Here is a 54,470-nt window from a genome sequence, read left to right as displayed (position 1 = left end):
TAAACCGTCGCCCCGCCCTGTTGCAGGATGCGCCGCGCCGCCGGTTCCACCCCGCCGGCCATGATCATCCGCTCCATCGCCGCGCGGTTGTTGGCGTCGCCGAAGAACGGATCCCATTCATCGCCGCCCTGCGAGATGCCGAAGCGGTGATAGTTGGCGCGGTCCTGCCGCAAAATCTGCCAAGGCTGGTTCAGCCGCACACCGTTGGAATTGTAAAGATCATCCTCGCCGATATAGGCCGTATAAGAGCCGATCAATTCCTGCGCGGCCACCGGTGCGGCCAAAGCGGAAAACCCCGCAACCCCAAGAACCAAAAGCGTTTTCATCCGATTTCTCCGTGTTGAAAACCGATCCGTCAATAGACCCCGATCACCTCATACATCACCGGCTCGAACCGCGAGCACAGCCCGGCGATCACCCGGTTGCGTTCGCGCATCTCGGGGGTGCGCAGCATCGCCTGAAAATCCTCGCGCCGCTTCCATTTCGAGTAGTTGGCGATCCGGGTCTGCGCGTCGTTCATGTGCAGGCCAGCCCCCATGAAACCGGGCTGATGCCGGATGAAATCGGCATAGGCCGATTGCAGCGCCTCCATCAGGTCGGCGGCGGTGCCGGGGGTCATCTCGAAGGTGGTCAGAACGGTCTGGCCGTCGAAGGCTTTGGAAATTTCGGTCATGTGACCCTCCTTTTTTCCCACCCTGCCACAGGCGGCCGGAAAAATCACCTGGCCCCGGTGCGGTTTGCGGCAAAAGGCGGCAGCGGCTTTGCAGAACCGCCGATTGCGCCTATCCTTGCGGCCATGGACAGCGACCATGACGCCTACAAGCCTGCGCAGATCGCCGCGATGATCCGTTCGTCGGGCGTCGCCAAGGCGCGGCTGCCGCTGGGGCAGATGCTGACGCTGGCGGTGCTGGCGGGGGCGTTCATCGGCTTTGGCGGGGCGGCCTATCTGATGGTGATGACCGGCGCCGATGCGGGCCACGGCCCGACCCGGCTGCTGGGGGGAATGGCGTTCTCGCTGGGGCTGATCCTGTGCGTCGTGGGCGGGGCGGAGTTGTTCACCGGCAACGCGCTGATGGTGATGGCGGCGGTGGAGCGCCAGATCACCCTGCCCGAGCTTTGGCGCAACTGGTCGGTGGTCTATGCCGGCAACCTGATCGGCGCGCTGGGGCTGGCGGCGGCGTTCTGGGCGACCGGCCTGCTGGCGCCCGAGGTGCCGTTCGCCGCCACTGCCGCCCGGGTGGCCAGCGCCAAGGCCGCGCTTTCGCCGGTCGAGATGCTGGCACGCGGCGCCCTGTGCAACGCGCTGGTGTGCCTTGCGGTCTGGCTGACCTTCTCGGCGCGCGACACCGCGGGGAAGATTCTGGCGATCCTCTGGCCGATATCGACCTTCGTGCTGCTGGGGCTGGAACACTCCATCGCCAACATGTATCTGATTCCCGTCGGGATTCTGGCCGGAGCCGATGTCGCCACGGGTGCGGCAATCGGGAACATCTTCTGGGTGACGATCGGGAATATCATCGGCGGCGCGGGGGGCGTGGCACTCGCCTACCGCTATGCCTATCTGGGCCACAAAAAGGAATGACACGATGCCGTTGATCGAACCCAACCACCCGTTCTTCAAGCCGGTCTGGCGGCGCTGGGCCACCGGCCTCGTGCCGATCATCTGGGCGGGGTTCGAGCTGGTGTGGCTGGGCAACCCGATCTGGGCGCTGATCTTCGCGGGCTTCGGCGCTTATGCGCTTTGGGTCTTGGTGTTCAACCGCCCCGCGGACAGTTGACAAGGCCCCGCATCTCGCCGCTGTCGCCCTGCAGGGTCGAGGCGACCAGGCGGCAGCCGGTGAGTTCCTGGATCAGGTCGATCATGGTAGCGCGAATCTGCTGGTGCTCGCCGCGGCGGGCATAGCCGAGGCGGATGATCTCGACCTTCCTTTCGCGCTGGTAAACCACATAACTATGCCCGCCCCGCACAGCCTCGAACCGCTGGGCGCCGAGCATGGTCGGCGTCGGCTGCGCGCCGCAGGCCGCCAGGAGGAGAAGGGGGAGGAGGAGCCATCGCATGCCCCCACTCTGCCCGCGGCTTGGTTAAGGCGAGGTTAACGCCGTTTCCATTTCCCCTGCTCCATCGGTGAAATGTCTGCACGAACAGAGGGCAGCGCCCGAACCGCGGGGGTGAGGGGCGGCGGGCCTTGGCCCGCGAAAACGCTCCAGTGGAGCGTTTTCAGCCCCGAACGCCCCGGCACGCCTGCCGGGGCCGGGAGGCGTAAAGCGCTCGCCCCGGGGGGGGGGCGGTTCGGGCGCTGCCCGGTCGGAAGCGACCGGGCGGGAGTTGGTGTTGGGGACCGCTTGGGGTTTTCGTAGGGCGGGGTTCACCCCGCGGGAGGCGGTGTTGGTGGGGTGGAACCCCACCCTACGCTTGCTGATCAAGAAGAACTCTCGCTCAGGAAAAGATTGATGTATCTATCCTCGAAATCATCGAGCCAACGCTGATGGTCCGGTTCGTCCAGAAGTGGACGCCAAGTGTTCAAAACGTCCGACAAAGTGAGAAACCGGAATGTCTGGCCCGGGTCGGAAAGGAAATCGACATATTTTGCAACATTCGAAGCGCAACGCTTATCTAGCGGATGAAGCACTACGATTTGACTGCCAAGAAGGCCCGGTTCGCTCTGCCGGATTGATTCCACCAATAGATGATTTCGCCACACTTGGTTCCAATTGATATCTGACAGGCGGTCGTCCGTTGGATCGCGCCATACCTTCGAGCTTCTTGCGACACGTTGGTAGGCTTCAGTGTGATGATCTTTGTATCCATAAGTCTTGCGGGAAAATGGCTCTGTTAACTTGGTCTCGATGCCGGCAAGCGCCGGCTTTCCGGTTCTTGTCTTGTATCTGACAGCAACATCGAACGATGTGTTATCGGCAAGGTGCTGTGACTTCGGAGGTGCCCATTCGATGCGGACGTTCGCTTCTGACGCGCCCCCGGGTAGCAATGGGTCCATAAGGCGCGCTGCCAATTCGTGATCTTGACTCAGAGGACCGAACAGGTTGAAGGCCATTGGCTGAGACGAAAGAAGGTTACGCGTGCAGCGAAATTCTTCTACGCCCGGTCCGGTATTCATGCGTCTTAGAGCACATTGATGTATTGATTCGGTAAGGAAATTTAGTCCGCGCTTCGCGTCAACTTCGGCTAGGAGGTTTCCGTAAGGTGTCCCATTCCTATCTGTTCCCCATTCAACTTCGAGGCGAACACTTCGCCACCACGATTGATGTAAACGCATTCTTGCTGTCTGGGAGTTATCACGATGATACTGCGGCCCCAATCGGTCTAAACTCATCTGGGCCTTCCTGTGACGGCTTAACACTATTGGTTTCTAGAAATCCGCCTAAAAGGACGGGGTGGCCACCGTATTGAAGCGACCCAAGCCTGCACCTTAAGCATATGCCTAGTCACCCATCCATCTTCAGCGCCGAAATAAACGCTTCCTGCGGAATCTCCACTTTCCCGAACTGCCGCATCCGCTTTTTCCCGGCCTTCTGCTTGTCCAGCAACTTCCGTTTCCGCGTGGCGTCGCCGCCGTAGCACTTCGCCGTCACGTCCTTGCGCATCGCACTCAGGGTCTCGCGGGCAATCACCCGGCTACCAATCGCCGCCTGGATCGGGATCTTGAACATGTGGCGCGGGATCAGCTCTTTCAGCTTTTCCACCATGGCGCGGCCCCTCGCCTCGGCGCGGTCGCGGTGGACCATCATCGACAGCGCGTCCACCGGCTCCTCGTTCACCAGGATCGACATTTTCACAAGGAAATCCTCGCGGTAGCCGGAGATGGTGTAATCGAAGCTGGCATAGCCCTTGGTGACCGATTTCAGCCGGTCGTAGAAGTCGAACACCACCTCGGCCAGCGGCAGGTCATAGACCACCATGGCGCGCGATCCGGCGTAGGACAGGTCTAGCTGGATGCCGCGGCGGTCCTGGCACAGCTTCAGGATGTCGCCCAGATAGTCGTCGGGCACCATGATGGTGGCCTTGATCCGCGGTTCCTCGATATGGTCGACAAAGGTCAGGTCGGGCATGTCGGCGGGGTTGTGCAGGTCGCGCACCTCGCCATCCTTCATATACAGCTTGAACACCACCGAAGGTGCTGTGGTGATCAGGTCAAGGTCATATTCCCGCTCCAGCCGGTCGCGGATGACCTCCAGATGCAGCAGGCCAAGGAAGCCGCAGCGGAAGCCGAAGCCAAGGGCGGCGGAGGTTTCCATTTCCGAACTGAACGAGGCGTCGTTCAGCGACAGCTTTTCGATGGCATCGCGCAGCGCCTCGAAATCGGCGGCATCGACCGGGAACAACCCGCAGAACACCACCGGTTGCGCCGGTTTGAAACCGGGCAGCGGGGTTTCGCAGCCCTTGCGTTCATGGGTGATGGTGTCGCCGACGCGGGTGTCGCGCACCTGCTTGATGCTGGCGGTGAACACGCCAATCTCGCCCGGCCCCAGTTCGGCGATATCGACCATCTGCGGTTTCAGAACCGCCAGCGTGTCGATGCCGTAAACCGCATTGGTCTGCATCATGCGGATGCGGTCGCCCTTCTTCATCACGCCGTCCATGATCCGCACCATGACGACAACGCCCAGGTAGGCGTCATACCAGCTATCCACCAGCATGGCCTTCAAGGGGGCCTCGCGGTCGCCTTTCGGCGCGGGCAGCCGGGTCACGATGGCCTCCAGCACATCAGGGATTCCAAGGCCGGATTTGGCGGAAATCAGGATGGCGTCCTTGGCATCCAGCCCGATCACATCCTCGATCTGCTGCTTGATGCGCTCGGGTTCGGCGGCGGGCAGGTCGATCTTGTTCAGCACCGGCACGATCTCGTGCCCCGCGTCCAGCGCCTGATAGACGTTGGCAAGGGTTTGCGCCTCGACGCCCTGCGAGGCATCGACCACCAGCAGGCTGCCTTCGACGGCGCGCATCGAGCGGGAAACTTCATAGGCGAAATCGACGTGGCCGGGGGTGTCGATCAGGTTCAGGATATAGGTCTTGCCATCCTTGGCGGGGTATTCGATCCGCACGGTGTTGGCCTTGATGGTGATGCCACGCTCGCGCTCGATATCCATGCTGTCAAGAAGCTGGGCCTTCATGTCCCGGTCCTTGACCGTGCCGGTGGACTGGATCAACCGATCCGCCAAGGTGGATTTGCCGTGGTCGATATGCGCCACGATCGAGAAATTGCGGATGAGGTCAAGCTGGGTCATGCGGGGGATATGATCAGGAATCACTGGGCGGTCAAGCGGACTCGGGGGGTGGCGGGCAATGACTGGGCATCGGTGGCGGCCCTACCCGATCTGGTGGCCGCCTGCCCCGCTGCCACAGCCGATGGCGGCCATGGGTCCAAACGCGCGGAAATCCGCTCAACCATTGAAAAACCTTCGTCGAATCGTCATAATGGACGCAGAAAATGACCGGGTCCGCGGCGCTCCAATGGGCGTCCTACCCCCCGGCGAGAGGCAGAGCAGATGAAAAAATCACTCCTGACCGCGACAGCGGTCGTTTGTCTTGCGTCGCTTGGCGCCAGTGCGGCAATGGCCGGCCCGATCGAGCGGGCCTGTCTGAACTCGGACCGCCAAGCCGCCAACCGGGCGGTCTGCGCCTGTATCCAACAGGTGGCCGACCAGACCCTGCGCGGGGCCGACCAGCGCCGGGCGGCGAAATTCTTCTCCGACCCCGAGGCCGCGCACAAGGTCTGGCTGTCGAAATCCGCCAGCGATGATGCGTTCTGGGACCGCTACAAGAACTTTGGCGCCAGCGCCGAGGCCTATTGCGCCGGCTGATCCGGGCCTGATGCCGCCGTCCATCGAAGCGTGGCAGCCGACCACTTCCGGTCGCGGTTTTCATCTGTTCGAAAATATCCCCGCCGGAGGCTCCATGCCGCGCGGCGAGGTGATCCGTTGCCCCATCAAGAGCGGAATCGCCGCCCGCCCGACATTCCAGGCGGGCGGCGTTTGGGCTCAGTTGCTGGCGCCTTCCGCCGGGGCGGCGCCCATGGACATGCCGGCATCGGCGGCAGCGCGGGCCAGATCGACCGGCACCTCGATCTCGATCACGCCAGCCTTTTCGAAGGTCAGCGCCACCTTGATGATGTCGCCCTGTTTCAGCGGCTGCTTCAGGCCCATGAACATCACGTGATGACTGCCGCGTTTCAGCACCAGAGTGCCGCCCGCCGGCACTTCGAAGCCTTCGGGGACTTCGACCATCTGCATCACGCCATTGGCATCCTCGATATGGGTGTGCAACTGCACGACATCAGACACGTCCGAGGCGGCAGACAGCAGCCGGTCGGCGTCGGCGGTCGGATTTTCCACCACAAAGAACGCGGCCCCCGAGGCCGCCATGGCCGAGGAGGTGATGGCATAGGGGTCGGAAATGGTCAGGCCTTCCTGCGCCAGGGCAGCGGTGGTGAAGCCGGGCACGGCAAAGGCAACCGCCGCAGCGGTCAGCAGGGATTTGAGGTAGGTCATGGTATTTTCCTGTCAGTTGATTTCGGTGTGAAGGCGACGTCAGACCGACAGGGGGGACCACGGGCGCATTGCGGCGTGGAATGGTGCGCGTGCAGCCGGCGCGGCGGCGGCAGAGGGGCTGCCTCTGCGGTGACAAGCGGTACGGGCAGGCTGAAGGCGGCGGGCAGCAGAAACACCGCCACAGCCGCCAGGCAATCGGGACAGAAATGCGAGGGTGCAACCGGGTTGCCGTTGGCATCGACGGTGATCACCGCGTCGCCTGCGTCCGAACAGATGGTCAGGGATTCGGTCGGGCCGGTCTGCCCACGCGCCAGCACCATCGGCACCGATGTCAGCATCAGTGCCAGCACAAGAAACAGCCTGGGGAATACGCTGAACCCGATCATGTGCGACACTTTATCCAGCGTCGCGGGTAGTTCCAAGCGGAATCCCAGCAGGCGGGCACAGACGCAAAAGCCCCGCCGGATCGGGCGGGGCTTTGCTTGCAGAAACCTTGACGAAGGATCAGGCGGCCTGAACCTTGGAGATTTCTTTCTTGATTTTCAGAGCCTTGTCGGACAGCTCGTCATCCTTGGCCTTGGCCAGGAACGCATCCAGACCGCCGCGGTGATCGACCGAGCGCAGCGCATGCGCCGAGATGCGCAGCTTGAAGGATTGGCCCAGAACGTCGGAGATCAGCGTGACCTCGTTCAGGTTCGGCAAAAAGCGCCGACGGGATTTGTTGTTGGCATGGCTGACAGTGTTGCCAGACATCGGGCCTTTACCGCTGAGTTCGCAGACGCGCGACATGGTCGTGATCCTTGTCATTAAAAGCTGTGGGGCACCGCAAGGGGCAGTGCGCCGAATTCCATCGGGGTGATTTAGGGGCAATCGGCGGCGGCGTCAAGCGGGGAACGGCGGGTTTGCGGCGCGTGCCGGGGAGAGGGCTGTCTGCCCCCTCCCCGGACCCCTTCCCCGAGGATATTTGGACAAAGGAGAAATCAGGGAGTGCTATGGGCCAGCGCGGCCAGCATCTCGGCGGCGGCGGCGTCGGGGGTCATGCGACCTGCGGCGACGGCCTGACCGAGGTTTTCCATGCGGGCGCGGGCGGGGTCGTGGTTCAGTTCGGCCAGCAGGCCCTGGCGCACCTCTTCCGAAAACCAGTGGCGGGCCTGACCCGCGCGGCGGTTGGCCCAATGGCCGTGGTCCTGCCGCCATGCCGCAAGATTGCGGATCTCGGTCCAGGCTTCCGCAAGGCCGGTATCGGCCAGGGCCGAGACGGTCAGCGCCTTGGGAAAGCCCGGCGGGTCTTGCGGGCGGCGGCGCAGCAGGTGCAAGGCGCCGGCGTAATCGGCGCAGGTGCGCAGGGCCGCGGGTTTCAGATCGCCATCGGCCTTGTTGACAAGGATCAGGTCGGCCATCTCCATGATGCCGCGCTTGACGCCCTGCAATTCGTCGCCGCCTGCCGGGGCCAGCAGCAGCACGAAGATGTCGCACAATTCCGCCACCATGGTTTCGGACTGCCCGACCCCCACCGTCTCGATCAGCACCACATCGAACCCCGCCGCCTCGCACAGCGCCACCGCCTCGCGTGAGCGGCGGGCGACGCCGCCAAGCTGGGTCTGGCTGGGCGAGGGCCGGATGAAGGCCAGAGGGTCGCGGCTGAGGCGCTCCATCCGGGTCTTGTCGCCCAGGATCGAGCCGCCCGAGCGGGCCGAGGAGGGATCGACCGCCAGCACCGCCACCCGCAGCCCCTGTGCGGTCAGCAGCAGCCCGAGGCTTTCGATCAGCGTCGATTTGCCCACCCCCGGCGTGCCGGAAAGCCCGATGCGCAGCGCCTGCCGCCCGGCCGCCTGCACCTCGGCCAGCAGGCTGCGGGCCGCAGCCCGGTGGTCGTCGCGACGGCTTTCCACCAGGGTGATGGCACGCGCCAGCGCCCGGCGATCACCGGCGATGACAGATCGGGCCAGGTCTGAAACATCCATGCATAGGCTCCGGCGGGGTTTCGCTTATCTGCCCGGCAATGACGCGATTGTCAGCACCGGGCAGGACGGTTGGGCTTTTGTGCCCGCTCTGCCCGGGTTATGCCAGAGAAAGAGCGGCGTTCAAGCCGCTGAGCAGGTATTCACGAGGTTTGACATGGCTTCCTTCGGGTGCAGACTACGGCAGGCGTTTGGCGTTGCGGCTCTGGCTTTGGTGGCGTTTGGCCTGCCGGCACAGGCACAGGCCGAGCAGATCAGCTTTGATCTGGTGATGAAGGGCATCAAGGCGGGCAAGCTGAGCTTCGTCGGCACGCAGGATGGCACGGCCTATTCGGCGGAAGGCTCGCTGCAAAGTGCGGGCCTTGCCGCGATCATGCGCAAGGTGCGGTTTGATGCCGCGACCCGTGGCAGCATCGTCAATGGCCGCTATGTCCCTGCCTCCTATACCGAAAACGCCGATACCGGCAAACGCCAGTCGCAATCGGTGATGGCCTATGTCAACGGCAACCCGCAGGTCGCCTCGTATTCTCCCGCCCGCAAGCCGCGGGAAAAGGATGTCGATCCTGCCACCATGGGCGGCACGGTCGATCCGCTGACGGCGCTTTATGCGGCGTTGCGCGAGGTGGACAAGGGCCAGGAATGTCAGATCAACCTGCGGATGTTCGACGGGCGGCGCAGTTCGCAAGTGGCGACCTCGGCCCCCAAGGCCGTGGGCGATACCGTGGTCTGCAAGGGCGAATACCGCCGTCTGGCCGGCTTTTCCGACAAGGAGATGGCCGACAAGACGCAGTTCTTCTTCACCCTGACCTATGCGCCGACCGAAAATGGCCGGATGCGGGTGGTCGAGGTGGCGACCGACACGATCTATGGCAAAGGCCTGCTGGTCAGGCGATAAGGCTGGGGTGACCGACCCCGCCGCCATATCCGATGCCCTGCCGATCGACGCAGCCCTGCCTGCGTTGATTTCGGCGTTGCGGGAACGGCGGATGGCGGTGTTGCAGGCGCCTCCGGGGGCGGGCAAGACCACGCGGGTGCCGCTGGCGCTGCTGGAGGCGGGGCTGTGCCAAGGCCGCATCGTGATGCTGGAGCCGCGGCGGCTGGCGGCGCGGGCGGCGGCAGGGCGGCTGGCCGAGGCTTTGGGCGAGGTGGTCGGTAGCACGGTGGGCTATCGCATCCGCGGCGAGGCGAAGGTGGGCCGGGACACGCGGATCGAGGTGGTGACCGAAGGCATCCTGACAAGGATGATCCAGTCCGACCCCGGCCTTGGCGGCATCGGCGCGCTGATCTTCGACGAATTCCACGAACGCAGTCTGAACGCCGATCTGGGGCTGGCGCTGGCGCTGGAGGTGCGCGGGGCTTTGCGCGAGGATCTGGTCTTGCTGGCGATGTCGGCCACGCTGGAGGCCGCACCTGTGGCCGGGCTGATGGCGGATGCCGCGGGGGATGCGCCGGTGATCCGCAGCGAGGGCCGGGCCTGGCCGGTGGACACCCGCTGGCTGCCGCGGCCCCTTGGCCCCAAGGCGCGGCTGGAGGCAGAGGTGGCGGCGCTGGTCTGTCAGGCGCTGGAGGAAAACCCGCAAGGCGGCGTGCTGGTGTTTCTGCCGGGCGAGGCCGAAATCCGGCGGGTCGAGGCGGCGTTGAAGGGGCGGTTGCCTGCGGGTTGCGAGCTGCGCCCCTTGTTCGGGGCGATGGACTTTGCCGCCCAGCGTGCGGCCTTGGCCCCGGCCAAGGGGCGCAAGATCGTGCTGGCGACGTCGATTGCCGAAACCTCGCTGACCATCCCCGACGTGCGGGTGGTGGTGGATGCGGGCCGCGCACGGCGGGCGCGGTTCGATGCCGGGTCAGGCATGTCGCGGCTGGTCACCGAGCGGGTGACGCGGGCCGAGGCCGAGCAGCGGCGAGGCCGGGCGGGGCGGGTGGCGCCGGGGGTGTGCTATCGGCTGTGGACCCGTGGCGAGGATGGCGCGCTGGCGGCTTTTGCCCCGGCCGAGATCGAGGTGGCCGATCTGACGGGCCTCGCGCTGGAACTGGCGCTGTGGGGTGGCGATGGCGGGCTGGCCTTCCTGACGCCGCCGCATCCGGGCGTGCTGGCCGAGGCGCGGGCGCTGCTGGCGGCTTTGGGGGCCTTGGACGCCAGCGGGCGGATTACCGACCATGGCCGGGCACTGGCGGCGCTGCCGCTGCATCCGCGGCTGGGGCATATGCTGCTGCGCGCCGGTGGGGCGCAGGCGGCGACCTTGGCGGCGCTGCTGGCGGAACGCGATCCCTTGCGCGGCGCGCCTGCCGATCTGGCGCTGCGAATGGCGGCGATTGCCGATCCGTCGCGGTTCGAGGCCGACCACCCCTATGCGGTGAACCGCGGCGTGGTGGACCGCATCCGGCAAGAGGCGCGGCGGTTGGAGCGGGCGGGGCGGCCTGCGCCAGCGCAGGCCGCCCCGCCCCCTGCCCCGCTGTCCTTGGCGCAGATGGCGGCGCTGGCCTATCCCGACCGCATCGGCCTGCGCCGCAGCGGCGAGGCACCGCGCTGGGTGCTTTCGGGCGGCAAGGGCGCGGCGATGGCGGCGGGGCAGCCGCTGTCGCAAGCCCGGCTGATCGTCGCCACCGATCTGGACGGCGACCCGCGCGAGGCGCAGGTGCGCGATGCCATTGCCATCTCGGAACCCGAACTGCGGGCGCTGTTCGGCGCCGACATCCGCTGGCGCGAGGTCTGCGACTGGTCGCGGCGCGAGGGCCGGGTGGTGGCGCGGCGGCAGGAATGTCTGGGGGCACTGGTGCTGGACGACCGGCCCTGGCCCGAGGCCCCGGCAGAGGCGCGGGCGCAGGCGGCGTTGCAGGGGCTGCGGCTGATCGGCCTGCCCTGGACACCTGCGGCGCGGCGCTTGGCGGCACGGATACGGCTGTGCCGCGACGGCGGTGCCGCCCTGCCCGATGTCAGCGATGGCGCCCTGCTGGAACAGGCAGACTGGCTTTTGCCGCATCTGGTGGCCATCAGGACCGAAGCCGACCTGCGCGGGTTTGATCTGACCGAGCCGCTGCGGCAGGCCTTGGGCTGGGACAAGCTGCACCTGCTGGACCAGTTGACCCCGGCGCAGTTCGAGACCCCGCTGGGGCGACGGGTGCCGATCGACTATGACGGTGAAGCACCGGGTATCGCGCTGAAATTGCAGGAATTGTTCGGGGTGACCCAGCATCCTTGCGTCGGCCCGAACCGCCTGCCCCTGCGCATCACCCTGCTGTCGCCCGCCGGTGCGCCGGTGCAGGTGACGCAGGATTTGCCGGGGTTCTGGACCAATTCCTATGCCGAGGTGCGCCGCGACCTGCGCGGCCGCTATCCGCGCCACCCCTGGCCGGAAGACCCGCGCCTGGCCGAACCGACCACGCGGGCCAAGCCGCGCGGCACCTGATCAGGCGGCCAGCGCCTGCCTCGACGCTGCGGCCATCGCCCGCAGCCCGCCGCGCAGCCGCGCTGCCAGCAACACCTGCGCCTCGTGCGGTTTCAGCACCCGGCGGGCGGCGGGCAGCCGGGTCAGCCGATCCAGTTCCCAGGGCAGGAACACCGCCTGAAGCTCTGCCACCGCGCTATCGGGAAGCGATGCCAAAGCCATCGGGCCGGGGCGCAGGCTTTCGGCGGGCGTGCCCTCGGCCAGCAGAACGTGATGCGCGTCCAGCAACAGGTGGTGATAACTGACCCGCTGCGGGCCAGGGTCATGGCTGACGCCGGGCAGCCCCAGCAGATCCTTGGCCGACACCAGCACCTCGGCCTCGCCGAACAAGAGTTCGCAATCGACGCCCGACAGCAGCAGAAGATGCTGGCCGGAGACCGCCAGATCGCGGTCGTTGTCCAGCACGCCTGCGGCAATCCGCACCGGACAGGCGGCACCCGTGGCAATCACATTGCCGCCACCGACCCAGCGCAGCGGCTGCGCACCATCGTCCAGCGTGCAGACCAGATCGCCCGCCCGCAAGTCCTGCACCGCGCGCGGCCCCTGCGGCGTGGCAATCTGCGTGCCGGCCACGAAGCACACCGGATTGCCGTTCCAGAACGCCTGACCATAGGTGCCGTTGGTGCTGCCCGGGTCCAGCACGGCAGTGGGATAGCCCGCCAGCGCCGTGGCATTGCCCGACCCCGGCAGGATGTAGTCATTGGCGCCGCCATCGGTATATCCGGCCTGCGCCACGCCATAGCCGCCATTGGTGAACTGCACCCGGTTGTAGATGAACTCGATGTTGAAATTGCCGTTCTGCGAGGCGTCCAGCACCACCTGAAAACTGTTGGTGGTGGTGCCACTGCCGGTATAGCCGCGCACCCGCAGCCAGGTGATGGTGACCCGGCCGGTGGTGGGATCCAGATCCCAGTAGATGTTGTTGTTGCCGGTGGCCGAGCCGCCAGTGATGTCGATATCGGTCCAGAACGGCGCAATCAGCGGCGAGGTCTGGGTGGCAAGGTTCGTGGGCGTGTAGCTGGTGTTGGGGCCGGTAAAGCTGATCAAGCCGTTGGTGTTGATGTAGATCGAGGTGTAATTGGTGCCGAAATAGTTGATGCCACTCGGCCCGAACACCGAGGTGATGTTGACCGCAATCGAGCCGTCGTCATAGTTGCCCGAGGTCAGGGAATGGCCGATGAAGCTGTTCTCGCCATAGCCCGTCGGGCCGCCGAGGCCTGAATACATCGTGGCCATTCTGGCCTCCTGTCGGTTTCCAACCTGAGAACAATGCATCGACTCGGATCGTGGCGGCAGCGCGGCATGGCGGTGACGGCACGGCGGCGTCGCAAAGGTATTTTTCAGGCTGCGCACCAATTTGGCCGAACTGCGGGCATTGTTTCGCTTGGCGGGCCAATCGCGGCGGCGGCCTTGCAATCTTGCGAAACAATCTGTGCGGGCGGCGCGCGGACCGGGGGCTTTTCGCGACGATGGCGCCGACATATGCAGGGAACAGGCAACAAGGGGTGCGGGATGCAGGCGGGGCGACAGGTGGCAACACGGGGGCGCTGGGCGGTGGCGGCAATGTTCCTGACCAACGGCTTCATCATGGGCAGTTGGGCGCCGCAGATCCCGCTGCTGCTGCCGCGGCATCAGATCAGCGAGTTCACCCTGGGTTTGCTGATCCTCGGCCTTGGCCTGGGTGCAGTGGCGGCAATGGCGGTTTCGGGCGGGCTGATTGCCCGGCATGGCTCACGCCCGGTGCTGCGCGGCTTTGCCATTGCGGCTTCTGGCACGCTGCTGGCGGTGGTGCTGGCGCCGAACCTTTGGCTGCTGGCGGCCACCATGGCGGTGATGGGGGCGCTGATCGGCTGCATGGACGTGGCGATGAACGCCAACGCGGTCGAGGTCGAACGGCGGCTGGGCCGGGCGATCATGTCCTCGTCGCACGGGTTCTGGAGCCTTGGCGGTTTTGTCGGCGGCGGGGTTGGTGGCTGGATCATCGCCAGTCAGGGCGCGGTGGTGCATGCGGCCCTGGTCTCGGGGCTGGCGCTGGCGCTGGTGCTGGCGGTCGGCCCGCGGCTGGACGGCGCGCCGCCGGTGCCGCGGGTGGCGGGGACCGCGGGGCAGAAACACCGGCACTGGCCGCGCAGCTTTACCATCTATCTGATCGGCCTGATGGCCTTGGCCAGCATGGTGCCCGAAGGCGCGGTGCTGGACTGGGCGGCGCTGTATCTGGCGCGCGATCTGGGCAGTTCGGTTTCCACCTCGGGCCTCGCGTTCGCGGCCTTTGCCGGCAGCATGGCGCTGATGCGCTTTGCCGGAGACGGCCTGCGCAACCGCTTTGGCGCGGTGGTGACGCTGCGGGTGTCAGGGGCGGTGGCGGCGGCGGGGCTGCTGGGCGCGGCCTTTGCGCCGCTGGCACCGCTGGCCATCGGCTGCTTTGCCATCGCCGGGCTGGGCATCGCCAACATGGTGCCGATCACCCTGTCGGCGGCGGGCAACCTGCCCGGTCTGGGCGCCGGGGTCGGCATCTCGATCGTGACGATGATGGGTTATTCGGGGATTCTGGTGGCCCCCGCCAGCATCGGTTTCGTGGCCGAGCATATCGGCTACCGCGTCACCTATGCGACGCTGGCGCTGCTGCTGGTCGGCGTGGCGCTGCTGGCGCGGCAGGTGGCGGCGGCGGATGACCGGCAGGTGCATTAGTCAAATAACGGACGCTACCTCGGCGGTGGTGACAAGCTGCGCGAAATCGGCGCCCAGCAGCGAAAGGGTGACCCGCAGCACGGTGTCGGCGTCGATCCTGCCCCCCGAGTCCTTGGCATCATGCGCCGGAATGTCGAAACCGATCAGCGCATCACCGGGCAGGATCACCTGAAAACCAAGGTCCGATGCCGCGCGGGTGGTCGAGGTGACGCAGAACGCCGCCACCGCCCCGATCAGCACCAGCCGGTCGATGCCGCGCTTGCGCAGATGCGCGTCAAGCCCGGTGCCGGAAAACGCCGAGGAGGTGGATTTCCAGAACACCGCCTCGCCCGGCGCAGGTTGCGCACAGGGCATCGGTTCGCCATCGGGCTGACCCTTGCTGAACGGCGTGCCGGGATCGTCGTGATGCACATGGATCACCGGCAGACCACGGGCGCGGAACAGGGCCAGCAGGGCGGCGGTGTTGTCCTCGGCCTGCGGATTGGCGCGCGGGCGGCCTTCGGCGCTGCGGCGGGCCATGCCCATCTGCATGTCGATCACCAACAGGGCGGCGGTCATCCGGCGATCTCGGCCAGCACGGTGGCGGTGTCGGTGATGCGGGCAAACTCGCCGTCCAGATTGGCCAGCGTCAGCGCCAGCACGTCCGCCGGTGGCATCACCCGACCGTCGCGCAGGGTTTTCTGGAAGTTGATCAGCGCATCCGCGACCACCGTGGTGCTGAACCCGAGGTTCCCAGCCATCCGCGCCGTGCTTTCGACACAGACATTCGCCGCCCCGCCCGCCAGCACCAGCGCCGGGTTGCCCAAAGCCGCCAGCCGCTGCGCCAGATCGGTGCCGATGAAGGCCGAGGCGCCATGCTTGACCACCACCGGCTCGGCCCCCACCGGGGCTGCGCAGGGCTGCACCACAGCCCCGGGTGCAGTGGCGTGCATGGTGTCGCGCGGGTCAAGCCCGTGGTGGTGGATGTGGATCACCGGCAGCCCCGCGGCGCGGAACGCCGCCAGCAGGTCGGCAATCCGCGCTTCGGCCTCGGGGTTGGCCCAGGGGTAGCCCGCGTCACGGTCGTGAACGAAAGCCATCTGCACGTCGATCATCAGCAGCGCAGGCGACAGCGGCGCAGGTGCCATGGCTCAGCCCCCCAGAAAATCGACCTTGCCGACATCGACACCATTGGCGCGCAGGATGTTGTAGGCGGTGGTCATGTGAAAGAAGAAGTTCGGCACCGCATAGCCGTTCTGGTAATGATCGCCGGTAAAGGTCAGTTCGCGCGGGCCGGCCTTGATGTGGATGGTGCGGGCCTCGGCGCCCGTGAAGGCATCGGCGGGGATGCTGGAAAGGAAGGCCTGGGTCTTGGCCACCCGCTCGCGCAGGTCGGCAAGGGTGGTTTCGGTATCGGCAAAGCTGGGAACCTCCAGCCCCGCCAGCCGGGCGCAGGCGCCTTTGGCATGGTCGCAGGCGATGGTGACCTGACGCCAGAACGGCAGCATGTCAGCGATCAGCCGCAGGTTCGGGATGACCTCGGGCTTGAGCCTTTTCGCCTCGGCATGGGCTTCGGCCTTGTCGAGCAGTCTGGACAGCGCGGTCAGGAAATGGGTGAAGACGGGGACAGGGTTCTGCATCATCGGCCTTTTCGGATTGGGGAAGGCAGCAATTGCTTGCCTGCCAGCAAGCAGGCAAATGGCGCGGAATGCAAGCGGGTCAATGGCCGTGACGTCGGCGCACTTCGGCTATGGCGGCCTCCCAGCTTGGCCGCGCCGGACGATGGTTGGCCCCCGGCGGGGCAAGGGCGCGCGCCGCACAATGCGGGATCTGCAGGGCCGACAGGCAGGCCTGCGCCTTGGCGCCAAACCCGATCACCACCGCCCCCGGCATCAGCGCGATTTGCCGGGCCAGATAGCGGTCGGCGCAGGTGCGGTCCTTGCGACCACCGATTTCCTGCGCAACCGAACAAAGCCGCGCCTCGGTCAGCCAGACCGAACACAACTGGCTGGCAAGATCCTGCCCCGGCACGATCTGATCAATGAACCAGCGGACATTGCGGTGAAACTGGTGTTGTGCGGCGGCCATGATCCGCAAGGTCTCGGCCACGCAGGCCGACAGCATCTGCTGCGGGGTCAGCGCCGGGTCATAATGGTCCTGCGGGTAAACCCCGCCCGGTTCGGCAAAGACCATGATCGCGCGCACCTGCGCCAGATCGCCCGCAGCACCCAGAAAACCGCGCGGCACATGGCCGATTGCAGGCTGCCACACCGCCTCGGGGCAGGTGCCAAACCCGGCGCAGGGCGCAAAAGCGGGCAACAGCACGCGTTGCAATGCGGGATCGGGAAGCGGGCTCACCTAGACCCCCAGGCACCAGCGCATCACCGCCTTTTGCGCGTGCAGGCGGTTTTCGGCCTCGTCGAACACCACCGAATGGGGGCCGTCCATCACGGCGCTGGTCACCTCGTCATTGCGATGCGCGGGCAGGCAATGCATGAACAGGGCGTCGGGCTTGGCCTTGGCCATCAGCGCGTCGTTGACCTGATAGCCGCGCAACTGGTTGTGGCGGCGTTCCTTGGCGGATTCGGGGTCGTGCATGCTGACCCAAGTATCGGTGACCACCAGATCGGCTCCCTGCACGGCAAGGGCGGGGTCACGCTCGATGGCGACGCGGCTGCCCATCTGGCGGGCAAAACCGAGGGCTGGGGCTTCGGGGTCCAAGGGTTCGGGGCCGGTGAAGGTGAAATCGAAACCGAACTGGCCTGCGGCATGCAGGAAGCTGGCGCAGACGTTGTTGCCGTCGCCGGCCCAGACCACTTTTTTCCCGGCGATCGGGCCGCGGTGTTCCTCGTAGGTCATCACGTCGGCCATGATCTGGCAGGGGTGGGTGCGGTTGGTCAGGCCGTTGATCACCGGCACGGTGGCGTGTTCGGCCATCTCTAGCAGCGTCGCCTCCTCGAAGGTGCGGATCATGATCAGATCGACATAGCGGCTGAGAACCCGGGCGGTATCGGCAATGGTCTCGCCGTGGCCAAGCTGCATTTCCTTGCCCGAGAGCACCATGGTCTGCCCGCCCATCTGCCGCACGCCGACATCGAAGCTGACGCGGGTGCGGGTCGAGGGTTTTTCGAAGATCAGCGCCACCATGCGGCCCGCAAGCGGCTGGTCGTCGTCGGGCGTGCCCTTGGGGCGGCCGTTGCGGGCGGTTTTCATCGCCTGGGCCGAGTTGATCATCAGCCGCAGATCGGCGGCGGCGGTGGTGTGGATATCGAGGAAGTGTTTCATTTCCGGTTTCTTTTGCAAGGAAGCCGGGGGCGCTGCCCCCGGACCCCCGGGATATTTGGACAAAGGTGAATGGTTCAGGCGGCTTGGGTTTCCACCCGGATTGCGGCGGCGTCGAGGCGGTGCAGCGCCTCGGTGATGTCGGCGTCGGGGATGTTGAGGGCGGGCAGCAGGCGCAGGCAATTGTCGGCGGCGGGCACGGTCAGCAGGTGTTCGGCGTAGGCCGCCTGCAGCACGGCCGTGTTGGCGGCGCGGCATTTCAGGCCCAGCATCAGACCCTGGCCGCGCACCGCCTCGAACACCTCTGGGTGGCTGGCCACAAGGCTTTCAAGGCCCTGGCGGAACAGGGCGGCCTTGCGGTTGACCTCGGCCAGAAAGGCGTCGTTGGCGATCAGCCGCATCACTTCGGCCCCGACGGCACAGCCCAGCGGGTTGCCGCCGTAGGTGGAGCCATGGGTGCCCGAGGTCATGCCCGAAGCGGCGTCTTCGGTGGCCAAGAGGGCGCCCAGCGGGAAGCCGCCGCCGATGCCCTTGGCCACCATCATGATGTCGGGAGTGATGCCGGCCCATTCGTGGGCGAAGAGTTTGCCGGTGCGGCCCATGCCGCATTGCACCTCGTCGAACACCAGGAGGGCGCCGGTCTCGTCGCAGAGGTCGCGCAGGCCTTTCAGGCATTGGTCGGGAACGCTGCGGATGCCGCCCTCGCCCTGGATCGGCTCGATCATCACCGCAGCCGTTTGCCGGGTGACGGCGGCGCGCAGGGCGTCGTGGTCGCCAAACGGCAGGGCGCGGAAGCCGGGCATCAGGGGGCCGAAGCCCTTGGTCAGCTTTTCCGACCCGGCGGCGGCGATGGCGCCGGTGGAGCGGCCGTGGAAGGCGCCCTCGAAGGTCAGGATCTCGGTCCGCGGTTCGGCTTTGTCATACCAGTATTTGCGCACCATCTTGATGGCAAGCTCGGCGGCTTCGGTTCCGGAATTGGTGAAGAATACGGTGTCAGCGAAGGTGTGTTCGACCAGCAGGTCGGCCAGCACCTCTTGCTCCGGCACCCGGTAGAGGTTCGAGACGTGCCAGAGCTTGCCCGCCTGTTCGGTCAGCGCCGCCACCAGCGCCGGATGGGCATGGCCCAGGGCGTTAACCGCGATACCGGCGCCAAGATCAAGATAGCGGCTGCCGTTTTCGGCGGTCAGCCAGCAGCCCGAGCCATGGGTGAAGGCCACGGGCGCGCGGGAATAGGTGGGCAGGACGGAAGCAATCATGGCGATATCCCTGAAAGGAAGCCCAATGCGTGCCAAAGCCGCGGGGCATAGTCAACGTAAGATCGGGTGAGGGGTGCGCGGCGCGTGGCCACGCGGGATCGGTCGCTCAGGCGCGGGTGCGTCGGCGTCGGGGCAGCGCGAAGGGGTGCGAAGCGGTGATCATGGCGGCGTGGTAGCGCAACGGGCGATGCCTGTCCATGGCTTTGCAGTGGATTTTGGCCCCTTGCGCTTGTAACTGCGCCGCCCGGCCCGTAGAATGGCGCGAACTGGCGGAACGGGGCCTTTGGGCCACGGCAGCCTTATATCGGAGATCACGCATGTCCTGGACCGATGAGCGCGTCGAGACGCTCAAGAAGATGTGGGCCGAAGGCCAGTCGGCCTCGCAGATTGCCAAGGAACTGGGCGGGGTCACCCGCAATGCGGTGATCGGCAAGGTGCACCGGCTTGGCCTGTCGAACCGGGTTGGGCCGGGCGGCAAGGAAGAGGACGAGGTGGAAGTGGCCCCGGTGGAAGCTGCGCGCCCGGCGCCGGTGGAGCCGCTGCGCCCGGCCGAGCCGCGGGTGGCGCCGGAACGGCCTGCGACCCCTGCTGCTGCGGCGGCGCCCGTCGGCACTGGAGCCAGCAACGGCGCCAGCATCACGCCGATTCCGCTGCGCAAGGCGATCATCCCGGCGGGACAACCGCTGCCACCGCAACCCTCGGCCAACGAGATCAGCCCCGAGGCGCTGGCTTCGGTGCGCGAGGTGGAAAAGCGCGCCAAGAAGCTGACGCTGATGGAACTGACCGAGCGCACCTGCAAATGGCCGATCGGCGACCCTGCCACCGACGATTTCTGGTTCTGCGGCCTGCCCAGTCTGCCGGGCAAGCCTTATTGCGAGGCGCATGTCGGCGTGGCGTTCCAGCCGATGAGCGCGCGGCGCGATCGGCGGCGCTGAAACGCTGCCTTGATTTCGCAAAGGGGCGTGGCTGGGCTGCGCCCTTTTTTGTTGCCGACGCCGGGGCGCATGGCTGGGCTGTGCCTTTGGTGGGGGTGGGGGCCGGACGGGCAAGCCCGCCAAGCCTTTTGCCGGTTCAGAAGATGAAATCCGCGGCGGTCAGCGCCGCATGGTTGGCCAGCTCGATGGCAAAATCTGCCGTGCCGTCGCCGTTCACGTCGCCCGTCAGCACGCCGGTGCTCTGGTCATAGCTGACCTCGCGACCACCACTTGCGGTGAAGGCCGCAGCCCCAATGAACTGGCCGCCGGCCATGAAGGCTGCCAAGTCGATATGGTCGTCACCGGATTTGAAATCGGTGATGACATCGCTGCTGCCGGGCCGCCCGGCCTCGGCCGCGGTGTTGTAAACGAAGGTGTCGTTACCGGACCCGCCGGTCAGCAGGTCATGCCCATTGCCGCCGACCAGAACATCCCCGCCGCTACCGCCGTAAAGCCGGTCGCTGCCATTGCCGCCATACATGACATCGGCGCCTTGGCCGCCGTAGAAAGTATCGGCAATATCCGAGCCGGTGAAGGTGTCGGCTTTGTCGGTTCCATATTGGGGTAGCGTCGCCATGATTACCTCTTAAACTATGCGGTGAATGGTATGCTCGACGCCTGAACTCTTCCCGGGGTTGAATGGTCGTTGAATTGGCCATTGGTCCTGATTTTGCCGGACCGGATCAGGAATCGTTTAAAACGCAATGGAATGATTTGGTTTATTTGCCAAGCCGTCAATCGGGCATTGTGTCATTCTGATGGCAGTAGCGTGGAAACAATTTGTTTCTATCAAGGCGTTGACGGCGGTAAAGATTGATGACCGGCCTATCCGGCGGCAGTGAGCGCCGTGTCGGAAACGCCGTGTCGGAAACGCCCAAGGGGGCGCGTTTCGGGCCGAACGCGCCAAGCGCCGGGCCATGAAGAAACCGGAGTCAGTTCCCCGCGCCGTTCCCAATCAGCCCGTCCAGCGCGCGAGCGGCTTCGGATTCCAACGCCTGTTGCGCGCGGCGGCGGGCGGCGTCTTCCAGGCTTTCGCCGGGAAGCTGGTCAATGCCCAGCCGGTCAGACAGCGCGGCCTTGGCGGCGGCTTCGGCTTTCAGGCGCTCTTCTTCCAGCCGGGCTTCCAGCTTGGCCTTTTCGTCGGCCAGGCGTTGACGGGTCAGGGCTTCAAGGTCCAGCTTGAACACCGGTTTGGCCCAGGGGCCGGTGATCGCCAGCGGCACGTTGACCCCGGCGCTGCCATCGGGACGGGCCAGCACGGTGGGCTCGATCCGGTAGTCGAGCGTCCGGTTGCCGATATCAACGCGGCCTTTGCCATTGGCGGCCACCAGCGGGGCGGTCAACGCCAGGTCGTCGTTGGAAAGCACGCCATCCTTCAGCGTGTAGCTGGCGGTCACGCCGTCGAAGATGGTCCTGGCCCCCTCGCCCACGAAGTTGGGGTCCAGATTGCGCAGCATCCCCGCCAGATCAAGGCCGCGCAACTCGCCCTTGCCGAACGTCAGACTGCCATTGCCGGACAGGCTGTGGGCAATGCCATCAAGGCTGTTGCCGACGCCAAGGAATTTCAGGCCAAGATCGGCATTGGCAATCAGCCGGTCCGACCCCGCCAGATCGGCCAGCAAGGGTTGCAGCATCAGCCCCTTGGCGGTCAGATCGCCACCGACCGACAGCCCGCCGCGACCATTGACCACGAACTGCCCGGCAATGCTGCCGCCATAGGCCGCGATCTCGCGGATGTCGAACACCGCCCGCGCCCGGTCCAGCGTCAGCAGCAGCCGCGAACGGCCCAGATCCACCGTGCCAAGCGTGATCGCATCGGCAGCCAGCGCCACCTTGGCATCCAGCGCGGCAAGACCCGAGACATCAATCGGGCTGCGCGACCAGCCGGTTGCCGCCGCCCCGCCCCCCGGCGCCCCCGCCAGCGCCGCAAGGTTCAGCGCGCCGGTGCTGACCTGCGCCGACAGCTTCGGGCGCGGGCCGTCGGTGGTGAGGTCAGCATCGCCTTGCAGCACATTGCCATCCAGCGTGACAGTGCCCGCGCGCAGATGCAGACTGCCCTCGGCGGTCAGCGTCAGCGCCCCCGAAACGGCGGCATTGCGCGCGCCCAGACCCTCTGGCAGGTTGGGCCGCCCCGCCCCGGCCAGCGCCGACACCGCCGCCAGATCGGCCAGATCGGCCTGCAGCGTGCCCTCGGCCACCAGCGGGCTTGCCGCCATCTGGCCCTTGAAGCTGGCCCTGGCCACGCCGGAGGTGGCGTTCAGCGTCATCGGCACCAGTTGCCCGGCCATGAACGGACCAAAGCTTTCGATCTGCGCGGTCACGTCCAGCGGCTGGCCGTTCATCGCCGCCTTCAGGGTCAGGTCCAGCGGGCCGGTAAAGCTGGGAAAGGCCGCCTCGGCCTCGATCCCGGTCAGGTTCAGACTGCGACCGGTGCTGCGGTCGGTGTAGTGCACCGCCCCCCCCGTCACCGTGCCAAGGTCCAGCGTGAACGGCGCACCAGAGGCCGCACCCGCCCCGCCGCCCTTGCCGCCGAACTGCCAGTTGCCGCGACCGTCCTTGTCGCGCTCCAGCAGCAGCACCGGGCCTACGGCACTGATGCCGGTGATCCGCACCTCGCCGCCCAGCAGCGCGCCCATGTCCAGACGGATCGCCAAAGCCTCGGCCCGCAGCATCGGCCCGGCGTCCGACCATTCGGCGTTGGAGATGCTGACCGGGCCGGTTTCCACCCCCAGCACCGGCCAGATCGACGGGGTAACGCCGCCCTCGAACGCCAAAACCCGCCCCGTTGCCCGGCCAAACTCGCGCGCCGCCAGCAGCGCCACCTTGTCGGCGGGCAACAGCAGCAGCAACCCCGCCGCCAGCACCACCAGCACCGCCAAGGCCGCAACCAGCCGCACGATCCACCGCATGAAATTCCCTCCGGGGCGCCTGATGCGTCCAGCCTAATCCGCCCCCGAAATCGCCACAAGCGCCACCACCACCCTTGGCATCAAATCGCCGAGATCACAGACGCTTGGCCTCGTTTTCCAGGTCACGGGGCGCGCGCCGCCGGGCCACGGATCAGCACACTTCACAAGGCCAACACAGCTTTCGGCATTTGTCCCTTTTGGCGGCCCCTCATGCCGCTGCGCAGAAACCCGCCGATCCGGCCCAAAATACAACTTAAACGTGCTTTTTTGACTTGACATTATTTTTTTCACCCGGACTTGACCGGCTTCGGCTCTAAGTTACACTTGAAGGCGTGCAATTAGGCACAGCCCCCAAAAGCCCGATTTTGAAACGGGCACTTTTCAGACGCACAACAGACGCACAAAGGAAGGTATGACAATCGTGAAACGAGTGTTCAAATACGTCTTGCTGCCCGGCGCCCTGATGGCCGCACTGGCGGCCCCGGTGCTGGCCGACACCACCGTTCAGGCTTTCCTCTGGGATGCCGACCAGATGGAAAACCTGGCGACCGATCTGGCGCTGGGTGGCACTGGCGACCATTCCACCGCCAAGTTCGGCGTGGCGCTTTCCACCGACACCGTGCCCGCTGGCAAGGTGACACTGGCCGTCACCAACATGTCGGAAAACATGTTCCACGAAATGCTGATCTCGCCGGTTCCGGCCAGTGGCACCTTGCCGCTTGACCCCGCGACCGGGCGGGTGGACGAGGCGACGGGCGGCTCGCTGGGCGAAGTGGCCGAGATCGAACCCGGCGCGAAAGGCACCCTGACGGTTGACCTGACACCGGGCCAGTATGTGGTCTATTGCAACCTGCCCGGCCACTGGAATGCCGGCATGTGGTCGGTTCTGACCGTGAAGTGACGCACTGGGGGCACGGGCGACCCTGCCCCCAAGCTGTTGCCGTCCCCCAAACTGCTGCTACAGTTGGCTTTTGTCGGCGGCAAGGCGCGTCCGCTAAAGGTCCAGCGCCCCCTGCGCCGCCCCGTCCACCTCGCGCGCCGCCCGCTTGAAGCCATCGTCGCGCCGCGCCGGCAGCTTCACCGCCCGGTCGCGCAACTCCATCGCCTGTTCGATGGTGACGATCTGCAACCGCGGCACCGGCGCGAAACCCGGCAGTTCGAACTGCCCCGCCGCCGCCGCATCCTTGATCATGGGCCGCGTCGGCTCTGTCAGCGTCAGGAAGATGCCGATCTGCGCCTTTTCGCGCTCCAGCACGCCGTGAAGCTGGTTGATCATCGCCACCCCCACATTGTCGCCCGCCTTGACCGAGACGATGGCCCGCCCCTCGTGCTTGGCGCCAAAGTAGAGGTTGCCGTCGATGCCCTTGTCGGCGCCCTTTTTCGACAGGTTGCCCGGCTGCGCGGCAATCAGCGACAGCGCCCATTTCTCGAATTCGAAGTAATAATTCTTGTCCTCGCGCCCCCGCGCCGCCATGTCGCGCGCCCCGGCAAGGTCTTGCGGCACGCCATGGGTGGTGAACTGCACGCCCTCGAACGCATCGCGCAGCCGCTTTTCGATCAGCCCCACCGCCAGATGCGTCACGTCGATGCCGATCCATTGGCGCCCCAGCTTCTGCGCCGCATGCACCGTGGTGCCACAGCCGCAGAACGGGTCGAGCACCACATCACCGGGGTTGGAGGAGGCGTTGAGGATCCGCTCCAGCAGCGCCACCGGTTTCTGGGTGGGGTAGCCGAGACGTTCGTCAGCGGTGTTGCCAACTCGCAGGATATCGGTCCACAGAGAATCAGCCTGTTTTCCAGGTTTCTCGTCGAGAAAGACTTTCCTGCCATCAAGTCTTGGCGTCCCATCCTTCTTAGTCAGGATCAAGCCCGCAGCCCACCACTCTTCGCGTTGCTCCAGAGATGCACCCCAAGCGCGGCCAGACGAGGGAATTGTCCCACGCCATTCTTTCTTTCGTTCGGCAGAACCCCCGATCATCGTCAGGTCCTGCCCGGTGAAAAGCCGCCCATCCTCATCAACGCTGTAGCGTTTCAATTGCTCGGGCGAGTAGCCAATGAACTGCTTTGCCCAAGTGCTTTTATCCGACTTGGAATAAAACAGGATAGTGTCATGAACACGCGGAAAAACGTTTGATTTCACATTGTGGGCGTTGGTTCGCCGCCAAATGATCTCGTTGCGATAGTTCTCGTTCCCAAACACCGCATCCAGCAACACCTTCAGGTAATGGCTCGCGGTTGGGTCACAGTGCAGATACAGGCTGCCGGTCGGCTTCAGCACCCGGTGCAACTCGACCAGCCGCACCGCCATCATGGCAAGGTAAGCCATCATGTCGTTGTCGCCCAGAAACGACCGCATCGCCCGCAGCATGGTGCTGGCCGCCACATTGCCGCCGCGCATCACATCGCCGAACGCCTCCTCGGCGCTGTCGTTCCAGTGCCAGGTATCGTCAAACGCCTCGATCTGCGCCGCCGAGTCCGCCCCCTGCGGCCCCTTGAACAGCACGTTGTAGCTGGCGTTCGAATTGAACGGCGGGTCAAGGTAGATCAGGTCCACCGAGGCATCGCGGATGCTTTCCCGCAGCACCTTCAGGTTGTCGCCATAGTAAAGATGGTTCGCCATGCTGCCCCGCTGCTGCCCCCGCGCCTGCCCGCAACCCGACCTTCGCCGGGTCCCCGACCTTCGCCGGGCCGTGGTAAAATCCACGTTAACCGCACCCCGCCAAAGCCGCAACGCCTCTACCCCATTCACCTTTGCCCGGCGCTCCGCGCGTTCGGGCCTGAAACGCTCCACCGGAGCGTTTCCGAGACGGCCCTCACCCCCGCCGGAGGCTCTGCCCTTTCCTCCAGCCGCGCCACCCGGTATAAAGCCCGAATGTCACAAAACCCGCCCAACCTCCGCCCCGATCTGGCGCATGCCAGCGTTCCCGAAACCCGCCGGGAAGGCCAGCCGACCATCGGCATGGTCAGCCTCGGCTGCCCCAAGGCGCTGGTCGATAGCGAGCGTATCCTGACCCGGCTGCGGGCCGAGGGCTATGCGATCAGCGCCGACTATCAGGGCGCCGACGCGGTGATCGTCAACACCTGCGGCTTTCTCGACAGTGCCAAGGCCGAAAGCCTGGAGGCGATCGGCGAGGCCTTGGCGCAGAACGGCCGGGTGATCGTGACCGGCTGTCTGGGGGCGGATGCGGGCTACATCACCGGCGCGCACCCCAAGGTGCTGGCGGTTACCGGTCCGCAGCAATACGAGGCGGTGCTGGATGCCGTGCATGGCGCCGTGCCGCCGCGTCCCGACCCGTTCATCGACCTGCTGCCCGCCAGTGCCGTCAGCCTGACACCACGGCATTACAGCTATCTGAAAATCTCCGAAGGCTGCAACCACGCCTGCAAGTTCTGCATCATCCCCGACATGCGTGGGCGTCTGGTCAGCCGCCCCGCCCATGCCATTGTGCGCGAGGCGGAACGGCTGGTGGCTGCCGGGGTGCGGGAACTTCTGGTGATCAGCCAGGACACCTCGGCCTACGGGCTGGACCTGAAACACGCGACCGACAAGGGGCACCGCGCCCATATCACCGATCTGGCGCGCGATCTTGGGTCACTCGGCGCCTGGGTGCGGCTGCATTACGTCTATCCGTACCCGCATGTGCGCGACCTGATTCCGCTGATGGCCGAGGGCCTCGTGCTGCCCTACCTCGACATCCCGTTCCAGCATGCCGACCCCGGCGTGCTGAAGCGCATGGCCCGCCCCGCTGCGGCGGCGAAAACCCTGGACGAAATCGCCGCCTGGCGCAGCCTCTGCCCCGACATCACCCTGCGCTCCACCTTCATCGTCGGCTACCCCGGCGAGACCGATGCGGAGTTTCAGGTGCTGCTGGACTGGATGGACGAAGCGCAACTGGATCGCGTCGGCTGCTTCCAATTCGAAAACGTCAAGGGCGCGCGGGCCAACGCCCTGCCCGACCATGTGGCGCCCGAGGTCAAGCAGGAGCGGTGGGAGCGGTTCATGCTGAAGGCCCAGGCGATCTCCGAGGCCAAGCTGGCGGCCAAGGTCGGACGGGTGCTGCCGGTCATCGTCGATGCGGTGGACGCCGAGGGCGCCACCTGCCGCACCATGGCCGATGCGCCCGAAATCGACGGCAACCTGTTCATCGACGAGGGTTTTGAAGGGCTTACGCCCGGGGATATCGTCGAGGTCACCGTGGAAGAAGCCGGGGATTATGACCTGTGGGGGCGGCTCTAGCCCGCCTCAGCCGGAAAACCAGCGGGTGATCGCCACCCCGGCCCAGGCGGAAAACGCGGTCAGCACGCCGCCCCAGGTGGTGTCCACCGCGGTCATCATCGGGTGCCAGTCCTTCATGATCGCCAGCGAGGTGAACTCGTAGGTGCCATAGGCCATCAACCCGAGCACCAGCGCCGGGATCAGCACCGGCGCGCCGGTCTTCACCGCGGGCCAGGACACCAGATACAGCAGCCCGGCGACATAGGCGGCATAGAAGGCGGCGGCGGGGGCGGCCCGCATCGGGTCGGCCATCAGCGGGCCGATATGGCGGGTGAACAGCGGCTTCATCACCAGCGCCAGCATGATGCCGTCGAGGACGAGGAAAACGATGGTGGTGGAAATGTAGAGGATGGCGAGGGGCATGTGGATCTCCTTTTGCCAAGGACTTAGGGTGCGCGGCGGCAAAGACCAGAGCTAGGCATCGCCGCGCATCACCACCACCGCCGCCAGCGCCAGCGCCACGCCCAGCCCCTCGCGCAGGCCAAAGCTTTCGCGGAACACCAGCGTGCCTAGGGCGGCCATCAGCACCAGCGTCGCCCCCGAGTAGAACACCGCCACCGACGCCAGCGAGTGGTTGCGCATCAGCTGGAACCAGCCGAAGGCCGGCAGGCCATACAGCAGCGCGCCGACCACGAACCAGGCGGTGCGCAAGCCGTCGGGCTTGGCCGAGGCCAGCTTGATGCAGAAATCGCCGGCGATGGTGGAGAGGGTGATGATGAAAAGCAAAATCGCGTCGGGCATGGAAGGGCTCACTGGAAATGTGCAACGGAGGGTTGCGGATGGCACAAGGGGCTGTGGAAAAACGCGGGTCGGAAAATGGGCGCGGCCAATGCCGCAAGGTGATAATTGCACGGGTTTTTCGGGTTGTCTTCGGGGAAATCGGCGGGGCGGGGGTGGGAGGAGGCGCACAAGCGATCAACCGCCGATTGGGGTGAGGTGGATCAGAAAATGGTCCAGTGGACCATTTTCCCACCGAACGCCCGAGCACGCTTGCGAGGGCCGGGGGTGGGCTTGGCACGACGCCGGGGTGCAAATCTGACCGCGACCGGCACGCGGGGGTGGGGGCGATAAATCGCGCCCGCCCCCGGGGGGCGGGTCGGGCGCGGTCAGATTTGCTTTGGGCAAATCTGACGGCGTGGTTAGGAGGTTTGGAACGCGCCATACGCTTGCTGGCGCACGATGGGTATCGTCATTTCTGGCGCTTTTGTGGCGTCCATTCCCATTATAAACACCCCATCCATTGGGCGGGGTTCTCCGAAATCTATTTGAACCTCACCCGAAAAAAAACAATCCTTCGGGTATAGTATCTTTGAGAAATCGAGCGCCCATCTAAAAGTACCAGTTGAAAGATGCAACTCGGTGCCGCTTCTACCAAAACCAAATACAACAGTGTCTTCTGCAGAAGAACCAATCTCTTCACTCGACACCAAAGCAGAAGACATTCGAAAATCCTGCCTGACACCGGTTACAAAGCTATGAATTTCGATTTCTGAAATTTTCGAGAGGATTGGATTCAGCAGATAATGTGTAGGCGTGCTTACCTTTGCGATGAATGGTAGTGTCTCGCCTCTACCTAGATCTTTGAATTGAAGAGCGATGTTTGAAAGCCAATCTCCAAGTTGTCGCCGACCCACAATTTCCAACCAAAAATGAGAGAAGTCAACACCCAAGAGCTTCGATCTAGATGACAAAACTAAATTTAAGCAATCAAAACGAATAAAAAGGACTGTGATTATAACCTCGCAACCCCAACTTAAGATTTCATCGTCTGTGACAGATAGGACTGATCGCAGGATTATGCCGTGTGATTCCGCCTTCTTCAAAGCTAAATGGGTAAATCCGCTTGATGATACCCCGATCATTATATCCGGGTTTAAGCTAGCTCTTCGGCCAATAAGTTCTTCAATCCACTGCACATCCTGTGGAGACTTGTGATCCCGGCACTCGACGTGAACTAAAGCTTCATTCCGTTTATATGTAATGTCAACTTGACGAGTTCTTCCTTCACCATCTGGGTCGATAACTCGATCGTCACAAATGACGTTTGCTACGCTGTCCCGAGAAAGCGACAATATACGTCCAACTAATAACTCGAAGGACCGCGATTTTGACGTCACCCCCAAACCTCCAAAAACTCCCGCCATTCCCCCTTGCTCATACCTGAATCAACCTGCCCCACAACCTCACCCGCAAGCCTTCTCTTCAACACCGCAATCGCCTTGCCCGACAGTGTCACCCCCCCCATCCGGTAATCCTCGAACGCGGCATAGGCCAAGGGCACCCAGTCGCGCACGCAATCGGCAATCGCCTGGGCATAGACGCGGATTTCGTATTGGGCGTGCTCGTCGGCGCGCAGGCGCAGGAAGTGGAACAGGTTGTGCAGATCGACCTTCCAATACCATTGGGTATAGATATTGGCGGGCAGGTTCATCCGGGCCAGTTCGCGGGCCAGACCCAATTGGCCATTCTGGCTCAGCATCGCCTCGTAATGGTCATAGGCGCGGTTGGCGTCGGATTTCAGCATCTCCAGCACCCGGGCGGATTCGGCCCCGGTCAACACTTCGCCGCGGCCCTGGTTGTTGACCACCGATTGCGCCGCCAGATGTTCGGGGGCGGGAATGTAGAACTCGCGGTCGAGGATCGAATAGCGGGCCGAGTATTCGTTGACGTTGGCGGTGCGGTGGCGGATCCACTGGCGGGCGACGAAGACCGGCAGTTTGACGTGCAGCTTGATCTCGCACATCTCGAACGGGGTGGAGTGCCAGTGCCGCATCAGATAGCGGATCAGCCCCTCGTCGTTCTGCACATGCTTGGTGCCGGCGCCATAGGACACCCGGGCGGCCTGCACGATGGCGGCGTCGTCGCCCATGTAGTCGACCACGCGGATGAAGCCGTGGTCCAGCACCTGATGCGCCCGGTAAAGATGCGCCTCCATGCCCGGCGAGGTGGCGCGCAGGGTGGGCAGCGGGTTGGCGCGGGCGGCTTCGATCTCGGCAAGCTGGTCGGGGGAAAGCGGCATCGGGGCCTCTACATCTATGGGTGGTTTTGCCGCAGCATACGAGATGCGGCAGGATGGCGCAAAGCGGAATACACCCGCGCGACCTTTTTGCATCAAAACCGGCGGCTGCGGCGGGCCGGATTGACTTGCACGCCCGGATTGGGCAGGATTTTAGGCAAAACCAACAAACGAGCGGGCAGTATATCCATGGAATTTCGTGATCTTGCGCCGATGGCGTTGCTGTTTGCCTTGGCCGCCTGCAGCGGCAACCCGCTGAACAATGGCGGGCCGGACGGCGGTGGTGGCGGCGGCGGCGGTGGTGGTGGATCGACGGCAGAGATTCCCGAAGCGTTGCGGCGTGACGTGACCGCAGCCACCTACAATGCGGCGGCCGAAACGCTGACCGTCAACATGGATCAGCTGGATGCCTCGCCGATTTCCGGCACCTTCACCCGCGATGCCGCGGCCCGGGCGCTGGATGTGCCCGGCTATCAGGCCTACACCTTTCAGGAAGCCAGCACGCACCGGTCCTTCATCGGCCTGTTCCGCAAAAGCGGCAACGTGATTGCCGGTGCTGTCGGAGATGGCGGCCAGTTCGCCAATACCGTGGTTGGCGGCATCTATGCCCGCGATGGCGCCTATACCCGGCCGACCAGTGGCCTGGCCACCTATACCGGCACCTATGCCGGGGTGTTGAACACCGGGCTCGGGGCCAGCGGTCCGTTGGACGCCGTGGCACCACTGCGCACCCAGGGCACCGTGCAGGTCAACGCCGATTTCACCAACGACCGGCTGAACGGCGGCGTCATCAACCGCAGCATCGTCGATACCGCGACCCCGCTGCGCGACGTCTTCTTGCAGATCACCGATATCGCTGAAGACGGCACCTTTGCCGGAACCGTGCAGCAGTTCTCCAGCTCGTCGCTGAATGATGTCGGGGAATATGGCGGCATCTTCGGTGGCCGCAATGCCAATGACGTCGCCGCCGTGCTGGTGTTCCAGCCCGACCCCGACATTGCGGCGCTGGTGGAACAGGGGGCCTTCGCGATTTCCTGCGTCGATACCTTCTCGCCGCCCAATCCGAACCCGACAGGAGTTCCGTGCGCCAATTGATCCCGTCCCTGCGCGGTGCGGCGCTGGTTCTGGCGCTGGTGCCGGTGCTGGCGGCGGATCTGGGTGTGGGGGCGGTGCGGGCGGCGGATGCGGCGGAAACCCTGACGCTGAGCATTGCCGACAGTCGGGCACTTGCGGTGCAATCGCTGCAAGACGGCAAGCCCGGGCTGACGGCGGCTCTGGCGCGCGGGCTGTTGCAGCGCGATCCGGGCGATATTGACGCACTGATGCTGCTGGGCTGGGCCGAGGTGGCGCTGCAGCACCCCGATCAGGCGCGCACGGCGGCGGTGCGGGCCTTTGCGCTGGCCAAGGGCAACCCGCGCCTGCGTTTTGCCGCAGCCCGGCTGGCGGCCAAAAGCGCCTATGAGGCGGGGCAGTTGACGCGGGCCGGGTTCTGGCTGCGCCGGGCCTCTGATGCCGCCAGCTCGCCCGAAGAACAGGCCGAGGCCGTGGCGGGGTATCGCAACATCACGGCGCAGAACCGCTGGGCGAACCGCTTCAGCTTTGCCCTGGCGCCGTCGTCCAACATCAACGGCGGCAGTCAGGACCAGCGGCTGACCATCGACGGCCAGCCCACCGGCGCGCTGTTGTCGCCCGATGCGCTGGCGCTGTCGGGGCTGGAGGCGACGCTGGACGTCTCGACCAGTTACCGGATTGCTTCAGGGCCGCAGCACCTGACCAGCCTGGGCTTGCGGGCCTTTGGCGCGACCTATGCGTTAAGCGACGCGGCGCGGCGGCTGACCGAAGCCACCGGCACCAAGGGCAGCGATTTCGCCTTTGGGGCGCTGGAGGTATCGCTGCGCCAGCAGCGGCAGGCTGCGGGCAATGGCCAGTGGAATTACGGGCTGACGGCGGGCAAGACCTGGTATGGCGGCAGCCCGATGAGCCGCTATGGCCGGCTTGATCTGGCGCGCAGCTTTGCGCTGGGGGCGGCGGCGCAGGCGCAGGTGAGCGGTGCGCTGGAACAGGGCTACAGCGAGCGCGACGACAGCCGGACGCTGCTGGCCAGCCTGCAGGGGCAAGTGGTGCGGCGGCTGGCGGGGGGCGGCACGCTGGCGCTGGTGCTGGGGGTCAGCGGCACCGACAGCACCTCGCGCCGGGCCGAATACCGCAGCATCAACGCGGCCGTCAGCTATGCCCTGGGCCAGCCGGTCGGCCCGGCCGAGGTGACGCTGGGGCTGGCCGCCGCGGCACGGCACTATCCGCAAACCTTCACCGGCAGTCTGTTTGGCGATGGCCCACGGCAGGACAACCGCCTGACCGCCACGGTCGAGATGGTGCTGCCGCAGGCGGCGGTGATGGGCTTTGCCCCCAGCATCACCTTTTCCGCCGGGCACAACTGGTCGAATGTCAGCCGGTTCGAGCAGCAGGACATCGGCGTGGCCTTCGGGCTGAAATCGACGTTCTGAGCCCCTCGCCATAGCCCCCCTCGCCTTGGCGCGATTGCGTGCTAGGATAGCGGGCAAAGGGAGAAAGCCATGCAAGTCAGATATCTTCACACCATGGTCCGGGTGCTGGACCTGGAGAAATCCATCGCCTTCTACAAGCTGCTGGGGCTGGAAGAGACCCGGCGGATCGACAACGAGGGCGGGCGGTTCACGCTGGTGTTTCTGTCACCGCCCGGCCAGCCGGAATGTCCGGTGGAACTGACCTTCAACTGGGATGGCGATGCCGGCCTGCCGTCGGATTCGCGGCATTTTGGGCATCTGGCTTATGGGGTGGGCGACATCTACGCGATGTGCGCGCATCTGGCGGCCAACGGCGTGGTGATCAACCGCCCGCCGCGCGATGGCCGCATGGCCTTTGTGCGCAGCCCCGACAACATCTCGGTGGAACTGTTGCAGATCGGTGCGGCGCTGGCACCGGCCGAGCCGTGGCTCTCGATGGGCAACACCGGGCACTGGTGACCACTGCCGGGCCTCCGGCGGGGATATTTGGGAACAGATGAAACCCGTGCGGTTCAGGAAAAGCGCCAGCGGCTGAGGCTGTCTTCGCCGATCGGATGGGTTTCCAGCAGGTGCAGGCGCGGCGCGTCGGTCAGGTGGCGCAGCGCCAGCGGGCCGATGGCGGCAAGGCCCTCGGCACCCAGCAGGCTGCCCGCGCCGAACAGCGCCAGCTCATCCGCCAGCCGGTCGCGGATCAGGCTGGCGGCCAGTTGCGCCCCACCTTCGCACAGGATGCGGGTCAGGCCGAGATCGGCCAGATTGCGCAGGGCTTCGGGCAGGGCGACGTGGCCTTCGGGTGTGGCCGGGCAGAAGATCAGCCGGGCACCGGTGGCTTCCCAGGCCTGGCGGGCATCCACCGGGGCGGCTTCGGTGTGGCACAGCCAGACCGGCGCTGTCCGGGTGGTCTGGCCCAGGCGGCTTTGCGGCGAATGGCGCAACCGGCTGTCGATGACGATGCGCACCGGCTGATGGTTGGCGCCAAGGCCACGGGCGGTCAGGTCGGGGTTGTCGGCCAATGCCGTGCCAGCGCCGACCATCACCGCGTCATGGGAAAGCCGCAGCGCGTGCCCGGCGCGGCGCGACAAGGCACCGGTGATCCAGCGCGACTCGCCGGTTTCGGTGGCGATGCGGCCATCAAGGCTGGTGGCAAGTTTCAGGGTGACGAAGGGCAGGCCTTGCGTGACGCGCTTCAGAAATCCCGCATTGGCCGCCGTCGCCTCGGCTGGCAGAACCCCTTCGGTAACAGCAATCCCGGCGGCGCGCAGCAGCGCGTGGCCCTTGCCGGACACCCGCGGGTCGGGGTCGGTCAGCGCTGTGACCACCCGCGCCACCCCGGCGGCGATCAGGGCTTCGGCGCAGGGCGGGGTGTGGCCGTGATGGGCGCAGGGTTCCAGCGTCACATAGGCGGTGGCACCGCGGGCCAAGGCACCCGCCTGATGCAGCGCCATCACCTCGGCATGTGGCCGCCCGCCGGGCTGGGTATGGCCGCGCCCGACCACCCTGCCCCCGGCGACAATCACACAGCCCACCGCCGGGTTGGGCCAGGCGCGCCCAAGCCCCCGCGCGGCAAGCGCAAGGGCATGGGCCATGTGGGCGCTATCGCTCACTCTTCCGGCGCACCCGCGGGGCGCAGCTCGGAAACGAATTTGTCGAAATCGTCCGCTGCCTGGAAGTTCTTGTAAACGCTGGCAAACCGCACATAGGCCACGGTGTCGATCCGTGCGAGGCTTTCCATCACGATATCCCCGATGGTGCGCGAGGGGATGTCGGTCTCGCCCAAGGATTCCAGCCGCCGCACGATGCCCGAGATCATCTGGTCGATGCGTTCGGGATCAATCGGGCGTTTCTGCATGGCGATGCGGATGGCGCGCTCCAGCTTCGAGCGGTCGAAATCCTCGCGTTTGCCCGAGGATTTGATCACCACGAGGTCACGCAACTGCACCCGCTCGTAGGTGGTGAAGCGCCCGCCACAGGCCGGGCAGAACCGGCGGCGACGGATCGAGACGTGATCCTCGGCCGGGCGGCTGTCCTTCACCTGGGTATCAATATTGCCGCAAAATGGGCAGCGCATGGCTTCCCCCCTTCTTGTTTTCTGGTCCTGCCTCAGGTCCGGGGGTTTGCCCCCGGTATTATCACAAGGACTATAGGAAGGCCCCGAAAGGCTGCACAGAAGAAAGTTCTGCACACCGGATATGGGGGAGGACCTGTGGCGCGGCGGACTCAGGGCGCGAAGCGCGACGGCACCGACGTTCGGGAGTCTGCCGCAATAGAGTATGGAAGATCGGCCCAACGCGCGTTAGAAGGAAGATTGTTCCTGTCTGCCAGGGCCGGTTTGGCTCGGGGCCGTTGGGCACTGCGGTGCGCCGCTGTGGAAATTCGTTCGACCACCCTTCTTCAAGCAAGGCCCGCCGCGTGGACAAGCCCGTTTTCCTGTTACCCACCAGCCAGAACACCGTGCTGAACCGGCTGCTGGCGCCGTTCTTTCCGCGCTACAAGGTGCTGCTGGAACTGGAGAAACAGCCGCCGCACCTGCGCGGGACGCTGCGCAACCTGATCATGACGCAGGACCACCGGCTGTTGTTCCTGCGCAACCAGAAATGCGCCTGCACCCAGACCACGCAGATCCTTTATGCCTATGCCAACCATGGCGAGCCGCACAAAGGCAACGTCCACCGCGCCGATCGCGGTATCCTGCCCGCCCGCTACCGCTGGATGGAGATCAAGCCGTATTTCGAAGCGCATGTGCCGTATTTCTTTACCTTCGTGCGCCACCCCGAGGCGCGGGTGCGCTCGGCCTTCCGCAACTTCTTTGTCGATCAGACCAACATCGCCCGCCACAAGCACATGGGCCCGATGCGGGCGCATGGTTTCGATCCGGCGCAGGGCGAGGCGCGGAATTTCGACGTGTTTCTGGACTATATCGCCCATAGCTTCGAACTGGACCGGCTGAACACCGATACCCACTGGCGGTTGCAGACCGACAACATCGCCTTCCGCGACATCACCTATGACCACATCGGCCGGGTCGAGAATTACGAGGCCGACTTGCGGCATGTGTTTGCCCAAGCCGGTGCCGCGGATTTTCCGCTGGACGCCTTGCTGGCCCGGCGCTTCAACAGCACCGCCAGTGCCCGCGCCGACATCACGCCCGAACAGCGCCGCAAGATCGAGACGCTCTATGCCCCGGATTACGAGGCTCTCGGCTACTGACCGTTACGGCAGCACCTCGAAGCGGTCCACATCGACCATACCAAAATCCGTGATCTTCAGATGCGGGATCACCGGCAGGCACAGGAAGGCGAGTTGCAGGAACGGCTCCTCCAGCACCACGCCCAGGGATCGGGCGGCGGCGCGCAGGGCCATCAGCGCATCGCGCACCACCTCGAACGGCTCAAGGCTCATCAGCCCCGCCAGCGGCAGCGCCAGTTCCGCCAGCACCTCACCGCCGCAAGTGACCACGAAACCGCCCTCGATCTCCGCCAGCCGGTTGGCCGCCAGCGCCATATCGGCATAGTCGGCCCCGACCACCGCGATGTTGTGATGGTCGTGGCAGACCGTGGTGCCGATGGCACCGCGCTGCAGCCCGAAGCCCTGCACGAAACCGGTGGCGCGGTTGCCGTTCACCCCATGCCGCTCGATCACCGCTATCTTCACCAGATCGCGGGCGGTGTCGGGGCGCTTGTCGCCGTCCTGCGGCGCGATGTCGTAGGTCAGATGCCGGGTGATGATCTTGCCAGGCTGGATGCCGATCACCGGGGTTTCGGTGCGGTTGCCAGGGGTGCGGAAGTGCTGCGGCGCGATGCGGGCGGTTTTCACCGAATGGCGGGCCACCGGCGGAATGGTCTGGCGGGCGGCAAACGCGGCGGCATTTGCTTCGACACCGCCGGCAAAGACACGGGCGGCGTGGCAGCCGGCCAGAGTGTCGATCACCACGATATCGGCGCGTTTGCCCGGCGCGATCAGCCCGCGATCCTTCAGCCCGAAGGCTTCCGCCGCCGAAAGCGAGGCCGCACGATAGACCGCCAGCGGTTCCGCCCCCAGCGCAATCGCGGTGCGGATCATGTGGTCGATATGGCCATGCTCGGCAATGTCCAGCGGGTTGCGGTCATCGGTGCAGAACGCCAGATACGGCGCGAAACGCTCGGTCAGCAGCGGCGCCAGCGCGTGCAGGTCTTTCGAAACCGAGCCTTCGCGGATCAGCACCCGCATCCCCTTGCGCAGCTTTTCCAGCCCCTCGGCATAGGTGGTGGCCTCGTGTTCGGTGCGGATACCCGCCGCGATATAGCCGTTCAGATCACGCCCCCGCAACAGCGGGGAATGGCCGTCGATATGACGGCCGCGGAACGCCTCCAGCTTGGCCATGCAGCCTGCATCGCCCGCCAACACTCCGGGATAATTCATGAATTCCGCCAGCCCGATGACGCGCGGATGATCCATCAGCGGGATCAGGTCGCCCGCCTCCAGCCGCGCGCCGGTGGTTTCCATATGGGTCGAGGGCACACAACTGGAAAGCTGCACCCTGATGTCCATCACCGTATGGGCGCTGGCCTCAAGGAAATACCGGATGCCGGTCAGGCCCGCGACATTGGCAATCTCGTGCGGGTCGCAGATCGCGGTGGTGATGCCCAAAGGTGTCACGCAGCGGTCAAACTCGAACGGCGTGACGCAAGAGCTTTCGATATGCAGATGGGTGTCGATGAAGCCCGGCACCAGCACCTGCCCGGTGCAGTCGATCACCCGGACGCCTTCATAGGCGTCAAACACCCCCACGATGGTATCGCCGCAGATCGCCACATCGCCCGGCACCAGATCGCCGGTGATCAGATCGAACACCAAGCCGCCCCGCAACACCAGATCGGCGGGCACAAGGCCCCGGCCTTGCGCGATCAGATCGGACAGCGGTTTCCCATGCATGGCAGGCTCCTTTTCCGCGCCATCAGACCCCTTCCCGGCGGCGCCGTCCAGAGGGTTCACCCTTGCACAAGGCCCGGTTCGGTGATCCACCTGCCCCACCCCTGACCCAACCCCTGGCCAAAGGTTCCCATGCGCCCGCTGCGCGGCATCCTGCTGAAACTTGTGTCGGGGGTCCTGTTCATCGCCATGTCGGCGCTGATCAAGGCCACGGCGCAGCATGTGCCGCCGGGCGAGGCGGTGTTCTTCCGCTCGTTCTTCGCGCTGCCGGTGATCGTGGTCTGGCTGCTGCTGCGGCGCGAGCTGTCCACCGGCCTGCGGGCGCAGAACCCGATCGGCCATGTCTGGCGCGGGCTGATGGGGATCATGGCGATGGGGCTGGGCTTTGCCGGCTTAGGCTACCTGCCGCTGCCCGAGGTCACCGCCATCGGCTTTGCCGCCCCGCTGCTGACCGTGGTGTTCGCCGCGATGTTTCTGGGCGAAGAGGTGCGGGCGTTCCGCATCTCCGCCGTGGTGCTGGGGCTGGCCGGGGTGTTGATCGTGCTGGCGCCGCGGCTGAGCGTGGCAAGCGGCGGCGCTGCGGGTCAGGCCGAGGCGCTGGGGGCGGTGCTGGTGCTGGGGGGCGCGGTGTTTGCAGCCCTGGCACAGGTGTTCGTGCGCAAGCTGATCCTGACCGACCGCACGCCCACGATCGTGTTTTATTTCTCGCTGACCGGCTCGGTGCTGTCGCTGGTCACCCTGCCGTTCGGCTGGGTGCTGCCGACGCCGACCGAAGGTGCACTGCTGGTGATGGCGGGCATCCTCGGCGGCTTTGGCCAGATTTTCCTGACCTCCAGCTACCGCGAGGCCGATGCCTCGGTGGTGGCGCCGTTCGACTATGCCTCGATCCTGTTCGCGCTGGCGATCGGCTATTGGGGTTTTGGCGAGGTTCCCAGTTGGAGCATGCTGGGCGGGGCGGCGCTGGTGGTGACGGCGGGCATCCTGATCATCTGGCGCGAGCGCAAGCTGGGTCTGGCAAGGGCGCAGCAAGCCAAGGCCGTCACGCCACAGGGTTAGCTCGGCGCTTCCTTGCGGGCGCTTCTCGCTGTGATACCGGGACAAATATCTGCTGCCAAACGTCAAGGACGGCTGCGCGTGCCAAACCGCTGTCGCACCGGCCTTGGCAGGTGCAGCCGCCGCGGCCTTCGTCATGTGTCAGTTCAAGTGACGATTTCGGCAAGGACAGCGCCGTCGCGCACAAGGAAGATCGCCTCGATGCCGCGGGCGCGGGCCAAGGCCGGTCCGGCGTCCTCGCCCAGCACCAGAAGCACCGTGGCCCAGGCATCCGCCGTCATGCAATTCTCCGCCAGCACGGAAACCGAGGCCAGCCGGTTCTGTGCCGGCCCCCCCAGCCGTGGGTTCATGGAGTGCGCCAGATACCCCGCCCCCACCTGCACGAAATGCCGGTAATCGCCCGAGGTCGCCACAGCCCGGTCGGTCAACTCGATCACCCCGCGCACCGTGCGGCTGCCGCGCAAGGGTTCTTCCAATGCCACCGCCCAGGGTCGGCCGTCCGGGCGATGACCGCGCGCCACCACCTCGCCATCCAGCCCGGCCAGCACATCGGTCAGCCCAAATCCCTGCGCCACGCCTGCCAGAACATCGGCGGCGAAGCCCTTGGCGATGCCGGATAAATCCAGATCAACCGCCGCCAGTTTGCGCGCCCGCCCACCGGCCATGTCCAACTCCAGCGCCGAAGCCGTAGCCAGCCGTTGGCCGATCAGCGCCTTGATCCGCGCGGGGTCGGCGCGGCCCTGCGCCGGGCCAAAGCCCCAGGCCCGCACCAGCGCCCCCACGCCGATATCAAACACCCCATCCGAGTCCCGCCCGATCTGCAAACCCGCCGCCAGCACAACCAACAGATCGGCGGGCAGTGCCTGCCATTCTCCCACCGCGGCGGCGTTGAAGCGCATCAGATCGCTGCCCGGCTGCCAGGTGCTCATCTGCGCCTCGATCCGCGCCATGGCGGCGGCGCAGGCGTCGGTCAGCGCGCCCAGGTCCAGCCCCGCGGGTGGTGCCAGCCGCAGGGTCCAGCGCGTGCCCATGGTCGGGCCGTTCAGGGTGATCAGATCAATAGACATCTTCCAGATAGCGCCCCTCGGCCTTCAAGCCTGCCACCGAAAGCCCCAAGGGTGCAAGCGCGGCATCGACCTCGGTCGCCACAGCCTTCGCCATCGGTGATCCGCCGCAAACCAGAATCTGCGCGCCGCGCGCCACCTGTTCGCGCAGATGGTCGGCATCGGCGCGGATGCGGTCCTGCACATAGGCCTTGTCCTCGACCCGCGAGAAGGCGGTCACCAGATGCGACAGCCGCCCGTCGGACTGCCAGCCCGCCAGTTCGGTTTCATACAGGTAGTCCGACCCCGGATCGCGGGCGCCATAGTAAAGCTCCATGCCACGGCCCGCTTTGGCGCCGCGCAGAAAGCCCGCCATCGGCCCGACGCCACAACCCGCCGCCACCATGATCACCGGTTTGTGCGGCTGCGGCCGGAAATCCGGGTTGGGGCGGATGAAGGCGCGGATGCGCCCCCCCGGCTTCAGCGCGTGCAATTGCCCGGAACACAGACCGCCCGGCGCCTTGCGCACCGAGATTTGCAGCATGCCGTCGCGGCGCGACGAGGCCAGCGAGTAATAGCGCGGCAGGTCCGAGCCTTCGGGCAGGATGCCGACCAGATCGCCCGCCTCGAACCGCGGCAGTTTTGCCGCTCCGGCCGCGACAAAGCTCAGGATTGCCGCCGGAGCCTTGACCGCTTCGCCGAAATCCTGCCGCGAGATCAGTTCCAGTTCCACGGTATCGGGCTGCGCCAGCCGGTGATCCAGCACCAGCGGCAGGTTCAGCGCCTTGCCCAGATCGCGGCCCCAGGCGGCGAAATCCACCACCGACTGGCGGTCGATCCGCGCGGTTTCCAGCAGTTGCGGCCAGCCATCGGCCTGCAACGCCGCCGCCACCGTATCGGCATAACCGCAGTATTGCGCGAACATCCGGTCGCCAAAGCCCAGCACCGCCACCGGCATCGTAGGGCCGGTATTGCGCTGCAGCAGGGTCAGGAACTGCTTGGCCGACCCCGGCGCCTCGCCATCGCCATAGGTGGCGGCCAGCACCAGCAGCGCCTGCGCCTTGGGATAGGGTTTCAGATCGTTCATCGCCGCCAGATGTACCCGCCGCCCGGCGTCGATCAGCGCCGTGGCGAGGGTTGCGGCAAAGCCCCAGGTCGAGCCGCCTTCGGAGCCGACCAGGATCACCAGATCGGCCTCGCCCGCCCGCACCAGCCCCGCCACCTTCGGCCGCCCGCCACGGCGTTTCAGCCAGATCAGCGTGCCGGTGGTGGACAGCACCGGAATGGCCAGCGCGCCCAGGCCCAGCAGCAGCCCCAGCCACCAGATGCCCTGCCCGGTGTGCAAGGCCACGACCCAGGCCGACACCGCCTGCGCCGTGGTGGTGGGCAGCCAGTTCAACGCCTCGCCCGTCGCCTGATCGACGTAGCCGCTGCCATCGTTGGTCTGCAAGCCGAACACGTCCAGCGGATCGCCTGCAACCGGAAAGGTCAGCCGGTAAAGGTCGTCCAGCGGCACCGCCTGCAGCGCCGCCAGTTGCCCCACTGGCAACGCCGGGCCACCATCGACCTCAAAGGGAAAATCCGGCTCGTCGGCACTGCCGTCGGGCAGATATTCAAAGTTGTAAAGCGACATCATCGCCCCGGTCAGCGCCGACAGCGCCAGCATTGGCACCGCCAGCCGCCCCGCCGTGCCGTGCCAGCGCCGGGTCTGTGCCCCGCGCACCGGCCGGGTCAGCCGCGACCAGCCGCCCAGCGCCGCCACCAGCAGCAAAAGCCCGGTCAGCGCCATCAGTGCCATGCCGCCCGCCGCCACCCCTGCGACCGCCCGGCCGGTATCGTCCAGCAGGAAAGACCGGTGCAGCCCCTTCAGCCACAGCATGAACGGCGACGCCGTCCACGGCTGCAACTCATAGCCGTTTTCCGGGTCGATCAGGTCGGAATGATAGCCGTCCGGCCCGGTATAGGTGACGACGATCACCCCATTGGCCCGCCGGTCGATGCGCTCGATGTCGGGGTAGAAATCCACCACCCGCTCGGCCATCTGCGCCACGCTGATCCCGGCGATGGGGCGGGCATCCAGCCGCTCCATCGCCGGGTCGATCGACAGGATTGCGCCACTGACCGACAGCACGATCAGAACCAGCCCCAGCACCAGGCCGGGAATCGAATGAAGTTGGCGCAACATCAGGGGGCGTCCTTGGCCGGGTCCGGCTTACATGTCGTATTGGAAAGCGGAGACATAGCCGTTGCCGGCCACAGCCTTGCCTGCGCCGGCAGCGGTCAGATCGACCACCACGTCGGCGGGATTCTCGGCCATCTCCTCGGCAGCGGTATCCACCCGGATCTGATAGCCCGCGTCAATCAGCGCATCAGCGATATCGACGGTGACGCTCAGGCTCTGGCCCGAACCGACGCTGGCCCCGGTGATGCCGTCCACCTGCGCGCGGTCGCCGCCGGTGGCGCGCATCCAGCCGCGCAGGTGCTTGTAGTATTTGGCCTTGCCGCCGGCCATCCACAGCGAACCCTGATAGGCGCCGTCGGCGTCGGTCAGATAGATCGCCACATAAGCACCCTTGCCGCCATAGTTGGTCAGTTGCGTGGACAGCGTGACCGAGCGCGCTGCGGCGATGCCGGGGGTCAGAAAAGCCGCCGACAGCGCGGTGGCCGCGGCGACAAGGGCAAGGCGGGTGGTACGGGTCTTGGTCATCGGGAGTCTCCGTCTGTAAATGCACGTCTGCGGGAAGCTCTGCCAGACCAGCCTGACAGGTTTCTGAATCCCTTGGTATTTTCGGCCAGTCGCGGCAATATACCGCCAAAGCCGGGGCCGCGGGCTGATCTTGGGCAGGATCAGCCCGCGGCGGTTTTCCTCAGGCAATGTCGCCCGGCCCTGCGGCGCGCTTGCGGCCTGTGACCATCGAACGCGCCAGATTTTCGCGGTGCGCCAGACTGGAGGCCACCACCCCTGCCAGATGCAGCCCGACCAGCAGCAGCATCAGATTGGCCAGCACCTCGTGCACCTCCTTCAGCGCGCCGTCGCCACCGTCGCCGCCATCGCCATCATCATCGGCAAAGGCCGGGGCGACGAAGGCGGGCATCTCGGGCAGCAGGCCGATGCGGACCGGGTCGGCCATCAGCCAGCCGGTGAAGCCGGTGCCCGACAGCGTCAGCAGCATCGCCACGATCATCGCCGCCCCCGCCGGATTGTGGCCGATGTAGCGCGGCGAGGCACCGGTCAGGCTGCCACTCAGATAGCCGATCACCGCGCCGGGGCCGCGCAGGAACTGCGAGAACCGCGCATAACGCGGCCCGATCAGCCCCCAGACCAGCCGGAAGGCGATCAGCCCTGCGATGGTGTAGCCGATCCACTGGTGCAGGTCGCTGTCCTCGTCGCCGGTCAGGTAAGCGGCGGCAAAGCCGATCGCCAGCGCCCAGTGAAACGCCCGCAGCGCGATGTCCCAAACCTTGATCATCGTTCATGTCCTTGCTTTGCAGATTTTGGCCGTGACGCGCGAAGGTGGTCAGTCGGACCCTTCGGGAAGCGGCGGCACCGGTTCGCCGTGGTCGTCATGCCCTGCGCCGTGCCGACCCCGTGGCCTGCGGTCATCGTCGTGCTGCTCCAGTTCCAGCAGCTCCAGCGTCGCCGGATCAAACTCGGCCTCGATGCGCTTGCCGGTCTCGTCGCGGCCATAGACCTTGTAGCAGCCGTCGTCGGTGCGGATGCGGTCCACCTCCCAGCCCAGCGCGCGCACCTTCTCGGCCAGCACCTCGCGCGGTTGCCAGGTGGACATCGGCGCGGTGCAGTCATCCCCCGGATAGGCCGCCGTGGCCAGCAGCCCTGCCACCAGCACGCCCGCGACCAGCATCTTGCGTTTCATCATGTCACCTTTGATTCGCGATCACAGAGGCAGGCCCTGCCGATCAAGCGCGGTTTTGCGCCCGCTTCCTGACACTGTGCTGAACGAACGGCCTTGGGCAAAGCAAATCCAATCGTGTTAAGCTGGTTGTCAGGCTGCGCGTGCAGGGGCGTGGGCAAGGCGGCAATCCATCTGCCGCAGCGGAAAGGTCTGGCGATGCGTATTCTACTGGTCGAGGACGACCGCGGTCTGGGCTCCGCCGTGCGCGACCAGATCGCCGCCGAAGGCCACACGCCCGACTGGGTGGAAACCCTGGCCGACGCCACCGCCTGCACCCAGACCATCAGCTATGACCTGATCCTGCTGGACCTGATGCTGCCCGATGGCCGCGGTCTGGATTTCCTGCGCGGCTTGCGCAAGCGCGGGGCGGCGACGCCGGTGATCATCCTGACCGCCCGCGACCGCATCACCGACCGCATCGACGGGCTGAACGCCGGGGCCGACGATTATCTGGTGAAGCCCTTCGATCTGGCCGAACTTTCCGCCCGCATCGGGGCGGTGGCGCGGCGCTACTCCGGCAATCCCAACCCGCAGGTGCATCTGGCCGATCTGACCATCGACCTTGCCGCCCGCAGCATCACCAGCCCCGAAGGTCCGATTGATCTGAGCCAGCGCGAATGGATCATCTTCGAGGTGCTGTTGCAGCGCCCCGGCACCATCGTGCCGAAAGGCCAGATCGAGGAGCGGCTGTATTCCTTTGATGCCGAGGTCGAAAGCAACACCATCGAGGTTTACGTCAGCCGCCTGCGCAAGAAGCTGGGCCGCGACGTGATCGAAACCGTGCGCGGCATGGGCTACCGGCTGGGGCGGGCATGAGTGCCGCCGACCTTCCCGTGCGCAGCCTGCGCCGCGATCTGGCGCTGGGTCTGGCGCTGGGGCTGACCGTGCTGTGGCTGGCCACCATGGCGGGCGTCGGCTTCGTGTTGCAGCACGAGATCGACGAGGTGTTCGATGCCGCATTGCAAGAGGCCGCAGAACGCATCCTGCCGCTGGCAGTGACCGAACTGATCAACACCGAAGCCCCGCCCGAGCCGCGCCGGGTGTCGCCCGTCGGCTCGGCCAACGAATACATGAGCTATGTGGTGCGCGATGCCACGGGCAAGGTGATGCTGTATTCGCGCGGCGCCGATCTGGGCGATTTCAACGAGGTTCTGCCGGACGGCTTTCACTACACCGCCGAGGATCGGGTGTTTTCGGCCTCGGCGGTATCGGGCGCCTACCGGATCGAGGTGGCCGAACCGCTGCGCCACCGCCGCGACGCGATGAAACGGGTGGCGCTGATCATGCTGGCACCGCTGGCCTTGCTGCTGCCGATGGGCATGGCCGGGGTGGCGGTCTTTACCCGCCGCTCGCTTGCGCCGGTGGCGGCGCTGTCGCGCGAGGTGCGGGCGCGCGATGCCACCGGCCTGTCGCCGCTGAAGACCGAGGGGCTGCAATCGGAACTCTTGCCGATCCGCGATGCCATCGACCGGCTGATGGCGCGCTTGGCGCGCACGCTGGAGGCCGAGCGCAGTTTCACCGCCAATGCAGCCCACGAGTTGCGCACCCCGGTCGCCGCCACGTTGGCGCAGACCCAGCGGCTGATCGCGGAAGCCCCCGAAGGCCCGCTGCGCGACCGCGCCCGCAGCATCGAGGCCGAATTGCGCCGCCTGACCCGGCTTTCCGAGAAGCTCTTGCAACTGTCGCGGGCCGAAGGCGGCGGGGTGCTTGGGGATACCGCGCAGGATCTGGCGCCGATTCTGGCGCTGGTGGCCGATGATTTCCGCAGGGCTGGTCAGGCTGACCGGTTGCAACTGTCGCTGCCCGCCGAAGGGGCCGCGATGGCCCGCATCGACCCAGATGCCTTTGCCGTGCTGGCCCGCAACCTGATCGAGAACGCCCTGACCCATGGCGACCCCGCCCAGCCGGTCACGGTGACGCTGGCCCCCGACGCCAGCCTGACGGTGCGCAATGCCGGGTCGGTGGTGCCGCCCGAGGCGCTGGCCCGGCTGACCACCCGCTTTGAACGCGCCGGTGCCCGCTCTGCCGGTTCCGGCCTTGGCCTTGCCATCGTCGATGGCATCGCCCGCGGCGCCGGGGCCACCCTGACGCTTTCCGCGCCCGCCCCTGGGCAAATTGATGGTTTCGAGGCCCGGGTGACCCCGGCGCCGCAAGTATGAAGGACACGACCATGAGCCGCCTTGCCCATTCCGAAGTTCACATGGTCCACCGCATCGGCTGGCTGCGCGCCGCGGTGCTGGGGGCCAATGACGGCATCGTCTCCACCGCCTCGCTGGTGGTCGGCGTCGCCGCCGCCGGGTCGGGGCGGCCCGAGATCCTGATCGCCGGTCTGGCCGGGTTGGTCGCCGGGGCGATGTCGATGGCGGCGGGGGAATATGTTTCGGTCAGCAGCCAGACCGACGCTGAAAACGCCGATATCGAACGCGAGCGCGCCGAGATCGCCGCCCATCCCGACCACGAGTTGAAGGAGCTGTCCGACATCTACGAGGAGCGTGGGCTGGACCGGCATCTGGCGCGGCTGGTGGCCGAACAAATGATGGCGCAGGACGCGCTGGGGGCACATATGCGCGATGAATTGGGAATCTCGGAAACCGTCACCGCCCGGCCGGTGCAGGCGGCGCTGGTCTCGGCGCTGACCTTCGCCGTGGGGGCAGCCTTGCCGCTGCTGGTGGCGCTTCTGGTGCCGGTGGCGCTGGTGACGCCGCTGGTGGCGGGCGCGACCGTGGTGACGCTGGCGGCACTGGGCGCGCTGGGGGGCGGCGGCGGGGGGGGCGGGCTGGCTGCGCGGCGCCCTGCGCGTCACCTTCTGGGGGGCGTTGGCCATGGCCGCCACCGCCGGCGTCGGCGCGCTGTTCGGCGTGGTGGCCGCATAGTTCCGGCATCAAAGCCGTTGGCAACGCCGCACTATCGCCTTAAGGTTGTATCTCGTGTTTCAGGATTACCCCATGCGCCTTTCCCCGATACCGTCTGGTCCCCTGCCCTGGCGAGGCCGCCGATGATGCAGGCGCCCACCCTCTGGCCCGAGGTTTCCGTGGTGCTGCCCGCCCGTGACGAGGCGGCCAGCATCACCGCCCTGTTGCGCGACATCGACCGCGCGCTGGCGGGCATGGCGCACGAGATCATCGTGGTCGATGACGGCTCGCGCGATGGCACGGCGGAACTGGTGCTGGCAGCCTCGGCCGAGCTGCCGCAACTGCGGCTGATCCGCCATGCCCGCGGTCAGGGCCAGTCGGCGGCGCTGCACAACGGCGTGCGGGCGGCGCGCGGGCGCATCGTGGCGACGCTGGACGCCGACGGCCAGAACCCGCCCGCGGCCTTGCCACGGCTGATCGCGCCGCTGCTGGCCGAGGGCAGCAATCTGGGGCTGGTGCAGGGCTGCTGCCAGAACACCGCCAAAGCCGCCCGGCCGCCGCTGAAGGGCGATTGCCACTGCACGCTGCGGGCGTTTCCGCGCGCCACCTACACGCGGCTGACCTATTTCCATCACCTGCACCGCTTTCTGGCGCTGGAGGTGCGGCGGCGCGGGCAAGCGGTGCTGCTGGTCGAGGTGGCCCGCAGCCATCGCGGTGGCGGGCGGTCGAAATACTCCGGCCTGCATCACGCGCTGATCGGCGGCATCCATCTTTTCGGCGCCACCTGGCTGCTGCCGCGTTCGCCTGTCGCCCCCGGCCAGGAGGTCACGCCGCCACCGCAAGCCTGACGGCGCGTTGCGCTGGCGCATGGCCGCAGCGGCGGGAATCGGCTACCATTGGCGTATGAAAGCCGCAGTCCAGCCCCGATCAGCGGTGTTGCGCACCGAAGCGATCACCAAGGTCTATCGCAGCGGCACCGTCGAGGTGCAGGCGTTGCGCGGCATCGACCTGACCTTGCTGGAAACCGAAATGGTGGTGCTGCTGGGCGCCTCGGGTTCCGGCAAATCGACGCTGTTGAACATCATCGGCGGGCTGGATCAGCCAACCTCGGGCCGGGTGTTCTTTCGTGACGAGGAACTGACCCGGCTGTCCGACAAGGCGCTGACCGCCTTTCGCCGCGACCATGTGGGCTTCGTGTTCCAGTTCTACAATCTGGTGCCGTCGCTGACCGCGCTGGAAAACGTGGCGCTGGTGACCGAGATTGCCCAACGCCCGATGCGCCCGGAAGACGCGCTGGACCGGGTGGGGCTGGCGCACAGGATGCACCATTTCCCGGCGGAACTGTCGGGCGGCGAGCAGCAGCGGGTGGCCATCGCCCGCGCCATCGCCAAGCAGCCCGATATCCTTTTGTGCGACGAACCGACCGGCGCCTTGGACAGCGCCACCGGCCGCACCGTGCTGGAGGCGCTGGTGCAGGTGAACGCCGATCTGGGCACCGCCACCGTGCTGATCACCCATAACGCCGCCATCCGCACCATCGCGCATCGGGTGATTTCGATGGCCGATGGCGCGATTGTCCGCGACGAGGTCAACGCCACCCGGCAAGCGCCGTCGGAGGTGACGTGGTGAGCGCGCTGAACCGCAAGCTGTTGCACGACCTTGTGCGGATCTGGGCGCAGACCCTTGCCATCGCCGGGGTGTTGGGTTGCGGCATCATGGTGCTGGTGATGGGCACCGGCGTGCAACGCTCGCTGACCGAAACCCGCGCCGCCTATTACGAGCGCAACCGCTTTGCCGAGGTGTTCGTGCAGGCCACCCGCGCCCCCCGCAGCCTGCTGCCCGAGATTGCGGCGCTGGAGGGCGTGGCGCTGGCCGAAGTGCGGGTGGTGCTTTCCGCGGTGCTGGATCTGGACGGCATGGCCGAACCTGCCACCGCCCGCATCCTTTCCCTGCCCGCCTCGGGCAACCCGGTGCTGAACGTGCCGCTGCTGCGGTCTGGCCGGATGCCGGACCCGTTGCACGCAGATGAAGTGGTGGTGGCCGAAGCCTTTGCCATGGCCAACGCCTTGCACCCCGGTGATCGCTTTCGCGCGGTGATCGAGGGCCAAAGCCGCGAGCTGGTGATCACCGGCACCGTGATCTCGCCCGAGTTCATCTACACCATCGCCCCCGCCTCGATGATGCCCGATGACAAGCATTTCGCGCTGATCTGGATGGGGGAAACCGCCGCTGCCGCCGCCGCCGATCTGGGTGGCGCGTTCAACGACCTCAGCTTGACGCTGGGGCGCGGTGCCAATGAAAAATCGGTGATCGCGGCGCTGGACCGGCTGCTGGCCCCCTATGGCGGCACTGGCGCTTATGGCCGCGACCGGCAAAGCTCGCATGCCTTTCTGGACAACGAGCTTGCGCAACTGGCGGCGATTGCCAAATACCTGCCGCCGGTGTTTCTGGTGATCTCGGCCTTTCTGGTCAACATGGTGCTGGGGCGGCTGATCGCGCTGGACCGACCGCAGATCGGGCTTTTGAAGGCCGTGGGCTATTCCACCGGCGCGATTGCCGCGCATTACCTGAAACTTAGCATCGGCATCGGTCTGGTGGGGGTGGCGGTCGGTTGGGGCGTCGGCTGGTGGCTGGGCGCGGGCATGACCCGGATGTATGCCGATTTCTTCCGCTTTCCCTTCCTGATCTATGTGCCGGGGGTCGGGTCTTTCGTGATCTCGGGCCTTCTGGGGCTGGCCACGGTGCTGCTGGGGGCGTTGCGGGCGGTGCTGGCCTCGGCCCGGCTGGCGCCTGCGGTGGCGATGGCGCCGCCCGCCCCGCCGGCCTTTCGCCGTGGCTGGGTGGACTGGCTGGGCGATGCGCTGCACTTGCGCAACCTGACGATGATGATCCTGCGTTCGGTCAGCCATTGGCCGGGGCGGGCGATGGTGACGCTGTTCGGGGTGGCGGCTTCGGTGTCGGTGCTGGTGGCCTCGTTCTTCATCCTGGATGTGATGGCGGTGCTGATGACCGACATCTTCGAGCATACCAACCGGCAGCAGGCGACGCTGATGCTGTCGCGCGCGCAGGGCGAGGAGGCGGTGCTTGCCGCCGCCGCCCTGCCCGGGGTGCGGCGGGCGGAAGGCGCCTTCGTGCTGCCGGTGCGGGTGGGGCATGGCACGGTATCGCGGCTGCTGGCCTTGCAGGCACGGGCTGCGGATACGCAACTGACCCGTATTCTGGATACCCAGGGCCGCCCGTTCGATCTGCCGCAGCGGGGTCTGGCGATCCCGGAATCGCTGGCCGACGTGCTGGGGGTGCGGCCCGGCGATACGGTGACGGTGGAACTGCTGGCCCCGCCGCGCGAGACCTGGGTGGTGCCGGTCACGGCACTGGTGCGGCAAAGCATGGGGCAGGATGTGCATATGGCGGCGCCGGCGCTGTTCGCGCTGATGCGCAGCCCGCCGCAGGTCAACGCCATCCACCTGATGATCGCGCCCGAGGCGCTGCCCGGCCTGCGCGCGGCGGTCAAGACCACGCCCGCGATCGGCGGCATGGTGGAATGGACCGATATCCGCCGCCAGTTCGACGTCACGATGAACGAAAACCTGGTGCGGATGGTGGTGATCTACACCGCTTTGGGCATGCTGATCACCGTCGGCGTGGTCTATAATGCCGCCCGCATCCAGTTGGCCGAACGGGCGCATGAATTGGCCAGCCTGCGGGTGCTGGGCTTTACCCGCCGCGAGGTGGGATATGTGCTGGTGGGCGAGTTGATGCTGCTTTCGGTGCTGGCGGTGCCGGTGGGCTGGGCCTTGGGCTACGGTTTTGCCGCCCTGATGGTGGCGGCGTTTTCCAGCGAGATGGTGTCGATGCCGCTGGTGATCAGCCGCGCCACCTATGCCTATGCGACGCTGGTGGTGCTGGGCACGGCGCTGGCGGCGGCGCTGCTGGTGCGGCGCAGGCTGGATCACACCGATCTGGTCAGCGCCTTGAAACAAAGGGAATAACGCGATGGTTGCGGGCAAGCGGATCGGCATCGGAGCGGCGGGCGTGGTGGCACTGGCGGCACTGGTCTGGGCCTTGCTGCCCGACCCGGTGGCGGTCGATCTGGTGGCGATCACCGTGGCGCCGATGGAGGTGACGGTGGCCGCCGAGGGCACGACGCGGGTGCGCGACCCCTGGACCGTCACCGCGCCGCTGACCGGCACGGTGGCGCGATCACCGGTGCAGGTGGGCGATGCGGTGCGGGCAGCGGAAACCGTGGTGGCGGTGATCGAACCGGCGCAACCGGCGTTTCTGGATGCGCGAAGCCGCCGTCAGGCCGAGATCGCGGTGACCGAGGCGCAGGCGGCGGTGCGGCTGGCGGAAGTCAACCTGAACCGCGCCAGCGCCGACCACAGCTATGCCGTGGGCCAGCTTGCCCGCAACCGCACGCTGGCCGCCCGCGGCATCATCTCGCAACGGCTGCTGGAAGACAGCGCGCAGGCCGAAGCCACCGCCTCGGCGGCGCTGACATCGGCGGAGTATGAGGTGCAGTTGCACCGCGCCACGCTGGCGCGCACCGAGGCGCAGTTGCAGGGCCCGGAAGCCGGGGCCGATGCCGCCGATGATGCCTGCTGCCTGCGGCTGACCGCGCCGCTGAACGGCACGGTGTTGCAGATCGAGGCGCTGGATGCGCGGCTGGTGCAGGCGGGCAGCCCCTTGCTGACCATCGGTGATCTGGCCGATCTGGGGATCGAGACCGACCTTCTGTCCTCGGATGCGGTGAAGGTTTCGGTGGGGGCCGAAGCGCATGTCGAACGCTGGGGCGGCGCGGGGGTGATTGCCGCCAAGGTGCGCCGCATTGATCCGGCGGGGTTCACGCGGGTCTCGGCTTTGGGCATCGAGGAGCAGCGGGTGAAGGTTCTGCTGGACATCCTGACCCCGCCCGAGGCGCGGGCAGGCCTGGGCGACCGCTTCCGGGTGTTCGTGCGCATCGTGGTCTGGTCCGACGACGCGGTGTTGCAGGTGCCGCAAAGTGCGCTGTTCCGCGATCAGGGCGGCTGGGCGGTGTTCCGCGCCGTTGCGGGCAAGGCGGTGCTGACGAAGGTTGAGATCGGCCAGCAGCGCGATGACGTGGCGCAGGTGATCGCAGGGCTGGAAGCGGGCGCGCAGGTGGTGGCCTATCCCGGCAGCGGCGTTGTGGACGGGGCCAGCATAGCGGAACGCAGCACCGATTAAGGGTTCTGACGCTCCAACCGCACTTGCAGCAGCACCGGCTGGCCGTCGTTCTGCGCATTGATGGCGAAATCCAGCGCCTGATCCTGTTGCCGCAACTCCACCGTGCCGAAATCGGCGGTGCCCAGCGTCAGCACGGCCCCGTCGATCACGCCGCTCATCTGCTCGGGCAAGCCCCGCGGCGGATCGAAGCGGTTCTTCGCCTGCACCGCCCCATCTGCGGCCTCGGTCAGTTCCAGCGAGAAGCTGTCGGCACCTTCCGAGGTGGCACAGCGGCCGATCACCAGAATGTTCAGGTTGATGGCGGTGCGAATCTCGACCTTGCAGCCCAGCCGCTGCGCCGCCGCCCCCGCCTTGGTCAGCGTGCCCGCACCGCGCCATTGGCCGGCGAGGTCTGGCAGGTGCAGCGTGGGGGCCGCAGCGGCAGGCAGCGCAAGGCCAAGGGCCAGAACGAACGGCAGGATAGATTTCATCGCAAACTCCATCGCATGATCCCCGGCAGCAGCAGCAGGCTGGACACGCAGACCAGCGTCAGCGCCAGCACCACCAGCGTGCCGAACACCGTCACACTGGGGGTAACACTGAACGCCACCACACAAAAGCCGCCCAGCAGCAGCACGGTGGTGGTCAGGATCGGCGGTGCGGCCTCGGCCAGCGCGATATGGATGCGCTCGGCGACGCTGCCCGAGGCCAGCCGGTAGTGGTTCAGCACGTGGATGCCGTTGTCCACCGCCAGACCAAAGGCCACCGTGGTCGCCACCGCCGAGGTCAGCGTCACCTCCTGCCCCGACAGATACAGCCAGCCATCGACGCAGAGGATCGGGATGACGTTGGGCAGCAGCGCCACCAACGCCAGCCTTGGTGAGCGTTGGCTGGCCCAGATCACCAGCGTGATCAGCAGAATCTCCAGATAAAACCCCCATTGCAGCTTGGTGATCAGCTTGGGCACCGCCTGCACCAGCATCAGGCTGTAGCCGTTGATCTGCACCTTGTCGGCCAGCCCGGCGGCGGCAAAGGTGGCGGTCAGATCGGCTGCCGTGCTGACCAGCCGCGCGCCGCTGTCATCGGCGGTCAGCGACAGCGGCAAGTCGTAGGCCAGTTGATCTTCGGCCACAAAGCGGCGCAACACCGCGGCATCGGGGGCCTTTTGCGCCCAAAGCTGCAAGGCGGCGGTCACGTCGTCGCTGCTGTGGTAAAGGATGCCCGCCACCTGCCCCAGCAGCCGGCGGTCGGCATCCGAAAGCCCCGGCTGACCATCGGCATCGGCCACCACGACCTGCAGGCTGTCGCTGGCCAGCCCCAGCCGCTCCAGATCGCGCAGGGTCTGAATGACCGGGGCCTCGGGGGCGATATGCTCGGACAGGCTGTAGCCGGTGGGAATGACATTCTCGACCCAGATCAGGCCCGCCATCAGCAGCGCCACCCCCAGCACCACCTGCCGCGGATAGCCCGCGACCTTCTGGGCAAGCCGGCGCAACGGGCCGAACTTCGGCAGCCGCGCGCCCAGCCGGTGCTGCGTCCCGCCCACCAGACTGAACAGCAACGGCAGCATCAGCACCTCGGCACTGAAGGTCAGCAGCATCCCCATGCTGCCCGAGATCGCCAGATTGTGCAGCGCCGGGGCCTGCACCACCAAGAGGCACAGAAAGCCGACCGAGGTGCTCATGTTGGTCATGAACACCGCCGGAAAGATCTGCGACAGCGCCTTGCGGGCGGCGGCGTCGGGGGGCGCGCCCTGCGCCTGCGCCTCGGCCTGTGCGGCCACGGCGCCGGTGTAAAGATGGATGCAGTCGGAAAACGCCAGCACGATCAGCACGATCGGCACCAGCGCCATGAACTGATCAATCGGCAGATCGCGCCAGCCCAGCCAGCCAAGGAACCACAGCGTTCCGGTCAGGGGTGGTGCGCCGCAGATCAGCACCGCCCGCCACGACCCCAGCAGCCAGAAGCTGATCGCCAGGCACAGCACAACCGAAGCCGGGATCAGCCAGACCTGATCCTGCACCAGACCCGAGGCGGCGGTGCGGCTCATCTCGTTCAGCCCGGCGGGGCGCAATTGCAGGCCGTTGTCCAAGCCCTTGGCAATGGCCAGAATTTCCGCCACCAGTGCGGGGTTGTCGGCCGCAGGTTCCGGCATCACCAGCACCAGCGTGGCGGACAGGTCGGCCGAGATCATCTGCCCCGCCATCGCTTGCCCGGCCCGCAAGCCTGCCAGCCGGTCCGCCGGTTCCAGCGCCAGCGCCGCGGGCGTCGCAAGCCAGGCAACCCCCGAATCGTCGCTGGCAGGCAGCGCCAGGATGCTCAGCGTCGCCGCCACCCCCGGCGTCAGGTTCAGCTCTATCAGCAGATCCTGCAGCGCGTCCAATTGCCCCGGCGCCGCCAGCGACCCGGCATCCGAGGTCACCACGAACACCTCATCGCGCGAGAACGGCACGAAACGGCGTTCCAGATCGCGCCAGGCGGTGAAGGCGGGCGAATTGCCGTCCAGCAACGCATCCATGTCCACCCGCGCCCGCACCCCCTGCGCCTGCCAGGCCGCCAGCGGGATCAGCAGCGCCAGCACCAGCGCCACCAGCCAGCGGTGCGCCAGCAAGCCCGCCAGCAGCGCCTGCGGTGAAAATCGCCTCATGTCGCGTCTCCGAAGCCAAAGCCATGCCGGACCGCGGC

General features: G+C 66.3%; 54 protein-coding genes (2 of these 54 running past the window's edge). 20 read left to right on the top strand and 34 right to left on the bottom strand.

Annotation, left to right across the window (positions count from 1 at the left end):
- Window positions 1-326 carry the 5' portion of a hypothetical protein gene (locus tag RSW2DRAFT_RS06605; RefSeq protein ID WP_008029274.1) on the bottom strand. Its footprint begins 61 nt before the window's first position, so only the first 326 of its 387 coding nucleotides appear in the window; the start codon lies at window positions 324-326; the stop codon falls past the left edge of the window.
- Window positions 327-355: 29 nt separating this feature from the next.
- Window positions 356-673: an antibiotic biosynthesis monooxygenase family protein gene (locus tag RSW2DRAFT_RS06600; RefSeq protein ID WP_008029273.1), complete on the bottom strand. Its 318-nt coding sequence runs from the start codon at window positions 671-673 to the stop codon at window positions 356-358.
- A gap of 123 nt (window positions 674-796) precedes the next feature.
- Between RSW2DRAFT_RS06600 and RSW2DRAFT_RS06595 the strand changes: the two genes are divergently transcribed.
- Together RSW2DRAFT_RS06595 and RSW2DRAFT_RS06590 are read left to right on the top strand one after the other, a co-directional pair.
- Window positions 797-1,582, top strand: coding sequence for a formate/nitrite transporter family protein (locus RSW2DRAFT_RS06595; protein ID WP_008029271.1), 786 nt, complete (start codon window positions 797-799; stop codon window positions 1,580-1,582).
- 4 nt (window positions 1,583-1,586) lie between these two features.
- Window positions 1,587-1,778 carry a hypothetical protein gene (locus RSW2DRAFT_RS06590; RefSeq protein ID WP_008029270.1) on the top strand — a complete coding sequence of 64 codons (192 nt, stop codon included), beginning with the start codon at window positions 1,587-1,589 and terminating at the stop codon, window positions 1,776-1,778.
- On the opposite strand, the gene RSW2DRAFT_RS06585 is transcribed toward RSW2DRAFT_RS06590, so the two are convergent.
- From RSW2DRAFT_RS06585 to lepA, 3 genes are all read right to left on the bottom strand, one after another.
- Complete coding sequence (locus RSW2DRAFT_RS06585; RefSeq protein ID WP_008029268.1) at window positions 1,756-2,058, bottom strand: hypothetical protein; 303 nt, start codon at window positions 2,056-2,058, stop codon at window positions 1,756-1,758. The genes RSW2DRAFT_RS06590 and RSW2DRAFT_RS06585 overlap by 23 nt on opposite strands.
- 362 nt (window positions 2,059-2,420) lie before the next feature.
- Window positions 2,421-3,332: a PGN_0703 family putative restriction endonuclease gene (locus RSW2DRAFT_RS17895; protein WP_008029265.1), complete on the bottom strand. Its 912-nt coding sequence runs from the start codon at window positions 3,330-3,332 to the stop codon at window positions 2,421-2,423.
- Window positions 3,333-3,444: 112 nt separating this feature from the next.
- Window positions 3,445-5,244 carry a translation elongation factor 4 gene (gene lepA, locus RSW2DRAFT_RS06580; protein ID WP_008029264.1) on the bottom strand — a complete coding sequence of 600 codons (1,800 nt, stop codon included), beginning with the start codon at window positions 5,242-5,244 and terminating at the stop codon, window positions 3,445-3,447.
- Between the two features lie 261 nt (window positions 5,245-5,505).
- Between lepA and RSW2DRAFT_RS06575 the strand changes: the two genes are divergently transcribed.
- Entirely contained in the window at window positions 5,506-5,820 is a 315-nt protein-coding gene (locus tag RSW2DRAFT_RS06575; RefSeq protein ID WP_008029262.1) for a hypothetical protein, read from the top strand.
- Between the two features lie 177 nt (window positions 5,821-5,997).
- Here the strand turns inward: RSW2DRAFT_RS06575 and RSW2DRAFT_RS06570 are convergent, their stop codons facing one another.
- The 4 genes from RSW2DRAFT_RS06570 to meaB form a co-directional block, all read right to left on the bottom strand.
- Entirely contained in the window at window positions 5,998-6,507 is a 510-nt protein-coding gene (locus RSW2DRAFT_RS06570) for a copper chaperone PCu(A)C (RefSeq protein WP_008029260.1), read from the bottom strand.
- On the bottom strand, window positions 6,504-6,893 hold the full coding sequence (locus RSW2DRAFT_RS06565; RefSeq protein ID WP_008029258.1) for a hypothetical protein: 390 nt from the start codon (window positions 6,891-6,893) through the stop codon (window positions 6,504-6,506). The genes RSW2DRAFT_RS06570 and RSW2DRAFT_RS06565 overlap by 4 nt, the downstream gene beginning before the upstream one ends.
- 118 nt (window positions 6,894-7,011) lie before the next feature.
- Window positions 7,012-7,296, bottom strand: coding sequence for a 50S ribosomal protein L28 (gene rpmB / locus RSW2DRAFT_RS06560; protein ID WP_008029256.1), 285 nt, complete (start codon window positions 7,294-7,296; stop codon window positions 7,012-7,014).
- A 191-nt stretch (window positions 7,297-7,487) separates the two neighbouring features.
- Complete coding sequence (gene meaB, locus RSW2DRAFT_RS06555; RefSeq protein ID WP_008029254.1) at window positions 7,488-8,471, bottom strand: methylmalonyl Co-A mutase-associated GTPase MeaB; 984 nt, start codon at window positions 8,469-8,471, stop codon at window positions 7,488-7,490.
- Between the two features lie 154 nt (window positions 8,472-8,625).
- Here meaB and RSW2DRAFT_RS06550 point away from each other — a divergent pair, with 154 nt between their 5' ends.
- Window positions 8,626-9,363 carry a DUF3108 domain-containing protein gene (locus RSW2DRAFT_RS06550; protein WP_008029252.1) on the top strand — a complete coding sequence of 246 codons (738 nt, stop codon included), beginning with the start codon at window positions 8,626-8,628 and terminating at the stop codon, window positions 9,361-9,363.
- A 25-nt stretch (window positions 9,364-9,388) separates the two neighbouring features.
- Window positions 9,389-11,872, top strand: a complete 2,484-nt coding sequence (hrpB, locus tag RSW2DRAFT_RS06545; protein WP_040671757.1) for an ATP-dependent helicase HrpB — start codon at window positions 9,389-9,391, stop codon at window positions 11,870-11,872.
- On the opposite strand, the gene RSW2DRAFT_RS17145 is transcribed toward hrpB, so the two are convergent.
- Window positions 11,873-13,147 carry a Hint domain-containing protein gene (locus tag RSW2DRAFT_RS17145; RefSeq protein WP_008029249.1) on the bottom strand — a complete coding sequence of 425 codons (1,275 nt, stop codon included), beginning with the start codon at window positions 13,145-13,147 and terminating at the stop codon, window positions 11,873-11,875.
- A 294-nt stretch (window positions 13,148-13,441) separates the two neighbouring features.
- On the opposite strand from RSW2DRAFT_RS17145, the gene RSW2DRAFT_RS06535 reads away from it, so the two are divergent.
- A complete protein-coding gene (locus RSW2DRAFT_RS06535) occupies window positions 13,442-14,599 on the top strand; it encodes an MFS transporter (RefSeq protein WP_232209658.1) in 1,158 nt (385 codons plus the stop codon).
- Here the strand turns inward: RSW2DRAFT_RS06535 and RSW2DRAFT_RS06530 are convergent, their stop codons facing one another.
- From RSW2DRAFT_RS06530 to RSW2DRAFT_RS06505, 6 genes are all read right to left on the bottom strand, one after another.
- A complete protein-coding gene (locus RSW2DRAFT_RS06530) occupies window positions 14,600-15,157 on the bottom strand; it encodes a cysteine hydrolase family protein (protein ID WP_008029245.1) in 558 nt (185 codons plus the stop codon).
- Window positions 15,154-15,726: an isochorismatase family protein gene (locus RSW2DRAFT_RS06525; RefSeq protein WP_008029243.1), complete on the bottom strand. Its 573-nt coding sequence runs from the start codon at window positions 15,724-15,726 to the stop codon at window positions 15,154-15,156. The genes RSW2DRAFT_RS06530 and RSW2DRAFT_RS06525 overlap by 4 nt, the downstream gene beginning before the upstream one ends.
- 3 nt (window positions 15,727-15,729) lie before the next feature.
- Window positions 15,730-16,218, bottom strand: a complete 489-nt coding sequence (locus tag RSW2DRAFT_RS06520; protein ID WP_008029240.1) for a DUF1993 domain-containing protein — start codon at window positions 16,216-16,218, stop codon at window positions 15,730-15,732.
- Between the two features lie 79 nt (window positions 16,219-16,297).
- Complete coding sequence (locus RSW2DRAFT_RS06515; protein WP_008029238.1) at window positions 16,298-16,936, bottom strand: hypothetical protein; 639 nt, start codon at window positions 16,934-16,936, stop codon at window positions 16,298-16,300.
- A complete protein-coding gene (gene argF / locus RSW2DRAFT_RS06510; RefSeq protein ID WP_008029237.1) occupies window positions 16,937-17,863 on the bottom strand; it encodes an ornithine carbamoyltransferase in 927 nt (308 codons plus the stop codon).
- A gap of 74 nt (window positions 17,864-17,937) precedes the next feature.
- The gene (locus RSW2DRAFT_RS06505; RefSeq protein ID WP_008029234.1) at window positions 17,938-19,116 is read right to left on the bottom strand and encodes an aspartate aminotransferase family protein; all 1,179 of its coding nucleotides are present in this window, start codon (window positions 19,114-19,116) and stop codon (window positions 17,938-17,940) included.
- Between the two features lie 317 nt (window positions 19,117-19,433).
- Between RSW2DRAFT_RS06505 and RSW2DRAFT_RS06500 the strand changes: the two genes are divergently transcribed.
- On the top strand, window positions 19,434-20,051 hold the full coding sequence (locus RSW2DRAFT_RS06500) for a GcrA family cell cycle regulator (protein ID WP_008029231.1): 618 nt from the start codon (window positions 19,434-19,436) through the stop codon (window positions 20,049-20,051).
- Window positions 20,052-20,187: 136 nt separating this feature from the next.
- Here RSW2DRAFT_RS06500 and RSW2DRAFT_RS06495 read toward each other — a convergent pair whose 3' ends face one another.
- Both RSW2DRAFT_RS06495 and RSW2DRAFT_RS06490 read right to left on the bottom strand, forming a co-directional pair.
- Window positions 20,188-20,667, bottom strand: coding sequence for a M10 family metallopeptidase C-terminal domain-containing protein (locus tag RSW2DRAFT_RS06495; protein ID WP_008029228.1), 480 nt, complete (start codon window positions 20,665-20,667; stop codon window positions 20,188-20,190).
- 355 nt (window positions 20,668-21,022) lie between these two features.
- On the bottom strand, window positions 21,023-22,999 hold the full coding sequence (locus RSW2DRAFT_RS06490; RefSeq protein WP_008029226.1) for an AsmA family protein: 1,977 nt from the start codon (window positions 22,997-22,999) through the stop codon (window positions 21,023-21,025).
- Window positions 23,000-23,420: 421 nt separating this feature from the next.
- Between RSW2DRAFT_RS06490 and RSW2DRAFT_RS06485 the strand changes: the two genes are divergently transcribed.
- Window positions 23,421-23,900, top strand: coding sequence for a sulfocyanin-like copper-binding protein (locus RSW2DRAFT_RS06485; protein WP_198008076.1), 480 nt, complete (start codon window positions 23,421-23,423; stop codon window positions 23,898-23,900).
- 93 nt (window positions 23,901-23,993) lie between these two features.
- Here RSW2DRAFT_RS06485 and RSW2DRAFT_RS06480 read toward each other — a convergent pair whose 3' ends face one another.
- Window positions 23,994-25,619 carry a site-specific DNA-methyltransferase gene (locus tag RSW2DRAFT_RS06480; RefSeq protein WP_008029223.1) on the bottom strand — a complete coding sequence of 542 codons (1,626 nt, stop codon included), beginning with the start codon at window positions 25,617-25,619 and terminating at the stop codon, window positions 23,994-23,996.
- Between the two features lie 252 nt (window positions 25,620-25,871).
- On the opposite strand from RSW2DRAFT_RS06480, the gene rimO reads away from it, so the two are divergent.
- The gene (gene rimO, locus RSW2DRAFT_RS06475) at window positions 25,872-27,236 is read left to right on the top strand and encodes a 30S ribosomal protein S12 methylthiotransferase RimO (RefSeq protein WP_008029222.1); all 1,365 of its coding nucleotides are present in this window, start codon (window positions 25,872-25,874) and stop codon (window positions 27,234-27,236) included.
- 6 nt (window positions 27,237-27,242) lie between these two features.
- Here the strand turns inward: rimO and RSW2DRAFT_RS06470 are convergent, their stop codons facing one another.
- The 4 genes from RSW2DRAFT_RS06470 to thyX form a co-directional block, all read right to left on the bottom strand.
- Window positions 27,243-27,638, bottom strand: a complete 396-nt coding sequence (locus RSW2DRAFT_RS06470) for a DUF2177 family protein (RefSeq protein WP_008029221.1) — start codon at window positions 27,636-27,638, stop codon at window positions 27,243-27,245.
- A gap of 51 nt (window positions 27,639-27,689) precedes the next feature.
- Complete coding sequence (locus tag RSW2DRAFT_RS06465; RefSeq protein ID WP_008029220.1) at window positions 27,690-28,016, bottom strand: hypothetical protein; 327 nt, start codon at window positions 28,014-28,016, stop codon at window positions 27,690-27,692.
- Between the two features lie 398 nt (window positions 28,017-28,414).
- The gene (locus tag RSW2DRAFT_RS17890) at window positions 28,415-29,419 is read right to left on the bottom strand and encodes a restriction endonuclease (RefSeq protein ID WP_008029219.1); all 1,005 of its coding nucleotides are present in this window, start codon (window positions 29,417-29,419) and stop codon (window positions 28,415-28,417) included.
- On the bottom strand, window positions 29,389-30,294 hold the full coding sequence (gene thyX / locus RSW2DRAFT_RS06460; protein WP_008029218.1) for an FAD-dependent thymidylate synthase: 906 nt from the start codon (window positions 30,292-30,294) through the stop codon (window positions 29,389-29,391). The genes RSW2DRAFT_RS17890 and thyX overlap by 31 nt, the downstream gene beginning before the upstream one ends.
- 186 nt (window positions 30,295-30,480) lie before the next feature.
- Here thyX and RSW2DRAFT_RS06455 point away from each other — a divergent pair, with 186 nt between their 5' ends.
- The 3 genes from RSW2DRAFT_RS06455 (at window position 30,481) to RSW2DRAFT_RS06445 (ending at window position 33,293) form a co-directional block, all read left to right on the top strand.
- Complete coding sequence (locus RSW2DRAFT_RS06455; RefSeq protein ID WP_008029216.1) at window positions 30,481-31,386, top strand: HupA family protein; 906 nt, start codon at window positions 30,481-30,483, stop codon at window positions 31,384-31,386.
- Window positions 31,374-32,795 (top strand): tetratricopeptide repeat protein, encoded by a 1,422-nt coding sequence (locus RSW2DRAFT_RS06450; RefSeq protein WP_008029214.1) that lies wholly within the window; start codon window positions 31,374-31,376, stop codon window positions 32,793-32,795. The genes RSW2DRAFT_RS06455 and RSW2DRAFT_RS06450 overlap by 13 nt, the downstream gene beginning before the upstream one ends.
- A 69-nt stretch (window positions 32,796-32,864) precedes the next feature.
- Window positions 32,865-33,293, top strand: coding sequence for a VOC family protein (locus RSW2DRAFT_RS06445; RefSeq protein WP_008029212.1), 429 nt, complete (start codon window positions 32,865-32,867; stop codon window positions 33,291-33,293).
- Between the two features lie 53 nt (window positions 33,294-33,346).
- On the opposite strand, the gene ribD is transcribed toward RSW2DRAFT_RS06445, so the two are convergent.
- Window positions 33,347-34,420, bottom strand: a complete 1,074-nt coding sequence (gene ribD, locus RSW2DRAFT_RS06440) for a bifunctional diaminohydroxyphosphoribosylaminopyrimidine deaminase/5-amino-6-(5-phosphoribosylamino)uracil reductase RibD (RefSeq protein WP_008029210.1) — start codon at window positions 34,418-34,420, stop codon at window positions 33,347-33,349.
- Between the two features lie 14 nt (window positions 34,421-34,434).
- Entirely contained in the window at window positions 34,435-34,902 is a 468-nt protein-coding gene (nrdR, locus tag RSW2DRAFT_RS06435) for a transcriptional regulator NrdR (protein ID WP_008029208.1), read from the bottom strand.
- Between the two features lie 341 nt (window positions 34,903-35,243).
- Here nrdR and RSW2DRAFT_RS06430 point away from each other — a divergent pair, with 341 nt between their 5' ends.
- Window positions 35,244-36,041 carry a sulfotransferase family 2 domain-containing protein gene (locus RSW2DRAFT_RS06430; protein ID WP_008029207.1) on the top strand — a complete coding sequence of 266 codons (798 nt, stop codon included), beginning with the start codon at window positions 35,244-35,246 and terminating at the stop codon, window positions 36,039-36,041.
- Between the two features lie 3 nt (window positions 36,042-36,044).
- On the opposite strand, the gene ade is transcribed toward RSW2DRAFT_RS06430, so the two are convergent.
- Complete coding sequence (gene ade / locus RSW2DRAFT_RS06425; RefSeq protein ID WP_008029205.1) at window positions 36,045-37,745, bottom strand: adenine deaminase; 1,701 nt, start codon at window positions 37,743-37,745, stop codon at window positions 36,045-36,047.
- Between the two features lie 129 nt (window positions 37,746-37,874).
- Here ade and RSW2DRAFT_RS06420 point away from each other — a divergent pair, with 129 nt between their 5' ends.
- Complete coding sequence (locus RSW2DRAFT_RS06420; protein WP_008029203.1) at window positions 37,875-38,798, top strand: DMT family transporter; 924 nt, start codon at window positions 37,875-37,877, stop codon at window positions 38,796-38,798.
- Between the two features lie 143 nt (window positions 38,799-38,941).
- Here RSW2DRAFT_RS06420 and RSW2DRAFT_RS06415 read toward each other — a convergent pair whose 3' ends face one another.
- From RSW2DRAFT_RS06415 to RSW2DRAFT_RS06395, 5 genes are all read right to left on the bottom strand, one after another.
- Entirely contained in the window at window positions 38,942-39,862 is a 921-nt protein-coding gene (locus RSW2DRAFT_RS06415) for an FAD:protein FMN transferase (protein ID WP_008029200.1), read from the bottom strand.
- Window positions 39,852-42,023 carry a PepSY domain-containing protein gene (locus RSW2DRAFT_RS06410; RefSeq protein WP_008029198.1) on the bottom strand — a complete coding sequence of 724 codons (2,172 nt, stop codon included), beginning with the start codon at window positions 42,021-42,023 and terminating at the stop codon, window positions 39,852-39,854. The genes RSW2DRAFT_RS06415 and RSW2DRAFT_RS06410 overlap by 11 nt, the downstream gene beginning before the upstream one ends.
- Window positions 42,024-42,050: 27 nt before the next feature.
- A complete protein-coding gene (locus RSW2DRAFT_RS06405) occupies window positions 42,051-42,545 on the bottom strand; it encodes a DUF2271 domain-containing protein (protein WP_008029197.1) in 495 nt (164 codons plus the stop codon).
- Window positions 42,546-42,705: 160 nt separating this feature from the next.
- The gene (locus RSW2DRAFT_RS06400; protein ID WP_008029195.1) at window positions 42,706-43,308 is read right to left on the bottom strand and encodes a cytochrome b/b6 domain-containing protein; all 603 of its coding nucleotides are present in this window, start codon (window positions 43,306-43,308) and stop codon (window positions 42,706-42,708) included.
- Between the two features lie 48 nt (window positions 43,309-43,356).
- Complete coding sequence (locus RSW2DRAFT_RS06395) at window positions 43,357-43,713, bottom strand: PepSY domain-containing protein (protein WP_008029194.1); 357 nt, start codon at window positions 43,711-43,713, stop codon at window positions 43,357-43,359.
- Between the two features lie 195 nt (window positions 43,714-43,908).
- Here RSW2DRAFT_RS06395 and RSW2DRAFT_RS06390 point away from each other — a divergent pair, with 195 nt between their 5' ends.
- From RSW2DRAFT_RS06390 to RSW2DRAFT_RS06360, 6 genes are read left to right on the top strand one after another with little or no spacing between them, the layout of a single operon-like run.
- The gene (locus tag RSW2DRAFT_RS06390) at window positions 43,909-44,568 is read left to right on the top strand and encodes a response regulator (RefSeq protein WP_008029192.1); all 660 of its coding nucleotides are present in this window, start codon (window positions 43,909-43,911) and stop codon (window positions 44,566-44,568) included.
- Window positions 44,565-45,911 (top strand): ATP-binding protein, encoded by a 1,347-nt coding sequence (locus RSW2DRAFT_RS06385; RefSeq protein ID WP_008029190.1) that lies wholly within the window; start codon window positions 44,565-44,567, stop codon window positions 45,909-45,911. Before RSW2DRAFT_RS06390 ends, RSW2DRAFT_RS06385 begins: the two co-directional genes overlap by 4 nt.
- An 11-nt stretch (window positions 45,912-45,922) precedes the next feature.
- Window positions 45,923-47,452, top strand: a complete 1,530-nt coding sequence (locus RSW2DRAFT_RS18785; protein WP_008029189.1) for a VIT1/CCC1 transporter family protein — start codon at window positions 45,923-45,925, stop codon at window positions 47,450-47,452.
- Window positions 47,453-47,507: 55 nt separating this feature from the next.
- Entirely contained in the window at window positions 47,508-48,233 is a 726-nt protein-coding gene (locus tag RSW2DRAFT_RS06370) for an ABC transporter ATP-binding protein (RefSeq protein WP_050786782.1), read from the top strand.
- Window positions 48,230-50,593 carry an ABC transporter permease gene (locus RSW2DRAFT_RS18680; RefSeq protein WP_040671712.1) on the top strand — a complete coding sequence of 788 codons (2,364 nt, stop codon included), beginning with the start codon at window positions 48,230-48,232 and terminating at the stop codon, window positions 50,591-50,593. Before RSW2DRAFT_RS06370 ends, RSW2DRAFT_RS18680 begins: the two co-directional genes overlap by 4 nt.
- 4 nt (window positions 50,594-50,597) lie before the next feature.
- Window positions 50,598-51,806: an efflux RND transporter periplasmic adaptor subunit gene (locus RSW2DRAFT_RS06360; protein WP_008029184.1), complete on the top strand. Its 1,209-nt coding sequence runs from the start codon at window positions 50,598-50,600 to the stop codon at window positions 51,804-51,806.
- Here RSW2DRAFT_RS06360 and RSW2DRAFT_RS06355 read toward each other — a convergent pair.
- The 3 genes in view from RSW2DRAFT_RS06355 to RSW2DRAFT_RS06345 are tightly spaced (each overlapping or abutting the next) and all read right to left on the bottom strand, a layout consistent with a single transcriptional unit that may run on beyond the window.
- Complete coding sequence (locus tag RSW2DRAFT_RS06355; RefSeq protein WP_008029182.1) at window positions 51,803-52,276, bottom strand: hypothetical protein; 474 nt, start codon at window positions 52,274-52,276, stop codon at window positions 51,803-51,805. The genes RSW2DRAFT_RS06360 and RSW2DRAFT_RS06355 overlap by 4 nt on opposite strands.
- A complete protein-coding gene (locus RSW2DRAFT_RS06350; protein ID WP_008029180.1) occupies window positions 52,273-54,432 on the bottom strand; it encodes an efflux RND transporter permease subunit in 2,160 nt (719 codons plus the stop codon). The genes RSW2DRAFT_RS06355 and RSW2DRAFT_RS06350 overlap by 4 nt, the downstream gene beginning before the upstream one ends.
- On the bottom strand, window positions 54,429-54,470 hold the end of the coding sequence (locus RSW2DRAFT_RS06345; protein WP_008029178.1) for a type I polyketide synthase. It continues 8,640 nt past the right edge of the window; only the last 42 of its 8,682 coding nucleotides appear in the window; its start codon lies off the right edge, out of view; the stop codon is at window positions 54,429-54,431. The genes RSW2DRAFT_RS06350 and RSW2DRAFT_RS06345 overlap by 4 nt, the downstream gene beginning before the upstream one ends.

Origin of the sequence: Rhodobacter ferrooxidans, from assembly GCF_000176015.1 — a bacterium.
Lineage (GTDB): Bacteria > Pseudomonadota > Alphaproteobacteria > Rhodobacterales > Rhodobacteraceae > Pseudorhodobacter_B > Pseudorhodobacter_B ferrooxidans.
This window is presented reverse-complemented; position numbering and strand designations above follow the sequence as displayed.

Bases quoted from the DNA above. Each gene is read 5' to 3' on its own strand.
- meaB (WP_008029254.1), bottom strand. From the start codon at position 8,471: ATGGATGTTTCAGACCTGGCCCGATCTGTCATCGCCGGTGATCGCCGG.
- RSW2DRAFT_RS17145 (WP_008029249.1), bottom strand. From the start codon at position 13,147: ATGGCCACGATGTATTCAGGCCTCGGCGGCCCGACGGGCTATGGCGAG.
- RSW2DRAFT_RS06355 (WP_008029182.1), bottom strand. From the start codon at position 52,276: ATGAAATCTATCCTGCCGTTCGTTCTGGCCCTTGGCCTTGCGCTGCCT.
- RSW2DRAFT_RS06410 (WP_008029198.1), bottom strand. From the start codon at position 42,023: ATGTTGCGCCAACTTCATTCGATTCCCGGCCTGGTGCTGGGGCTGGTT.
- ade (WP_008029205.1), bottom strand. From the start codon at position 37,745: ATGCATGGGAAACCGCTGTCCGATCTGATCGCGCAAGGCCGGGGCCTT.
- RSW2DRAFT_RS06470 (WP_008029221.1), bottom strand. From the start codon at position 27,638: ATGCCCCTCGCCATCCTCTACATTTCCACCACCATCGTTTTCCTCGTC.
- RSW2DRAFT_RS06575 (WP_008029262.1), top strand. From the start codon at position 5,506: ATGAAAAAATCACTCCTGACCGCGACAGCGGTCGTTTGTCTTGCGTCG.
- thyX (WP_008029218.1), bottom strand. From the start codon at position 30,294: ATGCCGCTTTCCCCCGACCAGCTTGCCGAGATCGAAGCCGCCCGCGCC.
- RSW2DRAFT_RS06395 (WP_008029194.1), bottom strand. From the start codon at position 43,713: ATGAAACGCAAGATGCTGGTCGCGGGCGTGCTGGTGGCAGGGCTGCTG.
- rpmB (WP_008029256.1), bottom strand. From the start codon at position 7,296: ATGTCGCGCGTCTGCGAACTCAGCGGTAAAGGCCCGATGTCTGGCAAC.
- RSW2DRAFT_RS06520 (WP_008029240.1), bottom strand. From the start codon at position 16,218: ATGCAGAACCCTGTCCCCGTCTTCACCCATTTCCTGACCGCGCTGTCC.
- RSW2DRAFT_RS06590 (WP_008029270.1), top strand. From the start codon at position 1,587: ATGCCGTTGATCGAACCCAACCACCCGTTCTTCAAGCCGGTCTGGCGG.
- RSW2DRAFT_RS06445 (WP_008029212.1), top strand. From the start codon at position 32,865: ATGCAAGTCAGATATCTTCACACCATGGTCCGGGTGCTGGACCTGGAG.
- RSW2DRAFT_RS18785 (WP_008029189.1), top strand. From the start codon at position 45,923: ATGAGCCGCCTTGCCCATTCCGAAGTTCACATGGTCCACCGCATCGGC.
- RSW2DRAFT_RS06370 (WP_050786782.1), top strand. From the start codon at position 47,508: ATGAAAGCCGCAGTCCAGCCCCGATCAGCGGTGTTGCGCACCGAAGCG.
- RSW2DRAFT_RS17895 (WP_008029265.1), bottom strand. From the start codon at position 3,332: ATGAGTTTAGACCGATTGGGGCCGCAGTATCATCGTGATAACTCCCAG.
- RSW2DRAFT_RS06415 (WP_008029200.1), bottom strand. From the start codon at position 39,862: ATGTCTATTGATCTGATCACCCTGAACGGCCCGACCATGGGCACGCGC.
- RSW2DRAFT_RS06455 (WP_008029216.1), top strand. From the start codon at position 30,481: ATGGAATTTCGTGATCTTGCGCCGATGGCGTTGCTGTTTGCCTTGGCC.
- rimO (WP_008029222.1), top strand. From the start codon at position 25,872: ATGTCACAAAACCCGCCCAACCTCCGCCCCGATCTGGCGCATGCCAGC.
- RSW2DRAFT_RS06490 (WP_008029226.1), bottom strand. From the start codon at position 22,999: ATGCGGTGGATCGTGCGGCTGGTTGCGGCCTTGGCGGTGCTGGTGGTG.
- RSW2DRAFT_RS06595 (WP_008029271.1), top strand. From the start codon at position 797: ATGGACAGCGACCATGACGCCTACAAGCCTGCGCAGATCGCCGCGATG.
- argF (WP_008029237.1), bottom strand. From the start codon at position 17,863: ATGAAACACTTCCTCGATATCCACACCACCGCCGCCGCCGATCTGCGG.
- RSW2DRAFT_RS17890 (WP_008029219.1), bottom strand. From the start codon at position 29,419: ATGGCGGGAGTTTTTGGAGGTTTGGGGGTGACGTCAAAATCGCGGTCC.
- RSW2DRAFT_RS06400 (WP_008029195.1), bottom strand. From the start codon at position 43,308: ATGATCAAGGTTTGGGACATCGCGCTGCGGGCGTTTCACTGGGCGCTG.
- RSW2DRAFT_RS06550 (WP_008029252.1), top strand. From the start codon at position 8,626: ATGGCTTCCTTCGGGTGCAGACTACGGCAGGCGTTTGGCGTTGCGGCT.
- RSW2DRAFT_RS06420 (WP_008029203.1), top strand. From the start codon at position 37,875: ATGCGCCCGCTGCGCGGCATCCTGCTGAAACTTGTGTCGGGGGTCCTG.
- RSW2DRAFT_RS06390 (WP_008029192.1), top strand. From the start codon at position 43,909: ATGCGTATTCTACTGGTCGAGGACGACCGCGGTCTGGGCTCCGCCGTG.
- nrdR (WP_008029208.1), bottom strand. From the start codon at position 34,902: ATGCGCTGCCCATTTTGCGGCAATATTGATACCCAGGTGAAGGACAGC.
- RSW2DRAFT_RS06570 (WP_008029260.1), bottom strand. From the start codon at position 6,507: ATGACCTACCTCAAATCCCTGCTGACCGCTGCGGCGGTTGCCTTTGCC.
- RSW2DRAFT_RS06500 (WP_008029231.1), top strand. From the start codon at position 19,434: ATGTCCTGGACCGATGAGCGCGTCGAGACGCTCAAGAAGATGTGGGCC.
- RSW2DRAFT_RS06405 (WP_008029197.1), bottom strand. From the start codon at position 42,545: ATGACCAAGACCCGTACCACCCGCCTTGCCCTTGTCGCCGCGGCCACC.
- RSW2DRAFT_RS06565 (WP_008029258.1), bottom strand. From the start codon at position 6,893: ATGATCGGGTTCAGCGTATTCCCCAGGCTGTTTCTTGTGCTGGCACTG.
- RSW2DRAFT_RS06480 (WP_008029223.1), bottom strand. From the start codon at position 25,619: ATGGCGAACCATCTTTACTATGGCGACAACCTGAAGGTGCTGCGGGAA.
- RSW2DRAFT_RS06465 (WP_008029220.1), bottom strand. From the start codon at position 28,016: ATGCCCGACGCGATTTTGCTTTTCATCATCACCCTCTCCACCATCGCC.
- RSW2DRAFT_RS06350 (WP_008029180.1), bottom strand. From the start codon at position 54,432: ATGAGGCGATTTTCACCGCAGGCGCTGCTGGCGGGCTTGCTGGCGCAC.
- RSW2DRAFT_RS06600 (WP_008029273.1), bottom strand. From the start codon at position 673: ATGACCGAAATTTCCAAAGCCTTCGACGGCCAGACCGTTCTGACCACC.
- RSW2DRAFT_RS06505 (WP_008029234.1), bottom strand. From the start codon at position 19,116: ATGATTGCTTCCGTCCTGCCCACCTATTCCCGCGCGCCCGTGGCCTTC.
- lepA (WP_008029264.1), bottom strand. From the start codon at position 5,244: ATGACCCAGCTTGACCTCATCCGCAATTTCTCGATCGTGGCGCATATC.
- RSW2DRAFT_RS06525 (WP_008029243.1), bottom strand. From the start codon at position 15,726: ATGGCACCTGCGCCGCTGTCGCCTGCGCTGCTGATGATCGACGTGCAG.
- RSW2DRAFT_RS06585 (WP_008029268.1), bottom strand. From the start codon at position 2,058: ATGCGATGGCTCCTCCTCCCCCTTCTCCTCCTGGCGGCCTGCGGCGCG.
- ribD (WP_008029210.1), bottom strand. From the start codon at position 34,420: ATGGCCCATGCCCTTGCGCTTGCCGCGCGGGGGCTTGGGCGCGCCTGG.
- RSW2DRAFT_RS06530 (WP_008029245.1), bottom strand. From the start codon at position 15,157: ATGACCGCCGCCCTGTTGGTGATCGACATGCAGATGGGCATGGCCCGC.
- RSW2DRAFT_RS06385 (WP_008029190.1), top strand. From the start codon at position 44,565: ATGAGTGCCGCCGACCTTCCCGTGCGCAGCCTGCGCCGCGATCTGGCG.
- RSW2DRAFT_RS06360 (WP_008029184.1), top strand. From the start codon at position 50,598: ATGGTTGCGGGCAAGCGGATCGGCATCGGAGCGGCGGGCGTGGTGGCA.
- RSW2DRAFT_RS06495 (WP_008029228.1), bottom strand. From the start codon at position 20,667: ATGGCGACGCTACCCCAATATGGAACCGACAAAGCCGACACCTTCACC.